We start from the raw sequence: 56442 nt of genomic DNA on the forward strand, positions 1-56442 counted from the left end.
CGGCCTCAGCCCCGACGAAGGCCTTTGGCACCGCACCGGATGGGCCGGACGAGCCTGACACACCCGGGATTTACACACGTTTTGTCCTATAACCCCCTTTGGCACCGCACCGGATGGGCCGGACGAGCCTGACACACCCGGGATTTACACACGTTTTGTCCTATAACCCTCCGGCGGAGCGCCCGCACGGACATGAAAATACCCCGCCAGCTTGGCTGGCGGGGTATTCATTGTGCCCTCGATAGGATTCGAACCTACGGCCTTCTGCTCCGGAGGCAGACGCTCTATCCCCTGAGCTACGAGGGCAACCGGGGTTCCCTCCGTTGCCGGTGGGACGTCCTAGAGCTTAGCAGCCCACGCGGTGCAAAGGAAAACCGGGCGCCACCTCGGCAAACACGCGGCGGCCTCCACGCCTCAATACCCGGCGAACGAGTCCACATGCACTTTCCGTGCCCCGGCCCCCCGCGCGGCTGCCCTGAGCGAATCCACGCTCGCCGGAGACCCGGAGACGTACACTTCCCGGTCCTTGATGTCCGGAACCAGCTCGGCAAGGCGCGCCGCATCGATCCTTGAACTCCCGGCGTCGTGCATGAACCCCGGAGGCGTGGAACCGTCCGCCAGCCGGGCAATTACGTGGGCACCCGAGGCCTCCAGTTGTTCGCAGGCAGCCAGCTCGTCACGGCTCTTTGCCAGGTACAACACCACAGCGTCCCTGGATGCCTCGGACGCAAGGTGGGACAGGAACGGCGTGATCCCGATGCCGGCGGCTATCAGCAGGACCGGCCTGCCGGCGTCGTGGGGCAGCAGGAAGTCGCCGCCCACGGCCGTGCCGGCCACCCGGTCTCCCGGCTTCAACGCAAGCAGCGATTTCTTCGCCGAGGAGAGCGGTTCGGCAGTTCCCACTCCAAAGGTCACCTCAGGCGCTCCCGGCGCGCTGGTGATGCTGAACACCCGGCGCCGTCCTTTGCCGTCCGAACCCGAGTGGGGGAGGTTGAGTTCCATGAACTGCCCGGCCGCAAACCGTACCGGCCGCCGTGGTACGAAGCGGAACTCCGTGGTTCCGGGCGTAAGCTTCCGCGAGTCCTTGAACGTCAGTTCCACGCCGCCGCGCTGGCCGGGGAAGAACGCCAACGCGTTGCCCACCAGCAGGGCCAGTTCGGGGGAGTTGGCAACGAAGCCCAGGTTGTACGGAACCGCGAAGATTAGGCCCACGACGGCGGCAAGCGCCAGTTGCTGCCACCGGCGCGGAGGCAGGGTCAGCGGCTCTGAAAGCATGAAGCCCACGAAGAACAACAAGGGGCGTTGTGCCAGCGGCTGCCACAGGGCCTGGCCCGCGGTCATGCCGCGGCTGATCAGCTCAGCGAAGATGATGCCCGTGGCCACCACCAGGAACACCGAGGCCATCAGGAGCTTCCGCGTCCGGTACAGCACCACGAACACTCCCGGAACCAGCAGCCACAGCATGGCCGGGGTTGCCGCCCACCACGTTGCGATGTTGAGCCCGGTCAAACCGGTGATGAAGGCCCCGGCAGCAGCAGGGTTGAAGATGTGCCGGCCCCGGAAGGCCAAGGCATACTTCGATGTACTGGCCAGGACACAGGCCAAGGCAACCCCGAGCATGTCCGTGGCGCCAAACGATGGCCAGAACAGGAAGTAGAGCAACAACCCGGTGATGAGCGAGGACTCTGAATGCGGCCGGGTGCGGAACAGCGGCGCCAACAAGCGGTTGGAGGCGTACGTCAGTCCCAGGCACAAGGCCAGGTGCACCAGCATTTCGGGAATGCCGAACGTCAACCAGCCCAGGACATTGAGGACCAGGCTGTACACCACCAGGATCCCCAGGACCCAGAGGATCAGGCGGTACATGGTGAAGCGGCCCAGCCACGTGTCCAGTCGCGACTTAACGGCAATCATGAGAACAGTCTCCCCTCAAAGCCGCCAGAGAACGTGGCGGCACCATTCGAAAAAACCCGGAGCCAGGAAAAGTCGAACACGGTTTCCAACATTTCCGGTTCAACCATGAAAAGTGCCGTCGCCAAAGCATCGGCCGCCAGGGCATTCTCGGCCATGGTCCAGGTGGCAACCGTGGTTTGGATGGGTTGCCCCGTGGTCGCATCCAGGACGTGGTGCAGGCCATCGCCCCACGCGCGCCTGTTGGCGGCGGAGGCACACAATGCGGCATTTTCCAGGTCCACGGTTCCGATTGCCTGCTTGGAGTTGTAGGGATGTTCCAACGCCACGGTCACCGCGTGGCTGCCCGAATGCAGCATGTCCCCGCTGCCGTCCACCAGGAAATCCGTGTGGCCGGCCCCGCGCAGCACACCGCCCAGCAGATCCACGAGTTGTCCCTTCCCGGCTGCGCCTATGTCCAGCACCACTGCATCCCTGGCCGCGATGGTGGTGCCGTCCCAGTCAAGGACGTCCTCCCAACGCGGCGCGGGCTCGGGGGTTCCCGAGGGAACCAGCGTGTACGCCGCGTCGTAGCCCAAACGGTTCAGGCTGCTGCCCACCAGGGGCGTCATGGCACCCCCGCTGAGCCGGTACAGATCGGCGTAAACCCGGTGCAACTCGCCGGCATGCCGGGGGAGCATGATGGTTCCGGGTGCCTTGGCCAGCGCGGCGACAAGGGAGTCCGGCCTGAACCGCGAATACGTAAGGTCGTAGTCGGCGACCGTGCCGAGCAGTTCCTTCCGTACCTCCGGTGCGAGCTGTTCCGGCGTCGAAACGTCCCACTGGGTGCCGATGCCCTCAAAGCCGAAGGTGCTCCAGCCCGGGTGCGGCATGGCTGCTACTTGGCCTGGGACTTGATCTGTTGGACGGCGTCGTTGAAGCCGCCCGAGGTCAGCGAGGAGCCAGCCACCTTGGATACGTTGAGTTCATCGATGTCTTTGCCCACGATCTGGGCGGCAATGCCGCTGGCGAACTCGCCCTGGAACTTCCTGGTGTTCGGGTTGGACGGGTGCGTGGTGATGTTGACGGCCGAGACCTTGTCCCCGGCGAGGGTCAGTTCGACGCCCACGGTTTCCTGGCCGTTCGGCGACGTGTAGGTTCCGTCGGCGCTGTACGTGCCGTCCTTGTAGGTGGAGCCGGTGGTGCCGCTGGACGCAGCCGACGACGCGCTGGGACTGGTGGTGGATTCCTGGCCGCCGTTCTGGCTGGCGGAGGTCTGTGAAGGTGCCTGCGTGCTGGGCGCGCACGCTGCGGCCGTACCAATAATGGAAAGGCCTGCGAAGCCGGCGTAGAGGGTCTTGCGGAGTGGCGTAGTCATGGTTCTGCTCGTTTCAACTGGACAAGATTCGTCTGGACAAGATTCAACTGCTGGGATGTGTATCGGTCTGGGTTCGGTTATTCGTTGATGACTTCATGGCCACCTCTTACGTCTTCAACAACGTCGAATTCAGAGTAATGGTTCAGCCTGTGCCGGCAGGAGTCCTTTCCTGTGTCCCGGCTGTGCGCAGGTTACCCACATAGCGGCGTCCAAATTCCGCGTCTTTGCAGGCCCCCGGTAGGCTAGATGCGTGACTCCCGAAGAACTCTCCACTGCCATATCCACTTGCCTTAAGGACGCCGTAGCCGCCGGTGAAATTGCCCTGGCGGAATCTGCCCTTCCCAACGACGTCCGAGTGGAACGCCCCAAGAACAGGGATCACGGAGACTGGGCCACCAACATCGCCCTGCAACTGGCCAAGCAGGCAGGCACCAATCCGCGGGAATTCGCCGGAATCCTCAGCAACCGCCTGCAGGAAATACCTGGAGTGACCGGAGTGGAAATCGCAGGTCCCGGCTTCCTGAACATCACGGTGGACGCCGCTGCCGCCGGAGCGCTCGCCAAGGTCATCGTGGAAGCCGGTTCGTCCTACGGAACCAACCAGGCGCTCGCAGGCCACATCGTCAACATGGAATTCGTGTCCGCCAACCCCACCGGCCCGCTGCATATCGGGCACACGCGTTGGGCTGCCCTGGGGGACGCGATCGCACGGGTGCTGCGTGCTTCCGGTGCCGACGTCACGGCCGAGTACTACATCAACGACGCCGGTTCGCAGATGAACGTCTTCGCCAATTCCGTGCTGTCCCGGCTCCACGGCCGCGGTGTCCCGGAGGGTGGCTACCCCGGGGAATACATCATGGAACTGGGTGACGAAGTCCTGAAGGCCCACCCGGACATCCGTGAATTGACCGACGAAGCCGCGCTTCCGGTGATCCGCGCCGCGGCCTACGAGGCCCAAATGGTGGACATCAAGAACACCCTGGGCGATTTCGGCGTGGACTTCGACGTCTTCTTCTCGGAGAAGGAACTGCACGACGCCGGCGCGATCGAGGCTGCCGTGGCCCGCCTTCGGGAGCAGGGCCACGTGTTCGACGACGGCGGTGCGGTGTGGCTGCGCACCACCGATTTCGGTGATGACAAGGACCGGGTCATGATCCGCGCCAACGGTGAACCGACGTACTTCGCCGCCGATGCCGCGTACTACCTTTCGAAGAAGGACCGTGGCTTTATCGAGAAGATCTACCTCCTCGGCGCCGACCACCACGGCTACATCAACCGCCTTAAGGCCATCGCGGCCTGTGCCGGTGACGATCCCGAGGTGAACATCGAGGTCCTTATTGGCCAGCTGGTTTCCGTCAACGGTGCCAAATTGTCCAAGCGGGCCGGCAACATCATTGAGCTCAAGGACCTCATTTCCTGGCTGGGCAAGGATGCCGTGCGCTACTCGCTGGCACGCTTCCCCGCCGACTCGCCGCTGACGCTGGACCCCGAGCTGCTCAAGAAGAACAGCAACGAGAACCCCGTGTTCTATGTCCAGTACGCCCACGCACGCTCGCGCGGCACGGCCCGCAACGCCGCCGACGCCGGGGTGGACCGTTCGGTCTTTGACGCCGCCCTGCTGGACCATGCCACCGAGAACGAGCTGCTGTCCTACCTCGGCAGCTATCCCTCGATCGTCGCCAAGGCGGCCGAACTGCGCGAACCGCACCGCGTGGCACGCCACCTCGAGGTCATTGCCGGCGCTTACCACCGCTGGTACGACGCTTGCCGTGTGTCGCCGCAGGGCGATGAACCCGTCCAGGACGTCAACCGCACGCGGTTGTGGCTCAATGACGCCACAAGCCAGGTTTTGGCCAACGGACTCGAACTGCTGGGCGTTTCGGCGCCGGAACGGATGTAGGGAACCATGACTGAACACTCCTCCCCGCTTGCCCCCGGGTGGCTCGCAGTACCGGAAAACCTCAATGCCCTGCAGGAACCCATGTGGGCTGCCGGGGTTGAACGGAACAACGCTGGCGAGGTCACCATCGACGGCCTGTCCGTCAGCGAACTCAAGGCGCAGTTCGGCACGCCGCTTTTCGTGATGAGCGAGACGGACTTCCGTTCGCGCGCACGCGCCTTCAAGGACGCCTTTGACGCCGCCTTCGTCGACATTTGCGGGGGAGTGGACGTCTACTATGCCGGAAAGTCCTTCCTGTGCACATCCGTGGCCAGCTGGGTTACCGACGAAGGCCTGCGCCTGGACACCTGCTCGGGCGGGGAGCTGGCCGTCGCGGCGCGTGCCGGGGTGCCGGGCAGCAACCTAAGCCTGCACGGCAACAACAAGTCCGATGCCGAAATCAACAGGGCCCTGGACATGAAGCTTGGCCGCATTGTGGTGGACAGCCTCGACGAGCTGGAACGCGTGGCCAAGATCGCGTCCAGCCGCGGCGAAACCGCCAAGGTCATGCTTCGGCTGACGCCAGGTGTCCATGCCCATACGCATGAATTCATCGCCACCGCCCACGAGGACCAGAAATTCGGCCTGTCCATGGCCGGTGACTCAACTGAGGAAGCGGGCCTGTCCGCAGCCGAGGAGGCCGTGGCAGCAGCAACCTCGTACGCAAGCATTGAATTGCTGGGCCTGCACTGCCATATTGGATCCCAGATTTTCGAGCCCGATGGCTTTGCCTTGGCAGCCAGGAAACTCCTTGCCTTCCAGGCGGCCATGCAGTCCAAGTACGCCATCGTCATGCCTGAGCTCGATCTCGGCGGCGGCTACGGAATCGCCTACACGCCGGTGGACACCCCCCGCCCCGCAGCAGAAATCGCGGAGGCGATGGCCGCCGTCGTGCGTTCCACGTGTGCGGAACTGGGCATCGCATCACCCCGCATTTCCATCGAACCCGGCCGGGCGATCGTAGGCAGCACCACGTTCACGCTGTACGAGGTGGGAACCCTCAAGACTGTCCGCGTGGATGCCGAAACTGGGCAAGAGGGCCAGGAGAACGTTACGTATCCCCGCCGCTATGTGTCGGTGGACGGCGGCATGAGCGACAACGCCCGTCCGGTGCTTTACGACGCGGATTATTCGGCCGTTTTGGCTTCCCGCGGCTCCGAGGCGGCTCCGCAGCTGTCCCGCGTAGTGGGCAAACATTGCGAGAGCGGCGACATAGTTGTTAGAGATGTATATCTGCCCGCGGATGTGGCAGCCGGTGATTTGCTCGCAGTACCGGGTACCGGCGCCTACTGCTGGGCCCTCTCCAGCAACTACAACTACCTGGCCCGGCCTGGCGTTGTCGCTGTGCGCGACGGAGCCGCCAGGCTCATTGTCCGCGGGGAAACCGAAGAAGATCTCTTGAACCGCGACATGGGAGTGGCGAATGTCTGAAGTGCGAAACCTGAAGGTGGCCCTGCTGGGCTGTGGCAACGTTGGGGCCCAGGTCGCGCGGATTCTGATTGACGACGCCGAAGCCCTTGCCGCCCGCAGCGGTGCCCGCCTGGAATTGTCCGGTATTGCCGTGCGCTCCATCGACGCGCCCCGCGACGTGGAACTGCCGCGTGAGCTCTTCACCACGGACGCCGAGACCCTGGTCAAGGACGCCGACCTCGTGATCGAGCTCATGGGTGGCATTGAGCCCGCCCGTTCGCTGATCCTCACGGCCATCCAGAACGGCGCCTGCGTTGTCACCGGCAACAAGGCCCTCCTGGCGCAGGACGGCCCCACGCTCTACGAAGAGGCGGACAAGGCCGGCGTGCAGTTGTCCTACGAAGCCGCAGTAGCCGGGGCCATCCCCATCCTGCGGCCCATCCGCGACAGCCTGTCCGGCGACCGCATCACGCGCGTGCTGGGCATCGTCAATGGCACCACCAACTTCATCCTGGACCAGATGGACAGCACGGGTGCCCAGTTCGCTGATGCCCTGGCCGAGGCCCAGCGCCTTGGCTACGCGGAGGCCGATCCCACCGCCGACGTCGAGGGCCACGACGCCGCTGCCAAGGCCGCAATCCTGGCGTCCCTGTCCTTCCACACGCGCTTCTCCCTGGACGATGTCTACTGCGAAGGCATCACCAAGGTCAGCGCCGAGGACATCGCTTCTGCCAAGGAAGCCGGCTTCGTCATCAAGCTCCTGGCCATCGCGGAGAAGATCGAGGCCTCGGACAACGGCAGCGGCATCTCCGTCCGCGTCCACCCCACGCTGTTGCCACGCGAGCACCCGCTCGCTGCAGTTCGCGGCGCGTTCAACGCCGTCTTCATCGAGGCCGAGAACGCGGGCGAGTTGATGTTCTACGGCCAGGGCGCAGGCGGAACCCCCACGGCGTCTGCCGTCCTGGGCGACCTCGTCTCCGCTGCGCGCCGGCTGGTCCTTGGCGGGCCGGGCCGCACCGAAACCACCACGGGCCATGTTCCGGCTCTCCCGGTGGATGCCTCAAACACCAGTTACTACATTGGCCTGGACGTCGCCGACCAAGCCGGTGTCCTGGCACGCATCGCCCACATTTTCGCGGAGAACGGTGTCTCCATTGAAATCATGCGCCAGACGATCCATCGGGATTCCGCATCCAAGGTTGAGTCGGCTGAGCTGAAGATCGTGACGCACCGTGCATCCGAAGCTGCACTCGCAGCAACCGTCGAGGCCGTGAAGGGCCTTGACGTCATCAATTCTGTGACATCCGTACTGCGGGTAGAAGGGGTCTAAGTGGCTCACCAATGGCGCGGAGTAATCCGCGAATACGCTGATCGTTTGCCTGTAACGGAAGCCACGAAGGTCATCACCCTCGGCGAGGGCGGCACTCCTCTTGTCCACGCACAGAAGCTTTCCGAGCTGACGGGCTCCCAGGTGTACCTCAAGGTCGAAGGCATGAACCCGACCGGTTCCTTCAAGGACCGCGGCATGACCATGGCAATGACGGCCGCCGTGGAGGCCGGAGCCAAAGCAGTTGTTTGCGCTTCCACGGGCAACACGTCCGCTTCCGCGGCTGCCTACGCCACGGCTGCCGGCCTCAAGTGCGCCGTGCTGGTGCCCGAAGGCAAGATCTCCATGGGCAAGCTGAGCCAGGCCATCGCCCACGGCGCCACGCTGCTGCAGGTGGACGGTAACTTCGACAACTGCCTGGACATCGCCCGCAAGCTCGGCGAGTCCTACCCCGTGTTCCTGGTGAACTCCGTGAACCCGGCCCGTATCCAGGGCCAGAAAACAGGTGCGTTCGAGGTAGTGGACTCCCTGGGCGATGCCCCGGACATCCACGTGCTGCCGGTCGGCAACGCCGGAAACATCAGCGCGTACTGGAAGGGCTACAAGGAGTACTCGGCTCCCTTCGAGACCGCCAACGGCACGCTGCCTGCGGTTTCCACCAAGACCCCCATCATGTGGGGCTTCCAGGCTGCCGGGGCTGCGCCGTTTGTTGCCGGCCACCCCATCACGGAACCGGACACCATTGCCACGGCTATCCGCATCGGCAACCCGGCTTCGTGGGAGACTGCCGTGGCAGCCCGGGACGAGTCCGGTGGCCTCATTGAAGCAGTGACCGACGAGGAAATCCTGGCCGCCCACCGCTGGCTCTCTTCCAAGGAAGGCGTCTTCGTGGAGCCCGGCTCCGCAGCAGGCGTCGCAGGCTTGATCAAGAAGCACGCCGCAGGCGAGGTGCCCTCGGGCAAGACCATCGTCATCACGGTGACCGGCCACGGCCTCAAGGACCCCCAGTGGGCCCTCCGTACCGAAGACGGCAGCGATGTCCAGCCGGTCAAGGTACCGAACGACGTCGTCACCGTTGCAGCGGAACTGGGACTGGAAGAAAAGTAAAGAGTGGAAACATCGCAGCCCACCGCGACTGATCGTGCGCTCGTCGCGGCAGGCCAGCGGCTGACCGTCAAGGTTCCCGGAACGAGTGCCAACCTGGGTCCTGGCTATGACAGCCTCGGTTTGGCCCTGTCCATCTACGACACCTTGACGGTGGAGACCCTGCCCACCGGCGAGCTCGAGTTCGAGCTCGCCGGTGAGGGGGCAGACACCCTTCCGCGCGACGCGTCCCATCTGGTGGTCCGCGCCATCGACCTGGCCTTGGCGCGCCTCGGCTTCGAACGGGGCGGCCTGAAGATCATCGCGGACAACGTGAACCCGCATGGCCGCGGACTTGGCTCCTCGGCGTCGGCCGTGGTTGCCGCCGTGACGGCGGCGAATGCACTGGTGCCCGAAGAAGCCCGGCAGGACCGCGACTGGATCCTTCAGCTGACCAGCGAAATCGAAGGCCACCCGGACAACGTCGCACCCGCGATTTTCGGCGGACTGGCGCTGTCATGGCAGGACAGCGAGCAGTACAGCAGCACCCGCGCGGATGTGGCGCCATCGGTGGTTCCCGTGGTGGCCGTTCCGGACTATGAGCTCTCCACCGAGACGGCCCGTGGCCTTCTGCCGGCCTCCGTCGGCCACCACGCCGCCGCCATGAACTCGGGCCGGGCCGCACTGCTTGTCCACGCCCTGACCACACAACCGGCGTTGTTGCTGCCCGGCACCGAAGACTACCTGCACCAGAGCTACCGCGCCGAGGCCATGCGCCCCAGCGCCAACCTGATCGCGTCCTTGCGTTCGGCAGGTTTCGCCGCAGTGGTTTCGGGCGCAGGACCCACCGTCATGGTCCTGGCCAATGGCCCGGCTGAGGCCGATGCCATCACCGAACACATCTACGGATTCACCTCGGCCAACACACCGGATGTTGATTGGCGCGTGATGACGCTGGCTGTGGACGTTGAAGGTGCTAGAGTGGAAGTGCACCGGCGGTAAAGCCGCGGGCAGTTCCCTGATTTTGGATCTCGGTGGTTTCGCCGTACCTTTCGTCAACTGTGCCAACGTCTGGCGGTGCCGTCTCCTTCCGGCCTGTCTCAGGTGCCGCAGAACTCTCTCTGTTTCCTGAAAATTCAGTCGGCTGTCCGGGCAACTGGATCCAGTGAAGACGATCAGTATCCGGCCCTGTTGGCCACAATCCATCAGGCACGGCCGAAATCAATGGTTGCAGATCTGAACTGCAATCTGGAACAAATCATCGCGTCCGGCTCTCGCTTCGGACGCCGTCGAGGGGGAAGGATCCTTCGTGACAGAAACCACTGAGCTGGCTTCAGCTGTGGACACCACATCTTCTGCTGCCGAGTCGTCAACGGCAGCAACCACCAAGAGCAGCGGCCTTGCCGGCCTTAAGCTCGCCCAGCTTCAGGCTCTTGCCAGCCAGCTGGGCATCTCCGGGGGATCCCGTATGCGCAAGGGGGACCTGGTCAACGCCATTTCCGCCCACCGTGCCGGTACCTCCACGGCAAAGGCGCCCACCAAGGCTGCTGCCGCAAAGTCGGCCGCACCCAAGGAAACTCCTGCCGCTGAAGCAAAGCCGGCTGAAAGCAACGCTCCCGCAACCGAGGCCGCTCCGGAAGCTGCGGCCCAGGAGGCACCGCGCCGCGGCCGTGGCCGCAGCCGTCGTGCCACCAGCGATGGCGTCGTTGCCGCAGCAGAAGCTGCCGCAGCTACCGCCGAGGCCGCTTCTGCACCCGCCGCTGAGGCTCCGGCCGCGCCCGAAGCAGCCGAAGCCGGAACCGAACGCCGCCAGCCGCGGACGCGCAACCGCCGTCGTAATGACGCTCCCGCGGCCGAGACTGCAGAGGCACCCGCAGCCGAGCAGCCGGCACCGGAAGCCCGCGGCACCGAGCAGCGTGGTACCGAGCAGCGCGAAGCCCGCACCGAGCAGCGCGAAGCCCGCACCGAACAGCCGCAGCGCGAAACCCGCGCTGAGCGTTCCGAGCAGCGCGAACAGGCCGACAGCGGTGACCAGCAGCAGCGCGAACGCCGCGACAACTCCCGCAACCGCCGCGAGGACAACAACGACTCCGAAGACGGCGGCAACCGCCGGAGCCGTCGCAACCGTCGCGACCGCAATGACCAGAACGACCGGAGCGATCGTCGTGGCGGTCAGGACAACCGTGACGGCAGCAGCCGCAGTGACCGCTTCCGCGACCGCAACGAGCGTCGCCGCGGACGTGCGCAGGGACCCGACGTTGACGACGTCGAAGTTACCGATGACGACGTCCTCCTGCCTGTGGCGGGCATCCTGGACGTGCTGGAGAACTACGCGTTCATCCGCACCTCGGGTTACCTCCCGGGTGCCAACGACGTCTACGTCTCCCTGGCGCAGGTCAAGAAGTACAACCTCCGCAAGGGTGACGCCGTCGTAGGTGCCATCCGTGCGCCGCGTGACGGTGAAGACCGCAACCAGCAGTCCTCCCGCCAGAAGTTCAACGCGCTCGTCCGAGTCACCTCGGTCAACGGCAAGACGCCTGAAGAGCTTAAGGACCGCGTCGAATTCGCGAAGCTCGTCCCGCTCTACCCGTCCGAGCGCCTGCGCCTCGAAACGGACCCCAAGAAGATCGGCCCGCGCGTCATCGACCTCGTGGCCCCGATCGGCAAGGGCCAGCGTGGCTTGATCGTCTCCCCGCCGAAGGCCGGCAAGACGCTCATCCTGCAGTCCATCGCGAACGCGATCACCACCAACAACCCTGAGGTCCACCTCATGATGGTGCTGGTTGACGAACGTCCGGAAGAAGTCACGGACATGCAGCGGACCGTCAAGGGCGAGGTCATTGCCTCCACCTTCGACCGTCCCGCCGACGACCACACCACGGTTGCCGAATTGTCGATCGAACGCGCCAAGCGCCTGGTCGAAATGGGTATGGACGTGGTGGTCCTCCTCGACTCCATGACCCGCCTGGGCCGTGCCTACAACCTGGCAGCACCGGCCTCCGGCCGTATCCTGTCCGGTGGTGTGGACTCCGCAGCACTGTACCCGCCCAAGCGCTTCTTCGGTGCTGCCCGCAACATCGAAAACGGCGGCTCGCTCACCATCCTTGCCACCGCGCTCGTGGAGACCGGTTCCAAGATGGACGAGGTCATCTTCGAAGAGTTCAAGGGCACCGGCAACATGGAACTGCGACTGTCCCGCCAATTGGCAGACAAGCGCATCTTCCCGGCCGTGGACGTCAACGCTTCCGGCACGCGCCGTGAAGAGAACCTGCTCTCGGCTGAAGAAGTCAAGATCATGTGGAAGCTGCGCCGCGTCCTCTCCGGCCTGGAGCAGCAGCAGAGCCTCGAGCTGCTGACCAACAAGATCCGGGAAACGCAAAGCAACGTCGAGTTCCTCATGCAGGTCCAGAAGACGACGCTTGGAGCAAAGTCGGACAACGACAAATAGCTGTGCTCTAACCGCTCAAAATATGCCGGCCCCGCCCCTACGCCGGGGGGGGGGGGGGGGGGGGGGCCCCCCCCCCCCCCCCCCCCCCCCCCCGCCCCCCCCCCCCCGCCCCCCCCCCCCCCCCCCCCCCCCCCCCCCCCCCCCCCCCCCCCCCCCCCCCCCCAGCCCCCCCCCCCCCCCCCCCCCCCCGGCTCCGGCAGGCCATAAGAGAGATGACGAGGGCCCCGACCTGAGCTTGCGAAGGTTGGGAGTCATCGAACGCACTCCCTGGGCGGCATATTTTGAGCGGTCCTTGTTTTAACGGAAATCCTTGGCCCGACGCAACGTGTGCCAATTGGGGCCGAGGTGGGCACGCCGGATAAGGGCTGTACGAAGCTACCCGCCGCAGTTATTAGACTTGTACGAGTCGAAAGAGGTTTGAAAATGTTTGAGTCCGTCCAGGGATTGCTTGATGAACACGCGGCCATCCAGGCACAGTTGAGCGATCCTGCTGTTTACGCCGACCAATCCGTAGCCCGTAAGTTGGGGCGGCGTTCTGCCCAGCTCCAGGGCATCGTGGAGGCGTACAACAAGTGGCGCGGGCTCAACGATGACATGGAAGCCGCCAAGGAGATGGCGGCCGAGGATCCGGATTTCGCTGCCGAAGTGGAGCAGCTCGAAGAGCAGATTCCCGCGGCGCAGGAGCGGCTGCGGCGGCTGCTCATCCCGCGTGACCCGGATGACGCCCGCAACGTGATCCTCGAAGTCAAGGGCGGTGAAGGCGGCGACGAGGCTGCCCTGTTCGCCGGCGACCTGCTGCGCATGTACATGCGGTACGCGGAATCCCGCGGCTGGAAGACGGAAATGATCTCCGCCACCGAGTCCGACCTGGGCGGGTACAAGGACGTTTCCGTCGCCATCAAGGGCAACTCGAACGATCCCGCCGAAGGCGTCTTTGCCCGCTTGAAGTTCGAAGGCGGCGTGCACCGCGTGCAGCGTGTTCCCGTGACCGAATCGCAGGGACGCATTCACACGTCTGCTGCCGGCGTCCTGGTGCTGCCGGAAGTCGATGAACCCGAAGAACTCGAGATCAACCAGAGCGACCTCAAGATCGACGTGTACCGGTCCTCGGGGCCGGGCGGCCAGTCCGTGAATACCACCGACTCCGCGGTACGCATCACCCACTTGCCCACGGGCATTGTGGTGGCCATGCAGAATGAGAAGTCGCAGTTGCAGAACCGTGAAGCCGGCATGCGTGTCCTGCGGGCGAGGCTCCTTGCCCACCAGCAGGAGCAGATCGACGCAGCGAACTCCGAACAGCGCAAGTCGCAGATCCGTACCATGGACCGCTCCGAGCGCATCCGCACGTACAACTTCCCGGAAAACCGCATCGCGGACCACCGGACCGGCTACAAGGCGTACAACCTGGACGCCGTGATGAACGGCGACCTGGAACCAGTCATCCAGTCGGCGATCGAAATGGACGAGCAATCGCGGCTTGACGCCATCGGCGAGTAAAGCCGGTAGCCCAAGCCATGCCGTTCTACCCTGGCCAGAGCCTCGCGGACGCTGTTCGCGAGGCTGCCGCCATCCTGTCCGACGCCGGTGTCCCAACCCCGCGGGTGGACGCCGAGCTCCTTGCCGACCACCTCCTGAACGTGGGCCTTGGACGCCTGCGTGCGTTGCTCCTTGGCGATTCGCCGGCACCGGAGGGCTACGCCGCCTTGGTTGCCGAGCGTGCCGGACGCGTGCCGCTGCAGCACATTACCGGCGTCGCCTATTTCCGCCACCTGGAGTTGCGCGTGGGACCCGGCGTCTTCATTCCCCGGCCCGAAACTGAGTCCGTGGTGCAGTTGGTGATCGACCACCTGGCGGGAGTGTCCGCCCCGAAAGTGGTGGACCTCGGAACGGGTTCGGGCGCAATCGCCGGTTCGATCGCGCACGAGGTCCCGGGGGCCGACGTCTACGCCGTCGAATTCAGCGCCTTGGCCCACGCCTGGGCCGCCGGCAACCTGGAACCAATGGGTGTCACGCTGGTGGAAGGCGATCTCCGGGACGCGTTGCCCGAGCACAACGGAACCTTTGACGCCGTCGTTTCCAACCCGCCCTACATTCCGGCCGAAGCCATCCCCAACGAACCCGAAGTGGCCCTGCACGATCCCCCCGAAGCTTTGTACGGCGGGGGAGCGGACGGGATGGAACTTCCGACGGCGGCAGCCGCCTCTGCGGCCCGCCTCCTGAAGCCCGGGGGCTACTTCGTCATGGAACACGCGGAAGTCCAGGCCGGGTGGATCTCCGGCATGCTGCGACGCGCCGGCCACTGGCAGGAAATTACTACGCACTTTGACCTCAACGGCAAGGAACGTGCCACGAGCGCAGTGCTGGCAGAGACCGCTCCCAACGAGTGAAAGAATAGCGCTGTGACCACAACCTACAATTGCACTTCCGATGACCAGCGGGCTGAAGGGCTGCAGCACGCGCAGCGCGCCATCAGCGAAAAGAAGTGCATCGTGATGCCCACGGACACCGTGTATGGCATCGCGGCAGACGCCTTCTCTCCGCTCGCGGTGACCATGCTGCTGGCATCCAAGGGCCGCAGCCGCCAAATGCCGCCGCCTGTCCTGATCCCGCGGATCAATGCTTTGGATGGACTGGCCACCGATGTTCCGGCTGATGCCCGGGCCCTGGCACAGGCGTTTTGGCCGGGTGGGCTGACGCTCATCCTCCACGCACAGCCTTCGCTGGACTGGGACCTCGGGGATACGAAGGGCACCGTGGCCCTGCGCATGCCCGATGACGAGCTCGCCCTGGAACTGCTGGGCCTCACCGGTCCGCTCGCCGTCTCTTCTGCCAACCGTACTGGCCAGGAAGCAGCACAGACCGCTTCCGAAGCACGCCTGCAATTGGCGGAATCGGTGGAGGTGTACCTTGAGGGTGGCTTCCGGCCGGTCCAAGGCACGGCCGCCGTCCCTTCGACGATTGTGGACGCGACCTCCACCCCCTTCAAGGTGGTGCGCCAGGGCGCTATCTCCTTGGACCGGTTGCGCGACATAGTGCCTTCCGTGTTGGGCGTGGGTGAAGTGGCGGCTCCGGAAGCATCCGGGGACCAGAGCGAGGCCGACGCCGGTGGCGTCACCGATGCTGCGTCGGAACGCGTTACGGAAGCACCGTCCGAAAGCGTTACGGAAAAACCGTCCGAAAGCGACCTTGGGGCTGCTTCGGAAACAACCCCCGCATCGGCTGCGGTGGACGGGGAGGCAGGTCCATCGTCCGGGGCCGCGCGCGAAGCCACCCCCGAATGATTCCCGAACGCCAGCGCGTCCCCGTCCTCGACGTCGACGCCACTCCGCTGCGCGCCGACGGGGTGGTTGCAGCGCTCGGACGTCTCATCGCCGACGGCAAAACCAGTACGGTCCTTGGTCACAACCTGCACAGCGTCACGTTGTTCCACTCCCGTCCGGAGTTCCGTGCGCTCTATGACAACAGCGAGATTGTGCTTCTGGACGGGGCTCCGGTAGCCATGCTGTGGGGCCTTGCCCACAGGGAGCAGTTGAAACCTCTGGGCCAGGGCACCATGGCTTTCCGGATGGGATCCATGGACTGGATTCCGGAATTGGGCGGCGTAGCCGGACTGGAACGCGTGGCGGTGATCGGCGCCGGACGTGACGCCAACACCAAGGCAGTCGCCAAGCTCCGCACCATCATCCCGGGTGCTACGGTGGACGGCATGCCCGGCGAAGGCTGGGACGGAGCACTTGAGGACGCCGTGGTTGATTGGCTCGCGTCCTATCGCCCCCAACTGGTTTTGCTGGGCCTTGGCATGCCCTTGCAGGAGATGGTCCTGCAACGAAGGATCCAGCAGCTGCCGCCTGCGGTCTATTGCGCCGTGGGTGGAGCGATCGAACAAGTTGCCGGTGTGCAGAAGCTTGCACCCCGGTGGTTGGGGCGGCTGGGCCTCGAATGGGCCTGGCGCCTGGTACTGCACCCGGGCCGGGTGGCCTACAGAGTATTCGTTGAACCGTGGAAGCTGGCGGGCCTTTTGATCCGCAGGCGTTTCCAGCCATCCCAGACCAAAGGGAAGTAATGTCAAAACCCGTGGTGGTTGCCGTCGTGGTGACCTATAACCGGCGCGAACTCCTTGAGACAACCTTGGCGGGCATCGCCGCCGGCACCCAGGTGCCGGACGCCGTCGTCGTTGTGGACAATGCCTCCACCGACGGAACTGCAGACTTCCTGCGCAGTTACGCGGGTCCGGTGCCTACCGATGTAGTCACTTTGAACACCAACGTGGGCGGCGCCGGTGGGTTCGTGGTGGGAATGGAACGCGCCGTTTTGGACCATGGGGCCCACCATGTGTGGATCATGGACGATGACACCGAGCCGCAGCCCGGTGCACTCCGTGAAGCCCTGGAGGTGTCCGAGGACTACGCCCGGCAAACGGGGGAGACACCGGCATTCATTGCCAGCCGGGTGGTGTGGACCGATGGCCGCGACCATCCGATGAACCGCATGCGGCCGAGGATCGGTGCCGCTGAATCGGCGCGGGTGGCGGCCACGCGGGTGGGTGCGAGCCAGATCCGCAGTGCCTCGTTTGTCTCCGTGCTGGTCCATGCGGAGGAGATCAGGCGCCACGGCTTGCCGATTGCCGACTACTTCATCTGGAACGACGACCTCGAGTTCACGGCCCGGGTATCCCGACGCGGTGTGGCGCTCACAACCGATGCGTCCGTTGCCAACCACCACACGAAGGTATTCGGCGACGCCGGCGCGGATCCCGGTCCCCGCTTCTATTACGAGGTCCGCAACAAGCTGTGGGTCTACACGCGGTCCAACGCACTGGCCCCGTGGGAGAAGGTTCTCTTCACGGGTGCTTCGCTGCGGAATTGGACCCGGACCATTGCGTCCTCATCCAACCGCAAAGTCTTGGTGGCAGGGTTCCTGAAGGGCCTGCGCGACAGCTACCGGCCGCCGCGGTCCAATGAAAAAGTCCTGGAGGGCATCTACGCCTTGCGGGACGTCACGGGCCCGCAAAAGTAGCGCGAACGTAGCTAAAAGGCGGCCAAGAGCAGGCCTGCCGGCGGCTGCGTCGCGCCGGTGGTCACGGCGGTTGGCATTAGTATCGTGACTAGAGTCCACAGAAAACCAGCAACATTCGGCACGGCCGGTGCAGGCATGGCGACGGAGTAGTTCCATTTATCCACAGACAGCGTTCCACACACCAAGCTGCCCCGAACCATTCGATTTTTCAGCGGCCACCGCGCTGCGTTCCGGAGCCGCATCATGATCATGTATCTGCTGATGGCGCTCACGGCTGCCGTGGTGTCCTATGCGGGAACATGGGGTGCCCGGGTCCTGGGCAACAAGCTCCGGCTCTACCGCCCCATCCGCAGCAGGGACATGCATTCGGCCCTGATCTCCAAGCTGGGTGGCCTTGGCATCTTCGCGGGCTTCTTCGTCGCGCTTGTGGTGGCCAGCAACTCATTCTTCGTCAAGGACATCTTCAGGCATAACGATGCCCCGTGGGGGATCCTCGCCGGTGCAGTGGTGATCGTCGCGGTGGGTGTGGCGGACGACATCCTGGACATCCGGTGGTGGATCAAGCTCCTCGGCCAGGCCGGAGCCGCCTTCATTGTGGCGATCTGGGGCGTCCGGATGTCCGTGGTTCCCTTCATACCCGAGCCGATCTTCATCCAGTCCGAGCTGGTCCAGATCGTCCTCACGGCAGGGTTGATCGTGACCACCATGAACGCGGTGAACTTCATCGACGGCCTGGACGGACTCGCTGCCGGCGTGGCGACCATCGGCGGCGGGGCGTTCTTCCTGACGGCCTACTGGGTGCACCGGAACAATCCCTCAACGGACAACTCGGACCTGGCCACGCTCCTGATGGCCATCCTGGTGGGTGGCTGCATCGGTTTCCTGCCGCACAACTGGTTTCCCGCCAAGATTTTCATGGGTGATTCCGGGGCCATGCTGATTGGCCTCCTCATGGCCGCGGCAGGTGTCGTGGCCACCGGACAGATCGGTTCCGGCCTCTATGACCGCGCCAACGGTATCCCCACCATCATTCCGATCCTCTTGCCGTTTGCCGTTTTGTCGCTGCCGCTGCTCGACTTCGGCATGGCCGTGGTCCGCAGGACCGCACGTGGACAGTCGCCGTGGTCGGCGGACCGAGGGCACCTCCACCACAAGCTCGTGGACCTCGGGTACTCGCACCGCACCGCCGTCGTGATGCTGTACGTGTGGACCTGCATCCTTGCCTTTGGCGGCGTCGCGTTCGCTGTCTTTCCCTGGCAGATCGTCCTGATCGTGGACGTTGCTGCGGCCCTGGTGATGGCAGCTGTCACAGCCTGGCCCTATTTCACCCGAAACACGGCGCAACCGGGGGAGTAGCCGGAAGCTTCCGGTTAGGGTCACAGTTCTATCTCGTGTAGAATTTTTGGTGCGGACAGTCACTCGCCCGTAACCCCACTTTGAGAATATGGCTTCCCTGCCACGAGGATTGGTATCCCCATGACATCCAACGCCGAAACCGGACGTCCGTCCGGCAAACGTGGTGTTGGGGTATTCGGGCGCGTCTCATCTTTGTGGTTGAGGCTGCTCCTTCTCAGCGCTGTCGCGTCGCTGGGGGCCACTGCCCTTTGTTGCGTGATCGCAGCCGTCATGAATGGCGGCCAAGGTGCGATTTCGGCAGCGTTCGGTGCTGTCCTTGTCATGGTGTTCTTCGCCATCAGCCTTCTGATCGGCCATTTTGTCGGCGGTAACAACCCATCAGGTGCCGTAGGGCTCTTTGTTGCGACGTATTTCGTCAAAGTAATCGGCTTCGCATTGGTGCTTTTCGTTATCGGCGCACCCGCCTGGCTGCACGGCCGCTGGTTCCTGATCGGCGCCGTCGTGAGTGTTGTCTTTTGGCAAGCGGCAGAGATCTACGGATTCGCCAAATCCCGCCTGCAGATCTACAACGATTCTCCAGGACAGAAGGGCGGATCGGATGCCGTTGCGTAAGGGTAAGTCCCGCCAGGCATCGGCCGCTGCCAACCACGGCACAGCCGCCGACCCCGCCGAGACCCAAAATGATGGCGGATACAACGCCGGCATTGCTGTCTTCAGCTACATCATTGGCGGGATCATTGTCTGGAGTTTGATAGGCTGGGGTTTGGATAATCTGTGGGGGACCCGCTGGATTGTGCTCCTTGGCGCTCTGCTGGGAGCCGCAGGAGGGTTCTATCTTTCCCATATGCACGGCCTCACAAAGCAAAGCACTTCTGCTGGCGTGAGCAAAGCAGACAGCGGTCCGTCCACGGACGGGGACAGTAATGCCAAATAATTTCACACGGAATGGGGATGCGTTGAACGTGTCCGCGTTCCACCCAATGCCCAATGATGGACACAGCAGAGAGGAAACGCGTTGATCGCGCTTGCGCTCCCCGCCCAGGATTCGGGGTCCTTCACCCCACCCGGAATCGACGAAATGCACCTGCCGGCAATCCTGCCCTGGGGTGCGCACGATGGCTTCTCCAAGCAAATGTTGCTGGTGATCCTGTCGGTCGTCATTATCGCTACATTCTTCATCCTCGCTGCACGCAAGCAGCAGCTGGTTCCCGGCAAGCTGCAATTTGCAGGCGAAATGGCCTATGGCTTCGTCCGCAACAGCATTGCCAAGGACATCATCGGTGGCAAGGACTTCATCAAGTACGTCCCGCTGCTGTTCAGCCTCTTCTTCTTCATCCTGGTGAACAACATTTACGGTGCCATTCCGTTGATCCAGCTTCCGAGCTTCTCCCACGTTGGCGGCGCCTACGTGCTGGCAGGCATCGTGTACTTCACCTGGATCGTCATCGGCATCAAGAAGAACGGCCTGAAGTACTTCAAGCTCGCAACCGTTCCCTCCGGTGTTCCCTGGTACATCCTGCCGATCGTCGTTCCGATCGAAATCATCTCCAACTTCCTGGTCCGTCCCGTCACGCACAGCCTCCGTCTGTTCGCGACCATGCTGGCTGGCCACTTGATCGTCATGCTCGCCGGTTCCGGCATCGAGTTCCTGGTCATGCAGGAGAACGTGCTCCTCAAGGGTGCATCCGTCCTGGTCCTGGTAGGTGCCATCGCCATGTACATGCTCGAGGCGCTGATCATGGCACTTCAGGCCTATGTGTTCACCCTGTTGACCGCGATCTACATTGAAGGCGCACTGCACGCCGACAGCCACTAGGCTCCCAAAAACTTCCCCTTGCGGGGATGAAGCAACCCAAACAACCTGCCGCACGGGCGGCATCTTGAAAGGAAGAAAAAATGGAAGGCACCATCAACGGCTCCCTCAACCTCATCGGCTACGGTCTCTCGGCCATCGGCGGTGGTATCGGTGTGGGTCTCGTGTTCGCCGCTTACATCAACGGTGTTGCACGTCAGCCGGAAGCTCAGCGTGTGCTGCAGCCGATCGCGTTCCTTGGTCTGGCACTGACCGAAGCTCTCGCCATCCTCGGCCTCGTCTTCGCCTTCGTTCTTTCCTAGTCCTAAGAACCAAGCGAATTCCAAGCACGAGTAGATAGGACGGGTGAAATATGAATCAGCTGATCATCTCAGCCGCCACTGAAGGCGAAGGGGCAGGCAACCCGCTCGTTCCCAACGTCTGGGAAATGGGCGTTGTCCTCGTCGGCTTCGCGGTCCTCCTGTACATCGTGGTCAAGTTTGTTGTCCCGATGTTCGAGAAGACGTTCGCGGAGCGCGCCGAAGCAATTGAAGGTGGCATTGCGAAGGCCGAGCAGGCCCAGGCAGAAGCTTCTGCAGCTCTTGAAGAGTACAAGCAGCAGCTCACCGATGCCCGTGCCGAGGCCAACCGCATCCGCGAAGAAGCACGTGCCGAAGGCGCCCAGATCCTCGCGGACCTGAAGGCCAAGGCAGCTGCCGAGTCTGCACGCATCACCGAGCAGGCACACGCCGCCATCGAGTCCGAGCGCCAGGCAGCTGTTGTCTCGCTCCGCTCCGAGGTTGGCACGCTTGCTACCACGCTGGCAGGCCGCATCGTCGGCGAAGCACTCAACGACGACGAGCGTTCGGCACGCGTCGTGGACCGCTTCCTGGCTGATCTGGAGACCCAGAACGCAGGTGCAGCTAAGTAATGGCAGGAATATCGAGCGAATCGCTGACCACAGCACTGGCAGACCTGGAAGCCAAGCTTCCTTTGGCCTCGCTGCAGTTGGCAAAGGACCTCTTCGGAATCCTGGGAACGGTGGACAGCTCGGCTGGCTTGCGCCGCGCCCTGACTGACCCTTCCCGCAGCGGGGACGAGAAGTCGGCGCTGGTCAAGCAGCTGGTTGGCGGAAAAGTCTCCGCTGATGCTGCTGAGATTGCAGGCGGACTGGCCAGCTCGCGCTGGGCATCCGCACGCGACATCGGCGATGCACTCGAGACGCTTGCCGCCACGGTCGTCATTGCGGTAGCTGAAAACAAGTCGGCCGTTTCTGCCTCCGGTATTACGGGGCTGGAAGAGCTGGAAAACGATCTGTTTGCCTTCAACCAGGTTGTCGCTTCCAGCCACGAAGTACAGCGGGCTTTGTCTGAGCCGCAGGCATCGGGTGCCGCCAAGACTGCCCTTGCCGAGAAGCTTGTTCCTGGCATCAGCGAGGAAGCCAAGGTTCTTATTGGCCAGGCAGTTTCGGAGCCGCGCGGTGTCAAGCCGAGCAAGCTCGTCGAATCCTTCGCCAAGCTTGCAGCCAAGCGCCAGCAGCGCTGGATTGCAACTGTCAGCGTTACCCGTCCGTTGACGGAAACGCAGGCCAGCCGACTGCAGGCCGGGCTCAACGCCCTCTACGGCCGCGAACTGAAGGTCAACATCACTGTTGATCCTGCACTGATCGGTGGAGTCCGTGTCCAGGTAGGCGACGAAGTGCTTGACGCTTCGGTCATCGCCCGCTTGACCGAACTCCGCCGTCAGCTCGCTGGCTAGTGAAGACAAAGCACAACTAACTGATATAAACCCGGTCATCGTGAGCAACGATGATCACGAAAACAGGAGAGCAGGGACTGCAGATGGCCGAATTGACCATCAACGCCGACGACGTCCGTAATGCGTTGAACGAGTTCGCGGCGTCCTACGAACCCGGTAACGCAGAGCGCGTAGAGGTTGGTCGCGTGACCACCGCAAGTGACGGCATCGCCCGTGTTGAGGGTCTTCCCTCGGTCATGGCGAACGAGCTGCTTCGCTTCGAAGATGGCACGCTGGGCCTCGCCCAGAACCTTGACGTCCGCGAAATCGGTGTCATTATCCTCGGTGACTTCACCGGAATCGAAGAAGGCCAGGAAGTTCACCGCACCGGTGAGATCCTGTCCGTGCCCGTTGGCGACGCCTTCCTGGGCCGCGTGGTTGACCCCCTGGGCCAGCCGATCGACGACCTCGGCGAGATCAAGGCCGAGGCCACCCGTGCACTGGAACTCCAGGCTCCGGGCGTGACCGAGCGCAAGTCCGTTCACGAGCCCATGCAGACCGGCCTCAAGGCTATCGACGCCATGATTCCGATCGGCCGTGGCCAGCGTCAGCTGATCATTGGCGACCGCCAGACCGGCAAGACCGCCATCGCGGTTGACACCATCATCAACCAGAAGGCCAACTGGGCTTCGGGCGATGTCAGCAAGCAGGTTCGTTGCGTTTACGTTGGTGTTGGCCAGAAGGCTTCCACCATCGCAGCCGTCCGTCAGACCCTCGAGGACCACGGTGCACTGGAGTACACCACCATCGTGGCTTCCCCGGCTTCGGACCCCGCCGGCTTCAAGTACCTCGCACCGTATGCAGGCTCGGCCATCGGCCAGCACTGGATGTACGGCGGCAAGCACGTCCTGGTGATCTTCGACGACCTGTCCAAGCAGGCCGAAGCCTACCGCGCCGTGTCCCTGCTGCTCCGCCGCCCGCCGGGACGTGAAGCATACCCGGGTGACGTCTTCTACTTGCACTCCCGTCTCCTGGAGCGTTGTGCAAAGCTCTCCGACGAGCTCGGTGCGGGTTCCATGACCGGTCTGCCGATTGTCGAGACCAAGGCAAACGACGTTTCCGCCTACATCCCCACCAACGTGATCTCCATTACCGATGGCCAGATCTTCCTCCAGTCGGATCTCTTCAACGCCAACCAGCGTCCTGCTGTTGACGTTGGTGTGTCCGTCTCCCGCGTTGGTGGCGCCGCGCAGGTCAAGTCCATGAAGAAGGTCTCCGGTACCTTGAAGCTGGACCTGGCCCAGTACCGCGACATGCAGGCTTTCGCCATGTTCGCCTCGGACCTGGACGCTGCTTCCCGCCAGCAGCTGACCCGTGGCGCACGCCTCATGGAGCTCCTGAAGCAGGGCCAGTACTCGCCGTTCCCGGTTGAGAACCAGGTTGTTTCCATCTGGGCCGGTACCAACGGCTACCTGGACGACGTTCCGGTTGAGGACATCAGCCGCTTCGAGTCCGAGTTCCTGGAGCACCTGAAGCACCAGTCCTCCATCCTGACCACGCTGGCCCAGACCAACGTCCTGGATGACGACACCGCCGCAGCGCTGAAGGAAGCAGTCGTTTCCTTCAAGAAGGGCTTCTTCGGAGAGGGTGACAACCGACTGGTTGGTGCCGGACACGAAGAGCACGAAGCGATCTCGGGCGGCGACGTCGACCAGGAAAAGATCGTCAAGCAGAAGCGCTAGTTTCGATGACCTGCTCTGCCGGGGTCCGCAAGGGCCCCGGCAGGGCGGTACGTCGGGAACTTAGGAAAGGATAAGTATGGGAGCCCAGATTCGGGTCTACCGTCAGAAGATCAGCTCGACGACGTCGATGCGCAAGATCTTCAAGGCGATGGAACTGATCGCTACCTCGCGCATCGGTAAGGCCCGCGCCCGCGTAGCAGCTTCACTGCCTTACGCGAACGCCATTACCCGTGCCGTTTCTGCTGTCGCGACCCAGAGCGAAATCGACCACCCGCTAACCACCGAGCCGGAGCAGATCCGCCGCGCCGCCGTCCTGATCATCACCTCGGACCGTGGCCTTGCAGGATCGTACTCCGCAAGCGTGCTCAAGCAGGCCGAAGGCCTCACCGAGCTTCTTCGCGCAGAAGGCAAGGAAGTCAAGTCGTACCTGGTTGGCCGTAAGGCCCAGGCGTACTTCGAATTCCGTAACCGTGACTACTCCCGTGTTTGGACGGGTGGTACGGACGCTCCGGAATTCGGAACGGCCCAGGAAATCGGTGCTGCACTTCTCGAAGACTTCGCCACTGACTACGCCGAGGGTGGCGTGGACGAGATCCACGTCGTCTACACGCGCTTCAAGTCGATGGTGACGCAGGAGCCGACGGTTATCCGTTTGCTTCCGCTGGAGGTCGTCGAAGAGGAAGCAGCCTCGGAGTCCGAGCTGTTGCCGCTGTACGAATTTGAGCCGGAAACGGAGCAGGTCCTCGACGCCCTGCTCCCGCGTTACATCGAGTCCCGCATCTTTGCAGCCATGCTGCAGGCAGCAGCTTCCGAGCTCGCCGCCCGCCAGCGGGCCATGAAGTCGGCCGGTGACAACGCAACGGAACTCATCAAGAAGTACACGCGCCTTCGCAACACGGCCCGCCAGGCCGAGATTACGCAGGAGCTTTCCGAGATCGTGGCCGGCGCCGACGCCCTCGCGTCCTAGCCGGTACGGATCCGGCTCGAAGCCGCACCTGCACCAAACAGATAAACTTAACCCCACGCCATCTACTGAGTGAAGTGAGAGAGATGACTGCCACTGCTACCGAACACGTAGCAACGGCCGGTGCCACCGGCCGCATTGCCCGTGTTATTGGTCCGGTTGTCGACGTCGAATTCCCGGCTGACGCAATCCCCGAGATCTACAACGCACTGACCACCGAGGTCACCCTCAACGGCCAGACCAAGACCATCACGTTCGAGACCTCCCAGCACCTGGGTGACAACCTCGTTCGCGCCATCTCCCTGCAGGCAACCGACGGCCTGGTCCGCGGCACCACCGTGCAGGACTCCGGCGCTCCGATCTCCGTGCCCGTCGGCGACGGCGTCAAGGGCCACATCTTCAACGTCCTCGGCAAGCCGCTTGACGTTGACGAGTCGGAGATCAAGGCTGACGCCTACTGGCCGATCCACCGCAAGGCCCCGAGCTTTGCGTCCCTCGAGGGCTCCACGGAGATGCTCGAGACCGGTATCAAGGTCATCGACCTCCTGACCCCCTACATCAAGGGTGGAAAGATTGGTCTGTTCGGTGGCGCCGGTGTTGGCAAGACCGTTCTGATCCAGGAAATGATCACCCGTGTGGCCCGTAACTTCGGTGGTACCTCGGTATTCGCCGGCGTTGGCGAGCGTACGCGTGAAGGCAACGACCTCTGGGTTGAAATGGAAGAGGCAGGCGTCCTCAAGGACACCGCCCTTGTGTTCGGCCAGATGGATGAGCCGCCGGGAACGCGTCTGCGCGTGGCACTGTCCGCCCTGACCATGGCGGAGTACTTCCGCGATGTCCAGAACCAGGACGTGCTGCTCTTCATCGACAACATCTTCCGCTTCACGCAGGCAGGTTCGGAAGTTTCCACGCTGCTCGGCCGCATGCCGTCCGCCGTGGGTTACCAGCCGAACCTTGCTGACGAGATGGGCCTCCTCCAGGAGCGCATCACGTCCACCAAGGGCCACTCGATCACGTCCATGCAGGCAATCTACGTCCCTGCTGACGACTACACCGACCCGGCTCCGGCAACCACCTTCGCCCACCTCGACGCGACCACGGAACTTTCCCGTGAAATCGCATCGCGTGGTCTGTACCCGGCTGTTGATCCGCTGACGTCCACGTCCCGTATTCTGGACCCCCAGTACATCGGCAAGGACCACTACAACACGGCTGTCCGTGTGAAGCAGATCCTGCAGAAGAACAAGGAACTCCAGGACATCATCGCCATCCTCGGTGTTGACGAACTGTCCGAAGAAGACAAGATCGTCGTGTCGCGTGCACGTCGTATCCAGCAGTTCCTGTCCCAGAACACCTACACCGCCAAGCAGTTCACCGGCGTCGAGGGCTCCACCGTCTCCATCAAGGACACGGTTGAAGGCTTCACCGCCATCTGCGACGGCGAGCTGGACCACATTGCAGAGCAGGCGTTCTTCAACGTCGGTGGCCTGGATGACGTCGAGCGCAACTGGGCCAAGATCCAGGAACAGACCAAGTAGTATGGCTGAGCTTGAGGTTGAGATTGTCGCAGCGGACCACTTCGTGTGGTCCGGCGCGGCCAAGATGGTGAAGGCCCGCACCAGCGATGGTGAAATCGGAATCCTGCCGGGCCACTCGCCCCTTCTGGCCATCCTGGCCGAGGGCGAGCTGGCAATCCAGCCGGTTTCCGGTGACCGCATTGCGGTAGTGGTGGACGGCGGATTCTTCTCCGTCGACAACGACCGCGTGGTCATTGTTGCTGACAACGCCCAGTTGGGCGAAGCGGCTACAGCGGGGATCCGATAGCACGACCTTGATGGACGATTCCCTTATTCCGTTCATCGCCCTGGCAACGGCGTTTGCGTTGCTGATTTTTACACTGTGCCTTTTTGGGGTGCGCCGCTTCAATCTGCGGCGCGCCCTGGGCACGGTCGACGCCTCCATTTGCATGGCTGGAAACAGCTGGCAGATGGGGGTTTGTCGTTATCAGGACAATGAACTCGAGTGGTTCCGCTTGATGTCACTGAGCGTGGTACCCAAGCACCGTTTCAAGCGCAGTTCCCTGGAACTCCTTGGACGGCGCAAACCCACCGAGGACGAGCTCGTCCGGGTCCAACCCGGCGTGGTGGTTGTTGAGCTTCAATACGAAGGCCGGACGTTCATGTTGGCCATGAAGTTCGAAGCCTACGCCGGTCTATCATCGTGGCTTGAAGCCGGGCCGGTCATCGGTGTTGGAACCTGGCGTTAGGCGTTATGGATTTCCTGTCCGACGTCAGCCTGGTTGACGGGCCGTTCTTCTGGTTCTCCCTTGTCTGTGGAGTTGTTGGCGCATCCTGGTTGCTTTGGCGGCGCAGGCGGTGGTGGCCGTTGGTGGTGATTGCTTCCCTTGCGCTGGCTGCCGGCGCGGTGGCACTGACGCACTGGCTGCTTATCGACGTGATGGCCACGTTCTCTGAGAACCTGCCTTTCGAGACGCTGGTGTGGTCCACCGCTGCGGTAGCTGCACTTCTTCTTTGCGTTGCCCGGTTTCCCCGCGCTGCCTGGAAGGGGCGTTCCGCGAGTGTCGCCGCGATGCTGGGCGTTGTGCTCCTATCCGTGGTCCAGGTCAACTCCTACTTTGGCCTCAACAACACCGTGGCCGACCTGCTGGGTACAGCCGTTGCCCGTATCCAGCCGTTGGAAGCAGGACTGCAGCGTGGTCCGGACAGCAAGCCCGGCCCTTCGCCGTCCGCCTGGAGGGCGCCCGAGACCATGCCCCGTGGCGGTACGCTGCGCAGGGCGGACATTCCCGGTACTGTTTCCGGCTTTACCGCGCGGGAAGCGTACGTTTACCTCCCGCCGGCGTATCTGACCGAAAGCCGTCCCAGCCTTCCCGTGCTGATCCTGTTCTCGGGTCAACCGGGCGGTCCTGCCGATTGGCTCACCGGCGGGCAGCTACGTTCGCAGCTGGATAAATTCGCCGAGGCACATGGCGGCATTGCACCCGTCACCGTGGTGGTCGATCCCAACGGATCGGCCAACGCGAACACCATGTGCATGGACAGCAGGATCGCTCCCGCGGACACCTATCTCTCCCAGGACGTCCCCACGTGGATCAGCAAGACGCTGGCCGTCTCCACCGACCACCGGCAATGGGCCGTGGGAGGGTTTTCCTTCGGGGGAACTTGTGCGGTCCAGATGGGTACCGCCCACCCGGAGCTGTTTCCTTCCGTGGTCGGGTTCTCGGCCGAGCAGGAGCCCGCCCTCGCCAAGGACAGGAACAAGACGATCGCTGACTCGTTCGACGGCGACGTAGCGGCTTTCGAGTCCAGGACCCCTTTGGTCCTGATGCAGCAGAGGCAGTATCCAGGCAGTGGCATGTACTTGACGGCCGGGGCTACGGACAATGAGTTCATCGCCTACATGCACGCCTTGGCAGACGCTGCCCGGTCTGCGGGGTTCACGGTTGAGGACCGCGTCATAGACCACTCCGGACACTCGTGGGACTCAGTGGTTCGCGGCATGCCCGGCGCCTTGGACTTCTTGTCGGCCAGATGGGGGTTGCCGCAGTGAGCCTCGCCCTGAAGGGTTTCATCGAGCCGGCCATGCGGCAGGCGGGGCGGCATTTGCGGGCTACGCCCTTGACGCTGGCCGTCGTCGGAGTGTTTGTCCTTGTCTCAATCGTTTCCGGAAGCGTCGTTGCTGGTCCGCCCGAGTCCTGGCTGCCCGTTGCTGGCGTGACGCTGCGCGGACTGCGTGCCGGCGAATGGTGGTCCATCTGGACGTCCCTCTTTTTCACCACCAACGTGCCTGCCTTCGTTGTCGTCGTGCTGATGATCCTTTTTCTCCTGGGCCTGGCGGAGCGGCATTTCGGGTTCCTGAAAACGTCCCTGGTACTTCTCGCCTGCCAGTTCGCCTGTGTCACAGCCTTCTTCCTGGTGACCCAAATAGCGCGGTACGCGGACGATGGCTGGATCTCCCGCATGGTGGACACCCGGCTCATCGGTCCCTACGGCGCCTTGCTGGCCACGGCCCTGGCTGCCAGCGCCAAGCTGCCAACGCTTTGGCAGCGGCGGTTCCGCACGGTGGCGTTGTCCATCACCTTGCTCCTGGTGCTTTTCGTTGGACACCCTGAGACGCTCATGGGCTTGTTGGGCGCGTTGATCGGGTTGGCGGCCGCATGGTGGATGCAGAGCAACCAAGGCCATCTCCATTTGCACAGGTCAACGGGCCGCGAGGTGCGGAACCTCTTGTCGCTGACCATGGCCATTTTTGCCGTAGGCCCCATTCTTACTGCCGTAGCCAAGAGCCCATCGGGGCCGCTTGCCCTGCTTCGCGATGTGATCCTCAACCCCCTGCCTACGCTCAGCCAGTTGGAGGGCAACTGTGGGGGGACCATTGATGTGGCGTGCCTGGAACTGGGCCGGCAGGGCTATACCGGGCCCTTCGGCCTGGCCCTGGCCGTGGTTCCAGTGGTGCTGTTGCTCATCTGCGTTGACGGGATGCGCCGTGGGCGCCGCCTGGCCCTGGGCATCGCAATCGGCGTCCAGCTTGTGGTGGTGGCTTTGTCCACGCTCTATCTCGGCCTGTTCGCCGGCATGCCGCAGCTGCCGGGCCGTCCGAGGGTGGGCATGATGAATTCGGCTGTGGCGCACTTGATCCCGCTGGTCATGGTTCCGCTGATCCTGGCGATCCTCCTCTTCGCGTACCGGGGACATTTCCGGGTGGAGTCGTCGACTCGGATGCGTCGCAGGGTCTTTTGGTTCGTTGGACTCAGCGGTGTGGCCCTCGCACTGGCGTACACCATTGTGTGGCTGGCTTCCGGTGGCATGGCGCGCGACGGCGGCCTGCTGGGTTTGGGTACCGAACTCGCCCGCCAATACCTGCCGGTTCCTTTGCCCGGCGTCTACCGCAAGGTATTCGCTGAGCGGGATGCCCTCGAAGTGTTCCTTTTCTCCTACTCAGGCACCGCCTTTTGGCTGGTGGCCCTCATCGGCGTCTGGGTGCTGCTGGTCCGCGGACACCACGCTGGTGGCCTTGACCATCAGTCCCGGGAAAAGGCGCGTTCGCTGGTTAAGGCCGGGGGCGACTCCTTGTCCTGGATGGCGTTGTGGGAACCGAACAAGTACTGGTTCACTCCGCAGGGGACCGGGGGAGTGGCCTACCAGCAGCATGGTCACGTTGCGCTGACGTTGGCCGGACCCATTGGTGCGGCGGAGGGGCATCGGGCCACTGCCTTGGGCTTCCTGCAGCATTGCTCGCGGAACGCCCTCATCCCCTGCCTGTATTCGTGTACGGACGAGTTGTGGCCGGAGCTGCAGGCAAGGGGTTTCCGGAGGGTCGCCGTTGCGCAGGAAACCCGGCTCAGGATCCGTGGACTGGAATTCCGTGGCAAGGAGTGGCAGAACGTCCGGACTGCCCTCAACAGGGCCAGCAAGATGGGAATCACCGCCGTGTGGGGTGCCTTCGGAGAATTGCCGCACTCCTTGCGGGCAAAGGTGGGCGAGGTTTCCGAGGAATGGGCGGCGCAGAAACGCGTCCCGGAAATGGGTTTCACCTTGGGCGGCATGGATGAGCTTGAGGACCCGGATGTCCTGTGCTGCGTTGCTGCCGACGAGGCCGGCATGGTCTACGGAGTCACCAGTTGGTTGCCGGTCTATGACAACGGAACGGTTGTTAGTTGGACCCTGGACTTCATGAGGCGCAGTGGTGATGCCTTCCCCGGAGTGATGGAGTTCCTGATCGCCTCGGCCGTGCTGCACCTGCGCGAGTCGGTGGAGGTGATCTCGTTGTCAGGTTCACCACTGGCCAGGGACAAGGATGAACCGGACCAGCGGCCCGAAGGCTTGGCAGGAATCCTTGACCTCGTGGGGCAGGCCTTGGAACCGGTTTATGGCTTCCGCTCCCTGGCTTCCTTTAAATCGCGCTTCCAGCCTGACTACAGGACGCTGTACATGTATTACCAGGACCCCTTGCACCTTCCGGCAATGGGCCGGGCGCTGAGCCGCGCTTACCTTCCGGGTTTATCGGTCCGGCATTCCGCCCGGTTGTTGCGCACCTTGGTTGGTTGAATTGTCAACGCTCCATTCGGGGAGTCTTTTCGCATTTCTTCACTGTTTGTAACAGGCCTTGTCAGAAATATCAGACATTTCCGCCCGCAATGATTGGCCCTTAAACAGCTTGGCCCCGACTAAATGCCGGGGCCAAGCTGTTGGTGAATCTGCCGGGGGCAGGTTCAATGGATCAAACTAGACGACGGTGACGCCGGTAGCCTGGGGGCCCTTGGCGCCCTGGCCGATCTCGAACTGAACGCGCTGGTTCTCATCGAGGGTCTTGAAGCCGCCGGTCTGGATCTCCGAGTAGTGAACGAAGACGTCGCCATCCGAGTCGTCCGGGGTGATGAAGCCGAAGCCCTTTTCAGCGTTGAACCACTTGACGGTTCCGAGTGCCATGTATTTCTCCTCAATTTGGAACATCAGTCCGATACACCGCGTACCGGCTTTGTTACTCCGCGAGAAGATCCGGATTCCTTCCGGGCTGGCCCGGTTGGTTTCGCAGGAGCTTCACGCTCGCAACTCGTCTTGCGAGCATGAAAACCACCTACACAAAGACTGCTACAACACTTTCATGCGCGGTGCCGGAGGTCAACGGTCTTTTTGGTAATTCGGGAAAATTTTCGGTAAAAAGCCGGTTACGGCGCCCAAAGGAATTGCACTTGGACCTTAGGCCTATGACAGCCATTCACCATTTCGCATGACTCCCGTCAGTCCCAGTTCCTGGTCCGCGGTCACGACGTCCGCCCGAAGGCCCCGGCGCAACCCTCCGACTTCATCCGAAAGGCCCAGGACGCCGGCGGGAACCGATGTGGCGGAACAGACGGCGTCGGGGAGGTCGACGCCGGCTGCCACGGTCCTGCGCACCACGTCCAGCAGCGTTGCGGTGCCGCCGGCGATGGAACCGGTGGCATCCAGGGTGGCCACGCCCTTGCTGACCGTTACCGGGGAGGGGCCCAGCATGTACTGGCCGTCGGAGAGTCCGGCGGCCGCCATGGAATCGGTGACCAGCACGATGTTGTTTGCTCCCACGAGCTGGAAGACCGTGGCCACCGTGCTGGGATCGAGGTGGGTATCGTCGGCGATCAGTTCCACCACTGCCTTGCCGGCCTGCGCGGTCCGCAAACAGGCAGCCACCGGGCCAGGTGCGCGGTGGTGCAGGGGAGGCATCCCATTGAAAAGGTGCGTAACAGTCGGCAGTGAGCTGACGCCGTCGAACCCTGCCGACTCAAGCCCCTCACGAGCGGCGGCCAATGACGCTGCCGCCGTGGCATCGTCGCAATCCGTGTGGCCCAGTGAGGGGGTTACCCCGTGGGACGTCATCAGATCCACCAGGGCGGCAGCACCCGGAAGCTCCGGTGCGTAGGTCATGGTGGCAAGCTTGCCTTCCGCAGCCGCAACGAGTTCGTCCATGAGGTCCAGGTCAGGTTCCAGCAGGTAGGCAGGGTTTTGTGCGCCACACCGTGCGTGGGAGAGGAACGGGCCCTCCAGGTGGATTCCTGCGACCAGGCCTTCGTCGGCGAGCTTCACGTACAGTTCGATGCCGCGAAGCAAATCCTCCCGTGGTGCCGTGACCATGCTGGCCAGGAACGTAGTTGTGCCGGAGCGGTGCAGGAAGTCCACTGCCTTGCGGGCCGAGGATTCCTCCCCGCCGGGGAAATCGCCGCCGTTGCCGCCGTGGCAGTGCACGTCCACCAGACCGGGCAGGAGGTAGTGGCCGGCCGGGACGCCATGCCGGATGGCGCTCTGGAAACCGGGAAAGTCTTCGGGGACGAAAGCCGGGGCCTGCCCGGCATAGGCGATCCGGTCACCCTCAATTGCCAGCAAACCGTCTTCCACCACCGTTCCGTCGGTGACGAGCGTTCCCAGGAGGATCTGGTGGCTGGGCGCGGAAGGACGGACAGAAGAGTCTGCGGCAGTCATGGTTCTGATTCTAGTGGCCTGCCGCACACGCCTCGGGTGCTGGGTCAGAAGAGCCGTGACTCGCTGTCATCCACGCCCCGCATTGCGTCATAATCCAGGGTCACGCAGTCGATGCCCCGGTCATTGGCCAGCACCTTGGCCTGCGGCTTGATCTGCTGCGCGGCGAAAATGCCCCGGACCGGTGCCAGGAGGGGATCGCGGTTGAGGAGTTCCAGGTACCGGGTCAGCTGCTCCACGCCATCTATGTCTCCCCGCCGCTTGAGCTCAACGGCAACTGTTGCCCCGTTGGCGTCCCGGGCGAGGATGTCCACGGGGCCGATCGCCGTGAAGTATTCGCGGCGGATCAGCGAGTAGCCCGTGCCAAGGGTTTCGATCTGCTCTGCAAGGAGCCGCTGCAGATCGGCTTCCACGCCGTCCTTGATCAGTCCCGGATCAATGCCGAGCTCGTGGGAGGTGTCGTGCAGCTGCTCGTAGATGTTGATGATGAGCCGGTCGTCCGTCTTGGCGGACTGGACCGTCCACTGCTCCACGACACCTTCCTCCACGTCTGCCTCCTCGGGCGAGGTAACACGGAGTGTGGCCGGCGGACTCATCCAGTTCAGGGGCTTATAGGAACCACCGTCCGAATGCACCAGCACCGAGCCGTCCGCTTTGACCAGCAGGAGCCGTGTGGCGAGCGGGAGGTGGGCCTTGAGGCGGCCAACATAATCAACAGAACAACGGGCTATGACGAGTCGCACCCGCCCAACATTACCGCGTGGAGGCCTGCGGCTGGGGCAGAATGGACTCATGCCCCGCTCCAACCGTCCCCGCCGAAACGCGTCCGCAGCGCGTTCCAACAAGTGGGCCGAGGCTGTCCCGGAGTTGGATCTGGAACGGTCCCGTGCCGGCATTGCCCGCCGGGAGAGTGCCCCGGACGGGGACTGGATGGTCCGCACCATGACCGCCCGGAAAGCGGAGAAGCAGTACATTTGCCCGGGTTGTTCGACGGCCATCATGCCCGGGATCGCCCACTTGGTGGTGTGGTCTGACAGCCACCTTTTCGGCGAGGCAGCGGGGCTGGCCGAACGCCGCCACTGGCACACCAACTGCTGGACATCACGGACGTACCGCTACCGCTGAGTCGCTTAGGCTTGAAGGCATGACTTTCGATCCCGCCACGCTCGTTTTCGTGCCCCAGGATGCTCCATCGGAGATCCGGGCCTCCACCGTGTTGCCTGCCCGTCGCGAAAACGTGGAGTTCACCACGGAGGACGGCAAGGTATTGGTGGGCGAGCTGGCCCTTCCGGAGTCCGGTGACGTGGCCGCGACGCTCATCATGCTCCACCCCCTGCCTACCCACGGCGGGTTCATGGATTCACACGTCTACCGCAAGGCTTCCTACCGGCTGCCGGCGCTGGCCAGGGTGGCCGTGCTGCGCTTCAATACCCGCGGTACTGCATCGCCGCGCGGAACCAGCGAAGGCCACTTCGAGGAAGGCATTGGCGAGCGGTACGACGTCGAGGCGGCCGCCCGGTTCGCCGTGGACCGCGGCCTGCCCAACCGTTGGCTGGTGGGCTGGTCCTTCGGCACCGAACTGGCCCTCATGTACGGAGCCGTTGAACCCGTTGCTTCGCAGGTGGAGGGAGCCGTCCTCCTTTCGCCGCCGCTGCACCGCGCCACTGATGTGCACCTCAAGGAGTGGGCCGCCTCCGGCAAACCGCTGACCGTGCTCGTCCCCGAGCACGACGACTACCTCCAGCCCGCCGAGGCCGCCGCCCGCTTCAGCTTGGTCCCGCAGGCCCGGCTGGTAGGGGTGGATGGTGCCAAGCACCTGTGGGTGGGCGAAAAGTACGCCGCGCGGGTCCTGGATGAAATCGTCGACGACGTCACGGAAGCGGGTGCCGGCGTGGACGGCCTGCCACGCGTCTGGGCGGGGCCGGTGGCCAACGGCTAGTCCGGCTGTGGTCGGCTAGTGCCTGTCCTGGCGGACGATGAAGACTTCCTTGATCAGCAGCATGATGGCCGCTGCCGTGGGAATGGCGATGAGTGCACCGAGGACACCCAGGAGGCTGCCGCCCGCGATCACTGAAATTACGGCCACCGCGCCCGGTACGGCCACTGCCCGCTGCATGATGCGCGGCGAAATGAAGTAGGCCTCGAACTGCAGGTAGGCGAAGTAGGCGATCGCGTAGATGAGGGCTGTCTGCCAGCCTGCGGTGAGGGCCACCAGGATCACGACGATTGCCGCGATCATGCCGCCCACCAAGGGGATGAAGGCTAGCAGGGCCACCACGAAGGCGAGCAGGACGCTGAACGGCACGCCCAGGATGGTCATAACGATGAAGGCGAAGACCGCGTTCAGGAGTGCAACGCAGGCCTGGCCGATCACGTAGTTGCCCACAGAATCCGTAATGGCCTCGGAGAGAGCCTCGACGCGCGGCCTGCGGGAACGCGGAGCCAAGCGGTAGGCCCACTTCTTCATGGAAGGCAGGGCCGCGAGGAAGTAAAGGCTGAGGACCAGCACGATCAACGTGCCGAACAGTCCGTTGGCCACTGAGGAACCGAAGCCAACTACTCCGCCGAAGATGCCTCCGACGGCCTCGGAGTTCTGCCCGAACTTGTCCAACTCCTGGGTGATCCGGTCCCGGAGGCCGAACTGGCTGTCCACGTTCCGGAAGAAATCGGAATTGAGGAAGTCCCGGATCCAGTCAGGTGCCTGACGCACGATGTCCGAGACCTGATTGACGATGGTGGGGATCAAGGTGGCGAAGAATCCTGCGACGGCGAGGACCAGTACCGACACGGAAACCAGGATGCCGGCCGGGCGGGGGATTTTCCGGGACTCAAGCCAGCGAACCACGGGGTCCAGGCCGAGGGCGATGAACAGTGCGGTCAGAATCCACAGCAGGAGTTGGCTGGTGTTGCTGGCGATGTAGAACACCAGCAGGGCGACCCCCACTCCGGCGGTGCCCATGAAACCGACGTACAAGGGGTGTTGGGAAGACATTCTGGGGCCGGGTGATCCGAAATCGTGGGCCTCGTCCCCGGAGGCGCCCTTGACGGTCACCTCGGACTCGTCCTCTGGGGGCATTTCGAAGCGGACGCGCATCCTGGCGCCGGGAATGGGTTGCCGAAGGCGCCTGGCCACAGCTGCGAGCCGGCCGGTGCGGACCGGAACCGTCACGGAGGTCCCGTCGGACGGGGCATCCACCGCGGGCGAGCCGGACTCGTCGTTGGTGCTGGGTTCCAAGTGGTCTTTCACGCGGTTTTGCTGCCTTCTGGTTGTTCTCGCACTGTCTCTACCGGGATGTGACACTCTGGATACAGGTGGTTTTCGCCCCCAATAGCATGATCATCGCCACACTATCAGCACCCTGTCATGGCCCTTTGGCGGCACCACGGCGGGGTTTCGGGCGTGTCATGACAGGTCCGCCGATCTGACTCTTTGATAACAAAACGGTTACCCTTGAAGTTCAACGACCGCTGATGATAGGTGATCCTGTGCGTTTGAAGACTGCAGCCTTGCTGGTGCTGCTGGGCCTGCTGACGATGCTGGCCGGCATTGGCCAGCTGACTTTCTGGGCCCCCGCCGAGACCGTGACGGCCTCGGTCCCCAGTGACACTAAAGCTGCCCCGTTGACGGTGATCGACCAGAAGTTGATCGCCCTCCACGAGGGTCCGGTGAAGATCAAGATCCAGGGCGAAGGCAACTTCGTCGTCGCCACGGGACGCCCGGACGACGTCAACGCCTGGGTCGGCAAGACTGCCCACAATACCCTCACCGGTGTTTCCCAGGACCAGAAGGCGCTGGAAGTTTCCACCACCGATGGTGAGCCAACTGCGCCGGCTCCGGCCGGTTCCGACCTCTGGGTCAACACCGAAGACGGCAGCGGCGAGCTGGACTACACGTGGAACCCGCCCGCCAGTGGCGAATGGTCCCTGCTGGTAGCCAGCGACGGAACCAAGCCGGCGCCGTCGTCGATTTCCATGACGTTCCCCAACGACGCAACCACGCCATGGGCCATTCCGCTCATCGTGCTGGGCATCATCATCATCCTGGTTGGCGCAGCCCTGCCGTTCGTCGCCAAGGCACTCGGCAACCGCCGCAAGGACGGCGGGGATGGGGGTCCGCAGGGTGGCGGAGAAACTTCTGCGCTGCCTGTACAGCCGTCCGCCGGCGACGCCGGTCGACGCGCCCCGGGCGCCGAGGGTTCAACCTTGCGCATCTCCGCCATCGCCGCAGCCTTGGTTGCCGCGTTGGTTGGCGGTACCGCGGTGGCGGCACAGGCCACGCCGGCGCCGGAGTCCAACAGCAGCAACACGAGCCCGTCCGCGTCTGCGGAAAAGGGCGGAACGCCGGTGCTCCTCGAGTCCCAGCTGCAGCGTGTCCTGGAGCAGGTAGCCAGCACCGTGGATGCGGCAGACGCCGCCAAGGACGCCGCAAAGCTCGCTCCGCGCGTGGACAAGATGGAACTGCAGGTCCGTACCGCCAACTACAAGATCCGGACTGCCGTATCCGCCTACGATGCCCGGATGCCGGTGCGTGCCACCAAGCTCCAAAGCAGCGTGATCAGCACCAAGCGCGACTGGCCTCGCACGGTGTTCGCCCTGACCCAGGGTGATGGCAACGTGGTCCCGCAGATCCTGACGCTGGTCCAGCTCTCGCCGCGCGAGAACTACAAACTGTGGGGCACCGCTCCGCTGCAGCCGGGTACCAACTTCCCGTCCTTCCCGGTTCCCCGTGACGGCACGGCTCCCGTGGCCGCGGACGACAAGACCGGCTTGGCCTACAGCGGCAACGAAGCGTTGAGCATCCTCGGTGAAATGCTCACTACACCGGATTCCCCGAACCGCAGCAAGCTCGCCGATGGCCAGTCCTCGCCGTACATCGCCGGCGCCCTGGCCTACCAGGCGGACACGGTCAAGAACGGCACCAGCGCCAACTTCAAGTTCGCGCACACCCCGGTGACCAACCAGACCGTGGTACTGCACACTGCCGACGGTGGTGCGCTGGTGGTTGGCCGCCTCGATTTCGCCTTCGAGGGAACGCCCAAGGCCTCCGGTGACAAGCTGATCCTTGAAGACGATTCGGCCGTGTTTGCCGGTGGCAAGGAAACCACCACGGGTATGTCGCTCAACTTTGCCGAATCGGTGGCGGTCTACATCCCGCCGGCAGGTTCTTCGGATCCCATGAAGCTCGTGGCCGCAACCCGCGGCCTGGTGGGTGCCAGCTTCAAGTAGCGCGTTGCCCAGGCAGGGCAGCGGCTAGAGTGGACGGTATGAGTTCGCCCGGATACCGACCCACTCCAGCCGCTGCCAGCCAGCTCAACCTTCGCGGCGCCGTCGACCTCTCGTCGTTGCGCCGCCCACCGGCTCCGCCACAGTCGCCACCGGCCGCGTCGGCTGGTGATCCGGCAGCCTCCGGTGGCCCGGAAGCGGGCAGCCCTTCGCTGCGCGTGGATGCTACGGAAAGCAACTTCCAGGACCTCGTCCAATTGTCGGCGCAGATCCCGGTCCTGTTCCTTCTCTGGTCCCGCTACGCAGCCGAGTCTCCGGGCGTCCTTGATGCCGCGCAGCGGGTTGTTGAGGGCTTCGCTGGCCGCCTCGTCCTCGCCGCCGCCGACGTCGACTCGTTCCCGCAGCTGGCCCAGGCCTTCCAGGTCCAGGCCGTGCCTACGGCCGTAGCCGTGGTCAAGGGCCAACCAGTGCCCCTCTTCCAAGGCCCCGCCGACGACGCGCAGATCCGCAGCCTCGTGGAGGAACTCCTCCAGGTGGCCGCTGCCAACGGAGTGACCGGAAGCATTGGCGACACCCTGCAGGCTGGCGACACCGAACCCGCCCCGCTGCCCCCGCTTCACCAGGCGGCGATTGACGCCATCGAGTCCGGTGATTATGCCGGAGCAGCGGCGGCCTACAAACAAGCCCTCCTCGAGCAGCCGGCCGACGCCGATGCCAAGGCAGGATTGGCGCAAGTGGAACTGATGGCCCGGCTGGAGAAGCTCTCCGCACCGGAGGCCGACAGCCTGCGGCAGTTGGCTGCCCAGGAACCGGACAATGTGGATGCCCAGCTGGGCGTCGCTGACCTGGATGTCTCCGGAGGACACATCGAAGACGGCTTCAACCGCATCATTTCCTTCATTGGCCGGAACTTTGGCCCGGAGCGGGAAGCGGCCCGTGTGCGGCTCCTTGAACTGTTCGAGGTAGTAGGCACGTCCGACGAGCGTGTTGCCAAGGCCCGCCAGGGGCTGGCGAGGGTCCTCTTCTAGTGCCGTCAGCGCTGTTCAGCCCGCTTCACCTGCGCTCGCTCACCATTCCGCACAGGGGTTGGGTATCGCCGATGTGCCAGTACAGCTGCCTCCCGGAGACCGGCGAGGGCGTGCCCAACGACTGGCATTTGATGCACCTCGGGTCCTTTGCCGCCGGTGGTGCCGCCCTCATCATGACCGAGGCAGCCGCCGTTAACGCCGCCGGACGGATCAGCCCACGGGACGCCGGCATGTATTCGGAGGCGCAGGCAGCCGGTTGGGAGCGCGTGGTGGATTTTGTCCACCGCCATGGTGCGGTGGACTGCAGGATCGGCGCGCAGCTGGCTCACGCCGGACGCAAAGCATCCACTTACTGGCCGTTTTCCGGGCAGTCCGGCTCCGTTCGGGCGTCCGACGGCGGGTGGCAGACGGTTGGGCCCACCACGTCACCTTTTGACGGTTATGCCTCTCCGGCGGCCATGTCCGAAACGGACATCCTCGCGGTGATCCAGGACTTCGCGGCGGCTGCAGGACGGGCTGTTGCGGCAGGCTTTGACGTCGTGGAGATCCACGGCGCCCACGGCTACCTGTTGCACCAGTTCCAAAGCCCGTTGATCAACACACGGACGGACAATTGGGGCGGTAATGAAGCCGGACGCAACCGCCTCATGCTGGAAGTCGTGGATGCCGTGCGCAACGCCATTCCGGATTCCATGCCGCTGCTGCTGCGCATTTCCGCTTGCGATTGGGCGGACGGCGGAGTGGACGTTGAGGCATCCGTAAGGCTGGCGCGCGCCGCGGCGGAGCGGGGCGTGGACCTGGTGGACGTCTCGAGCGGCGGTGCCGTGGCCCACCAGGCCATCCAGGCGGCGCCTGGCTACCAGGCCGGTTTCGCCGAACGGGTCAAGCACGACGCCGGTGTCCCCACCGGAGCTGTCGGCCTCCTGACCAGCCCGGCCCAGGCCGAGGACATTGTGGCCAATGGTCGTGCCGATGCTGTGTTCATGGCGCGGGCAGCCTTGCGTGATCCGCACTGGTGGCTCCGGGCGGCGTACGAATTGGGCCACGATCTTCCCTGGGTACCGCAGTACGAGCGGGCTGTCCCACGCCACGGTTTCTAGGGACCACCGCGGGCGTGCCCCGGCAAGGCTAGGCTGTTGCCATGACGGAACCAGACCATCAGGCCAACCCCCAGTCATCCCACCTGCCCCAGGTGCCCGTTCCGCCGGCACAACCACCGGATCCTGCGAGCGGCCAGGCCATCCCGGCTTTGGCCATCCGGGGCCTCGCCAAGCGCTTTGGCGAGAAGATCGCCGTCGACGGCGTGAGCCTGGATGTGCCGGCCGGTTCGTTCTACGGAATGGTGGGCCCGAACGGCGCCGGCAAGACCACCACCCTGTCCATGGCAACGGGTTTGCTGAGGCCGGACTTCGGAACCGCAACCGTGCACGGAGTGGACGTGTGGTCCCGTCCCCTCGAAGCAAAAAAACTGATGGGCGTGCTGCCCGACGGCGTGCGCTTGTTCGACAGGCTGACCGGGGAGCAGTTGGTCACGTATGCCGGACTGCTCCGGGGGATGGACCGCGACGTGGTCCTGTCCCGGGTCTCGGAGTTGCTGGTGGCTTTCGACCTCCAGGCTGACGCGGGCTCGCTGGTAGTCGACTACTCAGCCGGCATGACCAAGAAGATCGCCCTGGCGTCGGCGCTGATCCACGCGCCGCGCCTCCTTGTGCTGGATGAGCCCTTTGAGTCTGTGGATCCTGTTTCCGCAGCCAATATCCGGGGGATCCTGGAGGGCTATGTTTCCTCCGGGGGAACGGTGATTGTTTCGAGCCATGTCATGGACCTTGTACAACGCATGTGCAGCCACGTGGCCGTGGTGGCGGGCGGGCGCGTCCTGGCTGCCGGTTCCGTGGAAGAGGTCCGGGCAGGCTCCACCCTCGAAGAGCGCTTTGTGCAGTTGGTGGGCGGCGGCCACCGGACAGAGGGGCTCGAATGGTTGCGCACCTTCTAAGGCTCAAGTGGTTCCTGCTCCTCAATGGCTTCAAACGCAGTCCCTGGCAGTTGGTGGGCATTGGCCTGGGGCTGCTCTATGCACTCGGCATGCTCAGCTTGCTGGTGGGCGGGTTGGTGGCGCTCCGCTGGGCCGACCCCGCAATCGCCCACACAGTGGTGGTTCTGGGCGGGGCGGCAACCATCATCGGATGGGGTGTCATACCCCTGGTTGCCTCGGCGGGGGACATGACGCTCGATCCTGCGCGGTTCACTACGTTCGCGATCCCGCCGCGGCAACTGCTGGCAGGCCTGGCACTGGCTGGCTTCATCGGGATTCCCGTGCTGGCAACCTTGCTGGCCGCGTTGGGAACCGTCGGCACCTGGTGGCGGAGCGTTCCTGCAGCGGCAGGTGCCTTGGTGGGGGCAATCCTTGGTGCGGTGACCTGCGTGGTGCTGTCCAAGGTTGTTACCACCGCTACGGCCGGGCTGGCTTCCTCGCGTCGCTTCAAGGACGTCAGCAGCATCGTGGTCTTCGTTCCCTTGGTACTCCTGGGGCCGATCATGGTGGGAATCGTTGACGGCATCCGGGGGAGCGCCGACTATCTTCCGGTACTGGCCCGGACTGTTTCCTGGACCCCACTCGGAGCTGCATGGTCGCTGGGCGGCGAGCTGGCCGCGGGCAATCCGGGCGCTGCCGGCCTCAAGGCCCTCATTGCCGTGGCCACCATCGGTGTCCTCCTGTGGTGTTGGCACGTCCTGTTGCAGCGCGCCCTGGTGACGCCCGCGTACTCGGGCGGCCCCACCCGGAAGGGTGGCAAGCTGGGCTTGTTCGGTGTGCTGCCCGGAACTCCCGCAGGTGCCGTTGCCGCCAGGGCATTGATCTACTGGCTGAAGGATCCCCGCTACGCCGGTTCGTTGGTGGTGATCCCTTTGCTTCCGGTGATTTTCTTCTTTGGCGGCAGCCAGTCCGGAAGTTACGGGCTCCTTATGGTGCTGGGACCGCTCACTGCCTTCATGATGGCCTGGTCGATCTCGGCGGATGTCTCCTACGACAACACGGCGTTCGCCCTGCACCTGGCCTCGGGCGTCCGTGGGGTGGACGACCGGCTTGGCCGTGCCATGGCCTGCCTTGTCATCTCGCTGCCGGTGGTGCTGGTCTTTACCGTTGGGCCGCTGGTGATCACGGGGGAGTGGGCCTGGCTTCCCAATCTCCTGGGCCTGTCCCTGGGGACGTTGTTTACGGGACTGGGCTTGGCTTCGGTCATTTCGGCGCGCTACAACGTTGCCGTTCCGCTGCCCGGTGACAGCCCGTTCAAGAAGCCACCGGGGAATGTTGCCCAGACCTTGGCCGTCCAGGGCATCGGCATGGGGGCGCTGGCGCTCCTGCTCCTGCCCGAACTGGCCCTGGTGGTTGTGCAAATGGTCAGCGGCGGGCCGGAGGCAGGCTGGATCAACCTCGCCGTGGGACCATTGCTGGGTGCCGTGCTCCTGGTGGTGGGCGTACGCCTGGGTGGAAAGTGGCTGGACGCCCGCGGTCCGGAGCTGTTTGCCCAGCTGAGCGTGAACAAGTGACGACGTAACACCCAACCGCGGTTGTGGGACATGGGATATCCTCGACTCAAACAGAAACCTTCATCGTAGAAAGGCCGTGACAATGGAAGTTGTCATCCTCCCGGGCGCCAAGCAGATCGGTGCCCTGGCAGCCGATGCCATCGAGGCGCTCGTCCGGCGCAAACCGACTGCCGTACTCGGATTGGCTACAGGGTCCTCGCCCTTGCCGATCTACGACGAACTGGCGCGTCGCTACGAGGCAGGCGGACTGGACTTCAGCGAAGCGCACGGCTTTGCCTTGGACGAGTACGTTGGCTTGGCTGCGGGCCACCCGGAGTCGTACCGCGAAGTGATCCGGCGGGAATTCACCAACAGGGTCAACATCAAGCCGGAAAATGTCCATGGTCCGGACGGGGCCGCGGCGGACCTGGAGGCCGCATGCCAGGCCTACGAGGAGGCGATCAGGGGCGTCGGCGGCGTGGACCTCCAGATCCTGGGCGTAGGCACCGACGGGCACATCGGCTTCAATGAACCCGGATCCTCGCTGGCCTCGCGCACGCGCATCAAGACGTTGATCGAGCAGACGCGCAAGGACAACGCCAGGTTCTTCGACAGCATCGACGACGTTCCCCACCACGTGGTCACGCAGGGCCTGGGCACCATCATGGACGCGAAGCACGTGATCCTGGTGGCCACGGGTGCGCAGAAGGCCCAGGCGGTCCGGGATTTCGTGGAGGGTCCCGTGGCCGCGATCTGTGCGGCATCGGTGCTCCAGATGCACCCGCATGCCACCATCCTGGTGGACGAAGCGGCCGCTTCTTCGCTGAAGTTGGCCGACTACTACCGCCACACCTACGACAACAAGCCGGAGTGGCAAGGCCTCTAGACGGTAAGATGGATGCCATGACTACGCTTCCTCCGGATCCATTCGAAAACGACCCCATGCGCGAGCTTTCCGGAGCCGGAACGTCCACGGCCACCATTGAGCGCGAGGAAACGCGCCAGGAAGTGGAGCCCGGCGACAGCGAGCGGTTTGCGCACTATGTCCGCAAGGAAAAGATCATGGAATCGGCAATGACCGGCGAGCCCGTCATTGCTTTGTGCGGAAAGGTCTGGACACCGGGCAGGGATCCGCAGAAGTTCCCTGTTTGCCCGGAATGCAAGGAAATCTACGATGGCCTCCGTCCGGGGAACGACGGCGGGAACGGCGACGGCCCGGGCAACTCCAAGTAGTGAGTGGGAAGACTACACAGGCCCACATGACGGAAACACTTTTTGGTGGCCCCTCCCTGCCTCCGGCGTACCCGGAACGGGCGGCTTGGGGAACTGCTCCCAAGCTCCGTGCCTGGCAGCAGGAGGCCCTTGACCTCTATATGAGCCGTGGTCCCAAGGACTTCCTGGCGGTAGCAACCCCCGGCGCAGGCAAGACCACTTTTGCGCTCCGGATCGCCACCACCCTCCTGGACACGGGCGTGGTCAACAGGGTCACCATCGTTGCGCCCACAGACCACTTGAAGCGCCAGTGGGCAGACGCCGCGGCGCGCGTGGGCATCGCGATCGACCCCAACTTCAAGAACTCCGACGGACAGCACGGCCGCGGGTTCGTCGGCGTAGCAGTGACGTACGCCCAGGTAGCGAGCAAGCCGATGCTGCACCGCGCCAAGACCGAAGCGGCCCGGACTCTGGTGATCCTCGATGAGATCCACCACGGTGGCGAGGCACTGTCCTGGGGTGATGGCCTTCGCGAGGCCTTCGACCCGGCTGCGCGCCGCCTGTCACTCACGGGTACCCCGTTCCGTTCGGACACCTCGCCGATTCCGTTCGTCGAGTACGCCGAGGACCGGGACGGCATCCGACGCTCCAAAGCCGACTACACGTACGGCTACGGCAACGCCCTCCGCGACCACGTGGTGCGGCCGGTCCTGTTCATGGCCTATTCGGGCCAGATGCGCTGGCGGACCAGCGCAGGCGACGAGATGGCGGCTTCCCTGGGGGAAGCCGCAGTCACGAAGGACATCACGTCGCAGGCGTGGCGGACGGCGCTCAATCCTGCCGGCGAATGGATTCCGGCTGTCCTTGCGGCTGCGGACAAGCGCCTGAGCGAAGTGCGTCGCACGGTTCCTGATGCCGGCGCGCTGGTTATCGCAACCGACCACGAGGACGCCCGGGCCTACGCGGGCCAGCTGAAGAAGATCACCGGGGAATCGCCCACGGTGATCCTCTCGGACGACTCGAAGGCCTCCAGCAAGATCGAGGAATTCTCGGCCGGGGACAAGCGCTGGATGGTGGCAGTCCGCATGGTGTCCGAAGGCGTGGACGTCCCCCGGCTCTCGGTGGGTGTGTACGCAACATCGACGTCCACCCCGTTGTTCTTCGCCCAGGCCGTGGGGCGCTTCGTGCGTGCCCGAAAAAGGGGAGAGACGGCGTCGGTCTTCCTGCCGTCCGTGCCGCCGCTCATGGGCCTGGCCAACACCATGGAAGCCGAACGCGACCATGCCCTGGACCGCCCCGAAAAGGACGACGACGGGCTCTTCAGCCCCGAAGAGAACCTCATGGCGGAGGCCAACCGCGAGGACAAAGCCTCCGACGAGCTCACCAAGGGCAAGTTCGAAGCCTTGGATTCCCAGGCCTCCTTTGACCGAGTGCTGTTCGACGGCGGCGAGTTCGGCACGGGAGCCGACATCGGCTCCGATGACGAGCTCGACTTCCTGGGCATTCCGGGTTTGCTGGACGCCGAGCAGGTGGGAACGCTGCTGCGGCAACGGCAGCATGAACAGCAGTCCCGCAAGAAGCGCCAGGCTCCCGCAGCGGAGTCCGCCCCGGCCATACCGGACCACCGCATGCTCATGGACCTGCGCAACGAGCTGGCCAAGAATGTCTCGGCCTGGTCTGCGCGGACCGGGACACCACACGGAGTGGTGCATACCAAGCTCCGCGAAGTGTGTGGCGGCCCGGCCGTCGCGCAGGCCAACGAAGAGCAGCTCCAAGCGCGCTTGCGCAAGCTGCAGGATTGGTTCATCGGCCGTAAGTGACCGGTGGCAAACGAAGGGCGCCGCATCAGCGGCGCCCTTCGTCGTCAGTCGGGATGTCCTGCGGCCGTAATGTACTGCAGTCCGGACGTAACTAGCCGCGCTCCACTTCGACGCCGGCCGATTCCATGTCATCGAAGGCCTCATCGAGGTCGTCCGATATTCCTGCCGTCAACTCCGCGATCACCGTGGTGGCATAGCCGGCCTGCACGGCGTCAAGGGCGGTCGCCTTGACGCAGTAATCAGTGGCGAGGCCCACCACCACCACTTCTTCGACGTCGTGGCCTTGCAGCCAGTCGTCAAGGCCGATCGCGTCCTCGTCGAGGACTTCCGCAACGGTGGTGCCTGCCTTCAGATCGCCGGAAGGAACGTCGTCCTCCGGTGCCAGCACGCCTTCGAACCCGGAATAGGCGGCCGTGTACTGTCCCTTCCGGAAGTACGCCTCGATGTATTCGGGGTCCAGGTCCTGGTGCAGTTCGGCGCCCTTGGTCCGTGCCCGGCAGTGTGGCGGCCACGAGTCCACCATGTCCGGCTCGTCCGAGAAGTGGCTGCCCGGTTCGATGTGCCAGTCCTGCGTTGCCACCACGTGGTCGAAGTGCTGCTGGTTGGCGTCCAGGTACTCGCTGATGGCGCCGGCAACGGCTGCCCCGCCTTCGACGGCGAGTGTTCCGCCTTCGCAGAAGTCGTTCTGGACGTCGACGATGATCAGGGCCTTGGCCATCAGTCCTCCTCGTAGATGGTAGGGATCGCTGCTTCGCCGCGCTGCAGGCGGTTCACGACGGCGGGCAGTTCGGCCATGCTGGCGGCGTGGCGTTCCTTGGCGCGGATGACGCCTTCCGGGCCGGTCCAGCCGGGCAGGAGTTCGCCGTTCTTGATGAAGTGCTGGAGGAGGGATCGGTCGTTCCCGTCGTCCTCGGGCCGGTGGCCGATTCCCACGACCTCGTGGGTGGCCCTGCCGCGTTCGTTGAGCTTCCGCAGGGCGTATTTGCGTCCACCCACGCTGGCCTTGTTCTTGGCCGCCTTGGCCACCGAGATGAACTCGCCGGAATCGTTGGTCCGGCTCACCAGCTTGTAGACCATGCTGGCCGTAGGCGCACCGGAACCCGTGACCAGCGAGGTGCCCACCCCGTAGGAATCCACCGGGGCCGACTGAAGGGCAGCGATCGCGAACTCGTCGAGGTCGGAGGTCACCACGATCCGGGTGTCCACATTGCCGAGGTCATCGAGCAGTTGGCGGACCCACTGCGCCTGGGCGATGAGGTCGCCGGAGTCCAGGCGGACAGCGCCGAGCTTGTTGCCGGCGAGTTCGACGGCGGTGCGTACCGCGGCTTCGACGTCGTAGGTATCCACCAGCAGCGAGGTTTCAGGCCCGAAAGCGGCAATCTGTGCCTCGAAGGCTTCGCGTTCAGTGTCGTGGAGGAGGGTGAAGGAATGGGCGGCCGTGCCGACGGTCTTGATGCCGTAGCGGCGGCCGGCCTCAAGGTTGGAGGTGCTGGCAAAGCCGGCAATGACGGCGGCGCGGGCGGCCGCCGTCGCCGATTCCTCCTGGGTGCGCCGGGAACCCATCTCGATGCACGGGCGGTTCCCGGCCGCTGAGGTCATCCTCGAGGCGGCGGAGGCTATGGCGCTGTCGTGGTTCAGGACGGACAGGATGTACGTCTCGAGGATGCAGGCCTCGGCGAAGGTGGACTCGACAATGAGGATGGGGGAGTTGGGGAAGTAGGCATCGCCTTCGGCGTAGCCCCAGATGTCGCCATTGAATTTGTAGTTGGCGAGGTAGTCCAGGGTTTCCTGGTTGACCACTTTGTTCCGGGCCAGGTACTCCAGCTCGGCTTCGCCGAACGTGAAATCGGCGATGCCCTCCAGCAGGCGACCCGTCCCGCCCACCACGCCGTAACGGCGGCCATCCGGCAACCTCCGGGCGAAAGCCTCGAACACGGAACGGCGGTGCGCGGCACCCGAATGCAGGGCAGCCTGCAGCATGGTCAGTTCATAGTGGTCTGTATACAAGGAAGTTGCGGGGTGATCCCAAGACGTGGCTCTACTCACGAATTCACTCTAGTGCGAGCCGCCCTAGAATGGACAGATGACCCCTAGCGTTGCGTTTGGCACGGACATCGATGAACGGACGGAAGCGGCCGAGCTGACCTCCACCGATGTCCTGACCGCCCCGGACATCCCCTGGAACCTCGTGATCTGGAACGATCCCGTCAACCTGATGAGCTACGTCAGCTATGTGTTCCAGAGCTATTTTGGCTACTCCGAGTCCAAGGCGCACAAGCTCATGATGGAGGTCCACCGGAAGGGCCGGTCCATCGTGGCGCACGGCAGCAAGGAACAGGTGGAACAGCACGCCGTGGCCATGCATGGCTTTGGGCTCTGGGCAACGGTGGAAAAGGCCGCGAGCGGCAACCAGACACCCGGAAAGGGCGGCCGCCAGAGTGGCTAAGGCATTCAAATATGGTCTCAAGGGAATCAGCGGCTACCTGGAACCGGCTGAGCGGGACCTGCTGCGGGGGCTGCTGGCCGACGTCATCTCCATGCTTGACTCCGACGCCCGGGAGGAGGAGGACCCGCTGGCGGCCATGATCGGCCTGGACATGGACGTTAAGCAGCCCACGGACCGCGCGCTTTTGCGGTTGCTGCCCAACGTCATGAAGGACGACGACGCCGGCTCGCTGGAATTCCGGCAGCTCACCGAACGCTCTGTCCGGGAAAGCAAAATCGGGGCCCTCCGCGCAACGGCCATGGGCCTGGACAAGGACGAACTGGTCCTCACGCCCGAGGACGCCAACCGCTGGGCGATGGCCCTGAACGACGTTCGGCTGGTCCTGTCGGAACGCCTGGACATCCGCGACGAAGCTGATGCCGACCATATCCACAGCATGCAGGACTGGAGCCAGGCTGAGGACGTTGAAAGCTATCTTGCGCTGGTGTACAACTTCACCACGTGGCTGCAGGAGTCCCTGGTGCAGTCCATCATGGCGGCCAGACAGGCGGCGAAACCCTGATCCGGCTGCCCGCCGTTGCCCCGCACCGTGTGACAAATCAGACACGATGGGGGAGACGCAGCTAATGGCCGCAGCCCAAGGGAAGCCTTATTCTCGAATAATCATGACAACAGCCACGGCCAACTCAACAGGCGTCTCCGATGGGCTCATGGGCGCGCGTCCGATTGGAGTCTTCGATTCCGGCGTTGGGGGCCTCACTGTTGCCCGGTCCATCATCGACCAACTTCCCAACGAGTCCATCCTCTACGTGGGTGACACCGCCAACGGCCCCTACGGACCCCTCCCGATTGCCGAAGTGCGGGCCAACGCGCTGGGCGTCATGGACGAATTGGTCGATTCAGGCGTCAAGCTCCTCACCATCGCGTGCAACTCGGCCTCCGCAGCCGTGTTGCGGGACGCCCGTGAACGCTACACTGCCCGGTACGGCATTCCCGTGATCGAAGTGATCCAGCCCGCCGTCCGCCGCGCTGTATCCGCCACGAGGTCCGGCCGCATCGGTGTCATTGGAACCTCGGCAACGGTCGGATCGCGCGCCTACGAGGACACGTTTGCCGCAGCTCCGGACCTCGCCATCACGTCCGTGGCCTGCCCCGCCTTCGTGAACTTCGTCGAAGCCGGCATCACCACCGGGCCGGATCTCCTGGCCGCGGCCAACGAATACCTGGAACCGCTCAAGCATGCGGGTGTGGACACCGTGGTGTTGGGGTGCACGCACTACCCGCTGCTCACGGGGGTGATCTCCTTTGTCATGGGCGAGGACGTCACGCTGGTGTCCAGCGCCGAGGAAACCGCCAAGGACGTTTACCGCGCCTTGGCCAACGGGGGCATCCAGCGCACGGATACATCGGCCCCCAGCCACGAGTTCATCGCCACCGGCGACGCCGCACAGTTTGAAACCCTCGCACGCCGCTTCCTGGGTCCGGAAGTCCTGTCCGTGAAGCACGTGGACCACGTTTCGGCGCAGTATCCCACTGGCAGCCTGGCCCGGATCACCCCGGAGATGCTGGCTGCCGCCCGTGCCGGCGGGGGCCTTTCCCGCCGCTCCTATTTCGTCCAGCCGGAGGCCGGCACGCGGTCAGATGCGGAGCGTGGGCTGTGAAGCTGACCATCGTGGGCTGTACTGGCTCTTTTCCCGGTCCCGGCTCCCCGGCGTCGTGCTATCTGGTGACCGCGCACGATGGTGAGCGCGAGTGGAAGATCGTGATGGACCTCGGCAGCGGCGCCCTCGGGGCCATCCAGCGCTATACGGACCTTGAAGACGTTGATGCGATCTTCCTCACGCACCTGCATCCCGACCATTGCATGGACCTGTGCGGACTCCACGTTGCTGTCCGCTGGAAGCCCGGCGGGTGGGGCCGCGACCGGCTCCCGGTGTGGGGTCCCGCGGCAACGGCGGACAGGATGGCCACCGCCTACGGCCTGGACCTGGACCCGGGCATGCACGAGGAATTCGACTTCACCAACTGGGCGGAGCAGAAGCCCGTCACCGTGGGTCCGTTCACGGTTACCCCGTATGGCGTCAACCACCCGGTTGAAGAGGCCTACGCCCTGCGCGTCACGGCCACGGAGCCCGGCAAGGACGGGACACCCGTGACCCGCGTCCTGACCTACTCCGGTGACACGGACTCGTGCCAGGGACTCGAAGACGCCGCCAAAGGTGCCGACCTGTTCCTGTGTGAGGCAGCTTTCGAGGAAGGCCGCGACGACGCCATTAAGGACGTTCACCTGACCGGTAAGCGCGCGGGCGAGGCGGCCACCAATGCGGGAGCCAAACGGCTGCTCCTGACGCACATCCCGGTATGGACCTCGCAGACCAAAGTGATGTCCGAGGCGAAGCCCGTCTTCGCCGGCGATGTGGCCGTGGCTGTCGCCGGGGTCCACTACACGATTTAGCCCGGGGCAGGACAATCGGTGTTCCTCGATAAGCTGGGGGCATGACTTCAGAAGCAACCGCAACACCCGTGATCCGCGCCGACGGCCGCACCCCCGATCAACTGAGGCCCATCAGCATCACCCGCGGCTGGTCCAAGCAGGCCGAAGGTTCGGCCCTCATCGAGTTCGGCAATACCCGGGTCCTGTGCACCGCTTCCCTGACGGAGGGCGTTCCGCGGTGGCTCAAGGGCGAAGGCCGCGGCTGGGTCACGGCCGAATACGCCATGCTGCCCCGCGCCACCAACACCCGTTCCGACCGGGAATCGGTCAAGGGCAAGATCGGCGGACGCACGCACGAGATTTCGCGCCTGATCGGTCGTTCGCTCCGCTCGATCATCGACACCAAAGCCCTCGGTGAGAACACGATCGTCCTGGACTGCGATGTCCTGCAGGCCGACGGCGGTACGCGCACCGCTGCCATCACCGGAGCCTACGTGGCGCTCGCTGAGGCGATCCGCTTCGCCCGGGAGAACAAGCTGATTTCCCGGAATGCGGAGCCGCTGGTGGACACCATCGCCGCGGTTTCCGTCGGCATCATCGACGGCGTTCCCATGCTGGACCTGCCGTACGTCGAGGACGTGCGGGCGGAGACGGACATGAACGTGGTGGTGACGGGTTCGGGCAAGTTCGTGGAGGTCCAGGGCACGGCTGAAGGCGCTCCCTTCGACCGCGACGAACTCAACGCGCTGCTGGACCTGGCGCTCATAGGAACGGGCCAATTGGCGGCCATCCAGCGCGAGACCCTGGCGGAGGCTCCGTGAGCGGCGGCGCTGCCGGCGTGACACCGCGCCTGGTTCTCGCTACGCACAACAAAGGCAAGTTGAAGGAGCTTCGGGAACTGCTCCGCGGCCAGGTTCCAGGGCTCGACGTCGACACCCAGGTGGTGGATGCTGCTGCGGCAGGTGCCCCGGATGTTGCGGAGACCGGAGTGACGTTCGCCGAGAATTCGCTCCTGAAGGCACGCGCCGTTGCGGAGGCAACCGGGCTGATTGCGATTGCTGATGACTCCGGCCTGGCCGTGGATGTCCTTGGTGGCGCGCCCGGCATCTTTTCCGCCCGGTGGTCCGGACGGCACGGCGATGACGCGGCGAACCTGCAGTTGTTGCTGGCGCAGCTTTCCGATGTTCCGGACGCCTCGCGCGGGGCCGCCTTCGTGTGTGCTGCTGCCTTGGCTATTCCGGGCGATGGCGGCATCGCACGGGAAACGGTGGAGTACGGCGAGCTTGAAGGAACCCTGTTGCGCGAGCCGCGCGGTGAAGGCGGCTTCGGCTACGACCCCATCCTGCAGCCCAAGGGCATGGACCGCAGCTGCGCCGAGCTCAGCTTCGAGGAAAAGAACGCGATCAGCCATAGGGGCCAGGCGTTCCGTGCCTTGCTCCCGGGAATCGTCGCGGCTCTCTCCGAGGCCGAAGGCTAGGCCGGCAAGGCAGGCAAGGAAAAGGCGCCCCACGTATTCACGCGGGGCGCCTTTCCTTTGCCTGGATAAGCCGGAACTCAGTGTTCGCCGTGCTTTTCCGTTTCATGTTCGACGATGAATTCCTCCACCGGGTCCGTGCCCTGGGCCGCTGCTTTCCGCTTGGCTGCCATGCCGCGGAGCACCTCGATGCCCACGGGGACCACGGAGATCAGGACGATCACAATGAAGATGATGTCCAGGTTGTCGCGGACCCACGGAACGCGGTCACCCAGGAGGTAGCCCAGAAGCGTCACGCCGCCACCCCACAGGACGGCGCCAATGACGTTGAAGAGGAAGAACTTCCGCTTGTCCATCTGCGCCACGCCCACGATCACAGGGACGAACGTGCGGATGATGGGAACGAAGCGGGCCAGGATGAGCGCCTTGCCACCGTGCTTCTCGAAGAAAGCATGGGCACTTTCAACGTTTTCCTTCTTGAAGAGCTTGGAATCGGGCCTGTTGAAGATGGCCGGGCCGGCTTTCGAACCGATGAGGTAGCCCGTTTGGTTGCCAATGATGGCCGCAATGATGATGAGTCCGGCGAGGCCCCAAATGTTGAACTTGATGGTGTCCGTGGCCACGAGGAGTCCAGCCGTGAAGAGCATGGAGTCACCCGGCAGGAAGAAGCCCACCAGCAGGCCTGTTTCGGCAAAGACGATACCGCAGACCAGCAGGACCACCCACGGCGCCAGGGCGGGGTCGGCCAGGAAGATCTGGGGGTTCAGCCAGTCAGGCAGGAACGAGGCCATGGGCGGCCGTACCGGTCCCGCGCCCCCAAAGGTGGATACGGCAAAGTCGCTCATCGCAGAAAGGATCACCTGTTAAGCCTACTGGACCGCCGGCGTCGGAATTCCTGGGAGAAACCTTGACGTGACGCTAATCGCTTGTATGGTTAGTTACATGAGTAATGAACCAGTGAGGCGGTGGTGCTCATGATTGATGACAGCAAGCCGATCTTCATGCAGATCGCCGAGCTCATCGAGAACGGCATAGTGGACGGCAGCATGCCTGAGGAGTCACAAGTGCCTTCCACCAATGAGTTCGCCGCCTTCCACCGCATCAACCCGGCCACTGCGGCCAAGGGCGTCAACGTCCTGGTGGATTCAGGGATTCTCTACAAACGCAGGGGGATAGGCATGTTTGTCGCCACCGGAGCGCGCGCCCACGTAGTGGCCCGCCGCACCGAGGAATTTTTTGAGCAGTACGTCAGGCCGCTGACGGCGGAGGCCCGCAAGCTGGGCATTTCCACGCAGCAGCTCAACAGCATGATCGAACGCGGCGCGGAACTCGCTCCAGCTGCAGGAACTGACAAGGAAAGGAGCGCGGCCCTGTGAACGAGATCGTCGTCGAGGCCCGTAACCTGAACAAGCGCTACAAAGACCTCAACGCCCTGGACAACGTGGACCTGAAGCTGACGTCCAATCGCATCTATGGCCTGCTGGGCCGTAATGGCGCAGGCAAGACCACCCTGATGTCCATCCTGACCGCCCAGGCTTTCGCCACCTCCGGAGAAGCCCTGGTGTTCGGTGCCAGTGCCTACGAGAACGATGCCGTCCTCTCCCGGCTCTGCTTCATCCGGGAGTCGCAGAAGTATCCTGACGACTTCCAGCCGCGGCACGCCTTCCGCTCGGCGGCGCTGTTCTACAAGAACTGGGACCAGGACTTCGCCGACCGCTTGGCCGAGGACTTCCAACTGCCCGTCAAGCGGCGCATCAAGAAGCTGTCCCGCGGCCAGCTGTCCGCCGTAGGGGTCATCATCGGCCTTGCCTCACGCGCGGAACTGACGTTCTTCGACGAACCGTACCTGGGGCTCGACGCCGTGGCGCGGCAACTGTTCTACGACCGCCTCGTGGAGGACTACGCGGAGTATCCGCGCACCATCATCCTGTCCTCCCACCTGATCGATGAGGTGGCCAACCTTCTGGAACACGTCGTGGTGATCGACCGTGGCCGGATCATCATGGACGCTGACGCCGAGGACATCCGCGGCTCTGCAGTCACAGTCTCCGGTTCCGCGGACAAGGTTGATTCCTTCCTTGCCGGACGCCGGATCCTCCACCGCGAGACCCTCGGTTCCCTGGCCTCGGTCACGGTGGACGAAGCATTGGATGCCCGCGAACGGGCAGCAGCGCAGGAGCTCGGGCTGGAACTGGCCCCGGTCTCCTTGCAGCAACTCGTGGTCCGGAAGACCATGGCCGGCGCAGGCCTAAACGGCGCCGTGCCCAGCACCACAGATTTCGCCGATGGCAGCATGGAGGCAACACGATGAGCCGGGCAATTGCAGTGGCCAGGATGCAACTGATCAACAAATGGACGTTCATCGGGTGGCCCCTGACCATCCTCGGCGCCTCGTTCCTGATGTCCCTGGCGATCTTCGCCCTGATTCCGGTCAATGAAGGCAAGTACGGCGGCGGCAGCCAGGCGCCCCTGTGGTATTTCCTGGTCCTGGGGATCCAAAGCCTGACCTTGGTGTTCCCTTTCTCCCAGGGCTTGAGCATCAGCCGGCGGGCGTTCTACCTCGGTTCCCTGGGCCTGTTCTCGCTGATCGCCCTCGGCATGACCGTCCTTTACCTGGTGGGCGGGATCATCGAGAAGGCCACCAACGGCTGGGGCGTCTACGGCTTCTTCTTCTCCATTCCGTGGGTCACCGACGGGCCGTGGTATTCAACGGCTGCGTTCTTCTTCGTGGTGATGATGTTCATGTTCATCATCGGCTTTTGGTTCGCCACGATCTTCAAGCGCTGGGGAACCACGGGTGTGTTGGTTTCCACCCTCGGTTCGGTGGTGGTCCTGATCGGCATAGCCGCCCTCTCCACCCTCCTTGAATGGTGGGGGAGCATCGGCGGGTGGTTCGCGCAGCAAACGCCACTGAGCCTCAGTGGCTGGGCTGCCCTCCTGTGCGTCGTGCTCGCCGCGGGTTCATACTCCACGCTGCGGCACGCCACTCCCTGACGGCCCGGCCGACGAAGCCCGCCATGTAGCGTTCGCCACAATGGTGGCCGAAGGGCCGCCCCCGCCGGGTCACACGGCAAGGGGCGGCTCTTTCCGCCTGTACCCTTGACCAGTGGCATTGGACTTTACGGCGATCGACTTTGAAACGGCCAACGGCTTCAGGGGGTCGCCCTGCTCGGTGGGACTGAGCAAAGTCCGCAACGGCGTGGTGGTGGAAGAGGCCTCCTGGCTCATGCGCCCACCGGAAAACCACGACCATTTCGAGTTCCACAACACCCGCATCCACGGTATCCGTGCCGAAGACGTTGCCGGCAAGCCGCGGTTCGGTGAGCTGTTCCCCGAAATCGGCGCGTTCATTGGAAACGATGTCCTCGCCGCCCACAACGCGGCCTTCGATCTGGGCGTCATCCGTTCGGGGCTGGAAGTTTCGGGCCTGCCCGGCCCGGCCTACGAGTACGTCTGTACCGTCATGTTGTCCCGCCGGTGCTACTCGCTGGTGTCCAACTCGCTGCCCTACGCCGCGGAAGAGGCCGGAGTGCCGCTGGTCAACCACCACGACGCCACGGAGGACGCCCGCGCCTGCGCCGGAATCCTGGTCGATATTGCCCGGCGCAACAATGCCAACAGCATTGCCGAGCTGTACTTGTCACTGGGACTGGCCTTGCCCAGGCAGCCGGCTTTCGATCCTGCCACGAGCCTGTCCAAGGCCACCCTGGCCGCGCTTGCGGCAAAGGTGGCGGCGCCCGGAGCCATGAGCACTGCTGAACAGGTACTGGGTGGGGCAGTGGTCCGGGGCTGGTCGGCCTGGCCGGAGGAGGGCCCCAACCCGCTTCCCAATCCCAGCGCCGAGCCGGGACATCCGCTGTTCGGCCAGACCGTGGTGTTCACCGGCGACCTCGCCATGACCAGACCCGAGGCCAAGTCACGTGCCGCGGACATGGGTGCCCGTCCCGAAAGCCGGGTGACGGCCCGCACCACCGTCCTGGTGGTGGGCGATGGATTCGACGCCGGCGACCTGCGGGCAGGGCGGCTGACAGGCAAAGCAAAGCGGGTGCTGGAACTGCATGCCAAGGGCCAGCAGATCGAAGTGGTGTCCGAAGGCGAATTCCTCCAGATGGTGGGCGGTCGCTAGCCCGCAGGGGAACCTCAGCCGGTAGACACTGCCAGAAGGCGGTTGGCCATGCCACGGATGACTTCCGGCGCTTCCAGTGCTTCCATCCAGTCTGCCGGGAGG

56 protein-coding genes and 1 tRNA gene (1 of these 57 only partly in view) are annotated in these 56442 nt (G+C 64.1%); 45 read left to right on the forward strand and 12 right to left on the reverse strand.

Annotation, left to right across the window (positions count from 1 at the left end):
* Positions 1 to 233: 233 nt before the first annotated feature.
* The 4 genes from ACIPV6_RS00005 to ACIPV6_RS00020 form a co-directional block, all read right to left on the reverse strand.
* Positions 234 to 306 (reverse strand) — tRNA-Arg (locus ACIPV6_RS00005).
* Between the two features lie 108 nt (positions 307 to 414).
* Positions 415 to 1914 (reverse strand): FAD-dependent oxidoreductase, encoded by a 1500-nt coding sequence (locus ACIPV6_RS00010; RefSeq protein WP_400268974.1) that lies wholly within the window; start codon positions 1912 to 1914, stop codon positions 415 to 417.
* Positions 1911 to 2783, reverse strand: coding sequence for an FAD:protein FMN transferase (locus ACIPV6_RS00015; RefSeq protein ID WP_400268975.1), 873 nt, complete (start codon positions 2781 to 2783; stop codon positions 1911 to 1913). Before ACIPV6_RS00015 ends, ACIPV6_RS00010 begins: the two co-directional genes overlap by 4 nt.
* A gap of 5 nt (positions 2784 to 2788) precedes the next feature.
* Entirely contained in the window at positions 2789 to 3268 is a 480-nt protein-coding gene (locus ACIPV6_RS00020; RefSeq protein WP_400268976.1) for a hypothetical protein, read from the reverse strand.
* Between the two features lie 250 nt (positions 3269 to 3518).
* On the opposite strand from ACIPV6_RS00020, the gene argS reads away from it, so the two are divergent.
* The 25 genes from argS (at position 3519) to ACIPV6_RS00145 (ending at position 31150) form a co-directional block, all read left to right on the forward strand.
* On the forward strand, positions 3519 to 5168 hold the full coding sequence (gene argS / locus ACIPV6_RS00025) for an arginine--tRNA ligase (protein WP_400268977.1): 1650 nt from the start codon (positions 3519 to 3521) through the stop codon (positions 5166 to 5168).
* A gap of 6 nt (positions 5169 to 5174) precedes the next feature.
* Entirely contained in the window at positions 5175 to 6638 is a 1464-nt protein-coding gene (gene lysA / locus ACIPV6_RS00030) for a diaminopimelate decarboxylase (protein WP_400268978.1), read from the forward strand.
* On the forward strand, positions 6631 to 7947 hold the full coding sequence (locus ACIPV6_RS00035) for a homoserine dehydrogenase (RefSeq protein ID WP_400268979.1): 1317 nt from the start codon (positions 6631 to 6633) through the stop codon (positions 7945 to 7947). Before lysA ends, ACIPV6_RS00035 begins: the two co-directional genes overlap by 8 nt.
* On the forward strand, positions 7948 to 9051 hold the full coding sequence (gene thrC / locus ACIPV6_RS00040) for a threonine synthase (protein ID WP_400268980.1): 1104 nt from the start codon (positions 7948 to 7950) through the stop codon (positions 9049 to 9051).
* Positions 9052 to 9054: 3 nt separating this feature from the next.
* Complete coding sequence (gene thrB, locus ACIPV6_RS00045; RefSeq protein WP_400268981.1) at positions 9055 to 10029, forward strand: homoserine kinase; 975 nt, start codon at positions 9055 to 9057, stop codon at positions 10027 to 10029.
* A gap of 307 nt (positions 10030 to 10336) precedes the next feature.
* Positions 10337 to 12475, forward strand: coding sequence for a transcription termination factor Rho (rho, locus tag ACIPV6_RS00050; protein ID WP_400268982.1), 2139 nt, complete (start codon positions 10337 to 10339; stop codon positions 12473 to 12475).
* 423 nt (positions 12476 to 12898) lie between these two features.
* Positions 12899 to 13972 (forward strand): peptide chain release factor 1, encoded by a 1074-nt coding sequence (prfA, locus tag ACIPV6_RS00055; protein WP_400268983.1) that lies wholly within the window; start codon positions 12899 to 12901, stop codon positions 13970 to 13972.
* A gap of 17 nt (positions 13973 to 13989) precedes the next feature.
* Positions 13990 to 14862 (forward strand): peptide chain release factor N(5)-glutamine methyltransferase, encoded by an 873-nt coding sequence (gene prmC / locus ACIPV6_RS00060; protein WP_400268984.1) that lies wholly within the window; start codon positions 13990 to 13992, stop codon positions 14860 to 14862.
* A gap of 12 nt (positions 14863 to 14874) precedes the next feature.
* Complete coding sequence (locus tag ACIPV6_RS00065) at positions 14875 to 15756, forward strand: L-threonylcarbamoyladenylate synthase (RefSeq protein ID WP_400268985.1); 882 nt, start codon at positions 14875 to 14877, stop codon at positions 15754 to 15756.
* The gene (locus ACIPV6_RS00070; protein ID WP_400268986.1) at positions 15753 to 16538 is read left to right on the forward strand and encodes a WecB/TagA/CpsF family glycosyltransferase; all 786 of its coding nucleotides are present in this window, start codon (positions 15753 to 15755) and stop codon (positions 16536 to 16538) included. Before ACIPV6_RS00065 ends, ACIPV6_RS00070 begins: the two co-directional genes overlap by 4 nt.
* Complete coding sequence (locus ACIPV6_RS00075) at positions 16538 to 17491, forward strand: glycosyltransferase (RefSeq protein WP_400268987.1); 954 nt, start codon at positions 16538 to 16540, stop codon at positions 17489 to 17491. The genes ACIPV6_RS00070 and ACIPV6_RS00075 overlap by 1 nt, the downstream gene beginning before the upstream one ends.
* 243 nt (positions 17492 to 17734) lie before the next feature.
* A complete protein-coding gene (locus ACIPV6_RS00080; protein WP_400268988.1) occupies positions 17735 to 18847 on the forward strand; it encodes an MraY family glycosyltransferase in 1113 nt (370 codons plus the stop codon).
* A 120-nt stretch (positions 18848 to 18967) separates the two neighbouring features.
* Entirely contained in the window at positions 18968 to 19459 is a 492-nt protein-coding gene (locus ACIPV6_RS00085; protein ID WP_400268989.1) for a hypothetical protein, read from the forward strand.
* Positions 19446 to 19781 carry a hypothetical protein gene (locus tag ACIPV6_RS00090; protein ID WP_400268990.1) on the forward strand — a complete coding sequence of 112 codons (336 nt, stop codon included), beginning with the start codon at positions 19446 to 19448 and terminating at the stop codon, positions 19779 to 19781. Before ACIPV6_RS00085 ends, ACIPV6_RS00090 begins: the two co-directional genes overlap by 14 nt.
* Before the next feature lie 81 nt (positions 19782 to 19862).
* The gene (gene atpB, locus ACIPV6_RS00095) at positions 19863 to 20663 is read left to right on the forward strand and encodes a F0F1 ATP synthase subunit A (RefSeq protein ID WP_400268991.1); all 801 of its coding nucleotides are present in this window, start codon (positions 19863 to 19865) and stop codon (positions 20661 to 20663) included.
* A gap of 80 nt (positions 20664 to 20743) precedes the next feature.
* A complete protein-coding gene (gene atpE, locus ACIPV6_RS00100) occupies positions 20744 to 20962 on the forward strand; it encodes an ATP synthase F0 subunit C (protein ID WP_011775261.1) in 219 nt (72 codons plus the stop codon).
* A gap of 50 nt (positions 20963 to 21012) precedes the next feature.
* Positions 21013 to 21570, forward strand: a complete 558-nt coding sequence (locus tag ACIPV6_RS00105) for a F0F1 ATP synthase subunit B (protein WP_400268992.1) — start codon at positions 21013 to 21015, stop codon at positions 21568 to 21570.
* Positions 21570 to 22397: a F0F1 ATP synthase subunit delta gene (locus ACIPV6_RS00110; RefSeq protein WP_397322408.1), complete on the forward strand. Its 828-nt coding sequence runs from the start codon at positions 21570 to 21572 to the stop codon at positions 22395 to 22397. Before ACIPV6_RS00105 ends, ACIPV6_RS00110 begins: the two co-directional genes overlap by 1 nt.
* An 83-nt stretch (positions 22398 to 22480) precedes the next feature.
* Positions 22481 to 24118: a F0F1 ATP synthase subunit alpha gene (gene atpA, locus ACIPV6_RS00115; protein WP_397322526.1), complete on the forward strand. Its 1638-nt coding sequence runs from the start codon at positions 22481 to 22483 to the stop codon at positions 24116 to 24118.
* 76 nt (positions 24119 to 24194) lie between these two features.
* Positions 24195 to 25085: a F0F1 ATP synthase subunit gamma gene (locus ACIPV6_RS00120; protein WP_397322409.1), complete on the forward strand. Its 891-nt coding sequence runs from the start codon at positions 24195 to 24197 to the stop codon at positions 25083 to 25085.
* Positions 25086 to 25168: 83 nt separating this feature from the next.
* Positions 25169 to 26620, forward strand: a complete 1452-nt coding sequence (atpD, locus tag ACIPV6_RS00125) for a F0F1 ATP synthase subunit beta (RefSeq protein WP_264962128.1) — start codon at positions 25169 to 25171, stop codon at positions 26618 to 26620.
* Position 26621: 1 nt separating this feature from the next.
* Positions 26622 to 26906: a F0F1 ATP synthase subunit epsilon gene (locus tag ACIPV6_RS00130; RefSeq protein ID WP_216923952.1), complete on the forward strand. Its 285-nt coding sequence runs from the start codon at positions 26622 to 26624 to the stop codon at positions 26904 to 26906.
* Positions 26907 to 26916: 10 nt separating this feature from the next.
* Complete coding sequence (locus ACIPV6_RS00135) at positions 26917 to 27348, forward strand: DUF2550 domain-containing protein (RefSeq protein ID WP_400268993.1); 432 nt, start codon at positions 26917 to 26919, stop codon at positions 27346 to 27348.
* A 5-nt stretch (positions 27349 to 27353) separates the two neighbouring features.
* Positions 27354 to 28652, forward strand: a complete 1299-nt coding sequence (locus tag ACIPV6_RS00140) for an alpha/beta hydrolase (protein ID WP_400268994.1) — start codon at positions 27354 to 27356, stop codon at positions 28650 to 28652.
* Positions 28634 to 31150, forward strand: coding sequence for a bifunctional lysylphosphatidylglycerol flippase/synthetase MprF (locus ACIPV6_RS00145; RefSeq protein ID WP_400268995.1), 2517 nt, complete (start codon positions 28634 to 28636; stop codon positions 31148 to 31150). Before ACIPV6_RS00140 ends, ACIPV6_RS00145 begins: the two co-directional genes overlap by 19 nt.
* 177 nt (positions 31151 to 31327) lie before the next feature.
* Here the strand turns inward: ACIPV6_RS00145 and ACIPV6_RS00150 are convergent, their stop codons facing one another.
* The 3 genes from ACIPV6_RS00150 to nucS all read right to left on the reverse strand — a co-directional run bounded on the left by ACIPV6_RS00150 (position 31328) and on the right by nucS (position 33795).
* Positions 31328 to 31531, reverse strand: coding sequence for a cold-shock protein (locus ACIPV6_RS00150; protein WP_018776337.1), 204 nt, complete (start codon positions 31529 to 31531; stop codon positions 31328 to 31330).
* 276 nt (positions 31532 to 31807) lie between these two features.
* The gene (locus tag ACIPV6_RS00155) at positions 31808 to 33055 is read right to left on the reverse strand and encodes an N-acetylglucosamine-6-phosphate deacetylase (RefSeq protein WP_400268996.1); all 1248 of its coding nucleotides are present in this window, start codon (positions 33053 to 33055) and stop codon (positions 31808 to 31810) included.
* Positions 33056 to 33099: 44 nt separating this feature from the next.
* On the reverse strand, positions 33100 to 33795 hold the full coding sequence (gene nucS, locus ACIPV6_RS00160) for an endonuclease NucS (RefSeq protein WP_400268997.1): 696 nt from the start codon (positions 33793 to 33795) through the stop codon (positions 33100 to 33102).
* 49 nt (positions 33796 to 33844) lie between these two features.
* Here nucS and ACIPV6_RS00165 point away from each other — a divergent pair, with 49 nt between their 5' ends.
* Positions 33845 to 34177, forward strand: a complete 333-nt coding sequence (locus tag ACIPV6_RS00165) for an ATP/GTP-binding protein (protein ID WP_397322418.1) — start codon at positions 33845 to 33847, stop codon at positions 34175 to 34177.
* A gap of 19 nt (positions 34178 to 34196) precedes the next feature.
* Entirely contained in the window at positions 34197 to 34991 is a 795-nt protein-coding gene (locus ACIPV6_RS00170) for an alpha/beta hydrolase (RefSeq protein ID WP_400268998.1), read from the forward strand.
* A 15-nt stretch (positions 34992 to 35006) separates the two neighbouring features.
* Here the strand turns inward: ACIPV6_RS00170 and ACIPV6_RS00175 are convergent, their stop codons facing one another.
* On the reverse strand, positions 35007 to 36299 hold the full coding sequence (locus ACIPV6_RS00175; RefSeq protein WP_400268999.1) for an AI-2E family transporter: 1293 nt from the start codon (positions 36297 to 36299) through the stop codon (positions 35007 to 35009).
* A 224-nt stretch (positions 36300 to 36523) separates the two neighbouring features.
* Between ACIPV6_RS00175 and ACIPV6_RS00180 the strand changes: the two genes are divergently transcribed.
* The 8 genes from ACIPV6_RS00180 to ACIPV6_RS00215 all read left to right on the forward strand — a co-directional run bounded on the left by ACIPV6_RS00180 (position 36524) and on the right by ACIPV6_RS00215 (position 45860).
* The gene (locus tag ACIPV6_RS00180; RefSeq protein ID WP_400269000.1) at positions 36524 to 38278 is read left to right on the forward strand and encodes a hypothetical protein; all 1755 of its coding nucleotides are present in this window, start codon (positions 36524 to 36526) and stop codon (positions 38276 to 38278) included.
* Between the two features lie 38 nt (positions 38279 to 38316).
* Positions 38317 to 39303: a co-chaperone YbbN gene (locus tag ACIPV6_RS00185; RefSeq protein ID WP_400269001.1), complete on the forward strand. Its 987-nt coding sequence runs from the start codon at positions 38317 to 38319 to the stop codon at positions 39301 to 39303.
* The gene (locus tag ACIPV6_RS00190; RefSeq protein WP_400269002.1) at positions 39303 to 40403 is read left to right on the forward strand and encodes an NADH:flavin oxidoreductase/NADH oxidase; all 1101 of its coding nucleotides are present in this window, start codon (positions 39303 to 39305) and stop codon (positions 40401 to 40403) included. Before ACIPV6_RS00185 ends, ACIPV6_RS00190 begins: the two co-directional genes overlap by 1 nt.
* 41 nt (positions 40404 to 40444) lie before the next feature.
* Entirely contained in the window at positions 40445 to 41296 is an 852-nt protein-coding gene (locus tag ACIPV6_RS00195) for an ABC transporter ATP-binding protein (protein WP_400269003.1), read from the forward strand.
* Positions 41278 to 42849, forward strand: coding sequence for a transporter (locus tag ACIPV6_RS00200; protein WP_400269004.1), 1572 nt, complete (start codon positions 41278 to 41280; stop codon positions 42847 to 42849). The genes ACIPV6_RS00195 and ACIPV6_RS00200 overlap by 19 nt, the downstream gene beginning before the upstream one ends.
* An 82-nt stretch (positions 42850 to 42931) precedes the next feature.
* Positions 42932 to 43714 carry a glucosamine-6-phosphate deaminase gene (gene nagB / locus ACIPV6_RS00205; protein ID WP_400269005.1) on the forward strand — a complete coding sequence of 261 codons (783 nt, stop codon included), beginning with the start codon at positions 42932 to 42934 and terminating at the stop codon, positions 43712 to 43714.
* Positions 43715 to 43722: 8 nt separating this feature from the next.
* Complete coding sequence (locus tag ACIPV6_RS00210) at positions 43723 to 44061, forward strand: DUF3039 domain-containing protein (protein WP_397322430.1); 339 nt, start codon at positions 43723 to 43725, stop codon at positions 44059 to 44061.
* A 26-nt stretch (positions 44062 to 44087) separates the two neighbouring features.
* Entirely contained in the window at positions 44088 to 45860 is a 1773-nt protein-coding gene (locus ACIPV6_RS00215) for a DEAD/DEAH box helicase (protein WP_400269006.1), read from the forward strand.
* Positions 45861 to 45951: 91 nt separating this feature from the next.
* On the opposite strand, the gene ACIPV6_RS00220 is transcribed toward ACIPV6_RS00215, so the two are convergent.
* Complete coding sequence (locus ACIPV6_RS00220; protein ID WP_400269007.1) at positions 45952 to 46578, reverse strand: isochorismatase family protein; 627 nt, start codon at positions 46576 to 46578, stop codon at positions 45952 to 45954.
* On the reverse strand, positions 46578 to 47906 hold the full coding sequence (locus ACIPV6_RS00225) for a nicotinate phosphoribosyltransferase (RefSeq protein ID WP_400269008.1): 1329 nt from the start codon (positions 47904 to 47906) through the stop codon (positions 46578 to 46580). The genes ACIPV6_RS00220 and ACIPV6_RS00225 overlap by 1 nt, the downstream gene beginning before the upstream one ends.
* Positions 47907 to 47943: 37 nt before the next feature.
* Between ACIPV6_RS00225 and clpS the strand changes: the two genes are divergently transcribed.
* From clpS to rdgB, 6 genes are all read left to right on the forward strand, one after another.
* Complete coding sequence (gene clpS, locus ACIPV6_RS00230; RefSeq protein ID WP_387435904.1) at positions 47944 to 48306, forward strand: ATP-dependent Clp protease adapter ClpS; 363 nt, start codon at positions 47944 to 47946, stop codon at positions 48304 to 48306.
* Positions 48299 to 48868 carry a DUF2017 domain-containing protein gene (locus ACIPV6_RS00235; protein ID WP_400269009.1) on the forward strand — a complete coding sequence of 190 codons (570 nt, stop codon included), beginning with the start codon at positions 48299 to 48301 and terminating at the stop codon, positions 48866 to 48868. The genes clpS and ACIPV6_RS00235 overlap by 8 nt, the downstream gene beginning before the upstream one ends.
* Before the next feature lie 103 nt (positions 48869 to 48971).
* On the forward strand, positions 48972 to 49967 hold the full coding sequence (murI, locus tag ACIPV6_RS00240) for a glutamate racemase (RefSeq protein WP_400269010.1): 996 nt from the start codon (positions 48972 to 48974) through the stop codon (positions 49965 to 49967).
* Positions 49964 to 50761: an MBL fold metallo-hydrolase gene (locus tag ACIPV6_RS00245; RefSeq protein ID WP_400269011.1), complete on the forward strand. Its 798-nt coding sequence runs from the start codon at positions 49964 to 49966 to the stop codon at positions 50759 to 50761. Before murI ends, ACIPV6_RS00245 begins: the two co-directional genes overlap by 4 nt.
* Positions 50762 to 50802: 41 nt before the next feature.
* Positions 50803 to 51561: a ribonuclease PH gene (gene rph / locus ACIPV6_RS00250; protein WP_347107797.1), complete on the forward strand. Its 759-nt coding sequence runs from the start codon at positions 50803 to 50805 to the stop codon at positions 51559 to 51561.
* Positions 51558 to 52217, forward strand: coding sequence for an RdgB/HAM1 family non-canonical purine NTP pyrophosphatase (rdgB, locus tag ACIPV6_RS00255; RefSeq protein WP_400269012.1), 660 nt, complete (start codon positions 51558 to 51560; stop codon positions 52215 to 52217). Before rph ends, rdgB begins: the two co-directional genes overlap by 4 nt.
* Positions 52218 to 52294: 77 nt before the next feature.
* On the opposite strand, the gene ACIPV6_RS00260 is transcribed toward rdgB, so the two are convergent.
* Entirely contained in the window at positions 52295 to 53059 is a 765-nt protein-coding gene (locus ACIPV6_RS00260; RefSeq protein WP_400269499.1) for a DedA family protein, read from the reverse strand.
* A 129-nt stretch (positions 53060 to 53188) separates the two neighbouring features.
* On the opposite strand from ACIPV6_RS00260, the gene ACIPV6_RS00265 reads away from it, so the two are divergent.
* From ACIPV6_RS00265 to ACIPV6_RS00280, 4 genes are all read left to right on the forward strand, one after another.
* Positions 53189 to 53590, forward strand: coding sequence for a GntR family transcriptional regulator (locus ACIPV6_RS00265; RefSeq protein ID WP_400269013.1), 402 nt, complete (start codon positions 53189 to 53191; stop codon positions 53588 to 53590).
* Entirely contained in the window at positions 53587 to 54525 is a 939-nt protein-coding gene (locus ACIPV6_RS00270; protein WP_400269014.1) for an ABC transporter ATP-binding protein, read from the forward strand. Before ACIPV6_RS00265 ends, ACIPV6_RS00270 begins: the two co-directional genes overlap by 4 nt.
* On the forward strand, positions 54522 to 55208 hold the full coding sequence (locus tag ACIPV6_RS00275) for a hypothetical protein (RefSeq protein WP_400269015.1): 687 nt from the start codon (positions 54522 to 54524) through the stop codon (positions 55206 to 55208). Before ACIPV6_RS00270 ends, ACIPV6_RS00275 begins: the two co-directional genes overlap by 4 nt.
* A 112-nt stretch (positions 55209 to 55320) precedes the next feature.
* Positions 55321 to 56340, forward strand: coding sequence for an exonuclease domain-containing protein (locus tag ACIPV6_RS00280; RefSeq protein WP_400269016.1), 1020 nt, complete (start codon positions 55321 to 55323; stop codon positions 56338 to 56340).
* A gap of 14 nt (positions 56341 to 56354) precedes the next feature.
* Here ACIPV6_RS00280 and ACIPV6_RS00285 read toward each other — a convergent pair whose 3' ends face one another.
* A protein-coding gene (locus ACIPV6_RS00285) for an ADP-ribosylglycohydrolase family protein (RefSeq protein WP_400269017.1) crosses the window boundary here: on the reverse strand, positions 56355 to 56442 show its 3' end. It continues 968 nt past the right edge of the window; 88 of the gene's 1056 nt are visible here — the last part of the coding sequence; its start codon lies beyond the right edge, outside the window — the gene reads right to left on this strand; the stop codon is at positions 56355 to 56357.

Origin of the sequence: Paenarthrobacter sp. NPDC089988, assembly GCF_044748465.1 — a bacterium.
Classification (GTDB): domain Bacteria; phylum Actinomycetota; class Actinomycetes; order Actinomycetales; family Micrococcaceae; genus Arthrobacter.

Bases quoted from the DNA above. Each gene is read 5' to 3' on its own strand.
- ACIPV6_RS00150 (WP_018776337.1), bottom strand. From the start codon at position 31,531: ATGGCACTCGGAACCGTCAAGTGGTTCAACGCTGAAAAGGGCTTCGGC.
- ACIPV6_RS00170 (WP_400268998.1), top strand. From the start codon at position 34,197: ATGACTTTCGATCCCGCCACGCTCGTTTTCGTGCCCCAGGATGCTCCA.
- ACIPV6_RS00185 (WP_400269001.1), top strand. From the start codon at position 38,317: ATGAGTTCGCCCGGATACCGACCCACTCCAGCCGCTGCCAGCCAGCTC.
- ACIPV6_RS00265 (WP_400269013.1), top strand. From the start codon at position 53,189: ATGATTGATGACAGCAAGCCGATCTTCATGCAGATCGCCGAGCTCATC.
- ACIPV6_RS00085 (WP_400268989.1), top strand. From the start codon at position 18,968: ATGACATCCAACGCCGAAACCGGACGTCCGTCCGGCAAACGTGGTGTT.
- ACIPV6_RS00135 (WP_400268993.1), top strand. From the start codon at position 26,917: ATGGACGATTCCCTTATTCCGTTCATCGCCCTGGCAACGGCGTTTGCG.
- ACIPV6_RS00075 (WP_400268987.1), top strand. From the start codon at position 16,538: ATGTCAAAACCCGTGGTGGTTGCCGTCGTGGTGACCTATAACCGGCGC.
- ACIPV6_RS00260 (WP_400269499.1), bottom strand. From the start codon at position 53,059: ATGAGCGACTTTGCCGTATCCACCTTTGGGGGCGCGGGACCGGTACGG.
- ACIPV6_RS00180 (WP_400269000.1), top strand. From the start codon at position 36,524: ATGATAGGTGATCCTGTGCGTTTGAAGACTGCAGCCTTGCTGGTGCTG.
- prfA (WP_400268983.1), top strand. From the start codon at position 12,899: ATGTTTGAGTCCGTCCAGGGATTGCTTGATGAACACGCGGCCATCCAG.
- ACIPV6_RS00120 (WP_397322409.1), top strand. From the start codon at position 24,195: ATGGGAGCCCAGATTCGGGTCTACCGTCAGAAGATCAGCTCGACGACG.
- ACIPV6_RS00145 (WP_400268995.1), top strand. From the start codon at position 28,634: ATGGGGGTTGCCGCAGTGAGCCTCGCCCTGAAGGGTTTCATCGAGCCG.
- ACIPV6_RS00130 (WP_216923952.1), top strand. From the start codon at position 26,622: ATGGCTGAGCTTGAGGTTGAGATTGTCGCAGCGGACCACTTCGTGTGG.
- ACIPV6_RS00105 (WP_400268992.1), top strand. From the start codon at position 21,013: ATGAATCAGCTGATCATCTCAGCCGCCACTGAAGGCGAAGGGGCAGGC.
- murI (WP_400269010.1), top strand. From the start codon at position 48,972: ATGACAACAGCCACGGCCAACTCAACAGGCGTCTCCGATGGGCTCATG.
- ACIPV6_RS00275 (WP_400269015.1), top strand. From the start codon at position 54,522: ATGAGCCGGGCAATTGCAGTGGCCAGGATGCAACTGATCAACAAATGG.
- ACIPV6_RS00020 (WP_400268976.1), bottom strand. From the start codon at position 3,268: ATGACTACGCCACTCCGCAAGACCCTCTACGCCGGCTTCGCAGGCCTT.
- ACIPV6_RS00070 (WP_400268986.1), top strand. From the start codon at position 15,753: ATGATTCCCGAACGCCAGCGCGTCCCCGTCCTCGACGTCGACGCCACT.
- ACIPV6_RS00080 (WP_400268988.1), top strand. From the start codon at position 17,735: ATGATCATGTATCTGCTGATGGCGCTCACGGCTGCCGTGGTGTCCTAT.
- lysA (WP_400268978.1), top strand. From the start codon at position 5,175: ATGACTGAACACTCCTCCCCGCTTGCCCCCGGGTGGCTCGCAGTACCG.
- ACIPV6_RS00155 (WP_400268996.1), bottom strand. From the start codon at position 33,055: ATGACTGCCGCAGACTCTTCTGTCCGTCCTTCCGCGCCCAGCCACCAG.
- atpD (WP_264962128.1), top strand. From the start codon at position 25,169: ATGACTGCCACTGCTACCGAACACGTAGCAACGGCCGGTGCCACCGGC.
- nagB (WP_400269005.1), top strand. From the start codon at position 42,932: ATGGAAGTTGTCATCCTCCCGGGCGCCAAGCAGATCGGTGCCCTGGCA.
- ACIPV6_RS00090 (WP_400268990.1), top strand. From the start codon at position 19,446: ATGCCGTTGCGTAAGGGTAAGTCCCGCCAGGCATCGGCCGCTGCCAAC.
- atpA (WP_397322526.1), top strand. From the start codon at position 22,481: ATGGCCGAATTGACCATCAACGCCGACGACGTCCGTAATGCGTTGAAC.
- atpE (WP_011775261.1), top strand. From the start codon at position 20,744: ATGGAAGGCACCATCAACGGCTCCCTCAACCTCATCGGCTACGGTCTC.
- ACIPV6_RS00220 (WP_400269007.1), bottom strand. From the start codon at position 46,578: ATGGCCAAGGCCCTGATCATCGTCGACGTCCAGAACGACTTCTGCGAA.
- ACIPV6_RS00015 (WP_400268975.1), bottom strand. From the start codon at position 2,783: ATGCCGCACCCGGGCTGGAGCACCTTCGGCTTTGAGGGCATCGGCACC.
- ACIPV6_RS00210 (WP_397322430.1), top strand. From the start codon at position 43,723: ATGGATGCCATGACTACGCTTCCTCCGGATCCATTCGAAAACGACCCC.
- ACIPV6_RS00195 (WP_400269003.1), top strand. From the start codon at position 40,445: ATGACGGAACCAGACCATCAGGCCAACCCCCAGTCATCCCACCTGCCC.
- ACIPV6_RS00110 (WP_397322408.1), top strand. From the start codon at position 21,570: ATGGCAGGAATATCGAGCGAATCGCTGACCACAGCACTGGCAGACCTG.
- prmC (WP_400268984.1), top strand. From the start codon at position 13,990: ATGCCGTTCTACCCTGGCCAGAGCCTCGCGGACGCTGTTCGCGAGGCT.
- rph (WP_347107797.1), top strand. From the start codon at position 50,803: ATGACTTCAGAAGCAACCGCAACACCCGTGATCCGCGCCGACGGCCGC.
- ACIPV6_RS00140 (WP_400268994.1), top strand. From the start codon at position 27,354: ATGGATTTCCTGTCCGACGTCAGCCTGGTTGACGGGCCGTTCTTCTGG.
- ACIPV6_RS00165 (WP_397322418.1), top strand. From the start codon at position 33,845: ATGCCCCGCTCCAACCGTCCCCGCCGAAACGCGTCCGCAGCGCGTTCC.
- clpS (WP_387435904.1), top strand. From the start codon at position 47,944: ATGACCCCTAGCGTTGCGTTTGGCACGGACATCGATGAACGGACGGAA.
- ACIPV6_RS00200 (WP_400269004.1), top strand. From the start codon at position 41,278: ATGGTTGCGCACCTTCTAAGGCTCAAGTGGTTCCTGCTCCTCAATGGC.
- ACIPV6_RS00035 (WP_400268979.1), top strand. From the start codon at position 6,631: ATGTCTGAAGTGCGAAACCTGAAGGTGGCCCTGCTGGGCTGTGGCAAC.
- ACIPV6_RS00010 (WP_400268974.1), bottom strand. From the start codon at position 1,914: ATGATTGCCGTTAAGTCGCGACTGGACACGTGGCTGGGCCGCTTCACC.
- ACIPV6_RS00215 (WP_400269006.1), top strand. From the start codon at position 44,088: ATGACGGAAACACTTTTTGGTGGCCCCTCCCTGCCTCCGGCGTACCCG.